Genomic DNA, 57,671 nt, shown 5'->3' on the forward strand with positions numbered 1-57,671 from the left:
CGTCACTTGTCACGGGTCACTTGCCACGCGTCACCCGTCACCTGTCACGGGTTACTTATCAACCGCAGTCATCAGCGATTCGACGCCGCGATTTGCGAGGTCGTCGGCGTGCTCGTTGCCTTCATCGCCGGCGTGGCCTTCCACCCAAATCCATTCGATGTCATGTCTGCCGGCCAGTTCGTCCAACTGCTTCCACAGGTCTTCGTTTTTTACGGGCTTTTTATCCGCGGTGCGCCAGCCGCGTTTTTTCCAGTCGTGTATCCACTCGCTGATACCTTGCTGCACATAACGGGAGTCGGTATGCAATTTCACTTTGCAGCGGCGTTTGAGCGCGGACAAGGCCTTGATTACCGCAGTCAATTCCATGCGGTTATTGGTGGTCAGCTTTTCGCCGCCGAAAAGCTCGCACGTGCTGCCGGAATACCTGAGGAGAGCGCCCCAGCCGCCGACGCCAGGATTTCCTTTGCATGCGCCGTCGGTGTAGATTTCGACCATTTTGCTCAATTCAGCTAAATGGGTGCGGCCGGCGCGTCTTTAAATGAAATACCTTCGCCTTGGATTCGCGGCGCACCGGCGCCAGGCTCTTTTTCGGCTTCAGCGCTTCATTCCAGTTTGGCTTAATGAGGCGCAATCCCTGCACGCGTTTTACCGCTTGCACGAAATACACGCCCCCCGAAATCGCCCACCAGCGGTCGCCTGCCGCTTCCACAAAGCGGAAACGCCGCAGCCATTTTTCCTGCTTGAACGGCGGCACATAACAGGCGAGTCGGCCGGCAGTCATTTCGAAGCCCAGCAGCGCAAGCCAGTCCTTGATCCGAGGCAGCGCGATGAAACGTCCGCGCCACGGGTATTCGCCGTTTTTACGCCGCAGTATGCGCAACATTCCCCAAAGGCTGCGTGGATTGAAGCCGCAAATAATCAGCTGGCCTTCAGGCATCAGCACGCGTTCCGCTTCACGCAATATCTGGTGCGGGTTTTCGTTGAATTCGAGCACGTGCGGCAGCAGCAGCAAATCGATGCTGTTGGTTGCAAATGGCAAGCAAGGAAAATTCGCTCTCACTTTGACCGAGCCTTCGCGGTCTGCGACGAAGCGCAGCGGAATGCGGCTCAGGCGCAGGAAATCATAAGGTCTCAGCCCCAACTGCACCGCGTTGAAGCCGAATACATCAGCCACGGCCGCATCGAAAAACGACTGCTCCTGCTGCAGCAAATATTGGCCAAGCGGCGTCTCAAACCAATCATCCAGGCTCTGCGTTGACTTTTGCATTCTTTAACCCTAATGATATGTAATGAACAACGTGACTGTGGTCCCGATTCCCGCCTTCAAGGATAATTATATATGGCTGATGCGCAACCAGCGCGTCGCCGCGGTAGTCGATCCCGGGGACGCATCACCGGTGCTAGCCTACCTCAGGCGCGAAAAACTGGAGCTCGCGGCCATCCTCAACACGCATCACCACGCCGACCATGTCGGCGGCAACGCCGGCCTGCTCGCTGAATTTCGCGTCCCCGTTTACGGCCCGCGCAATGAATCGATTCCCGAAGTCACGAATCGGCTGGGGGAAGGCGATCGCGCAACTCTGCCTTCGCTAGGACTGGAATTTAAGGTGCTGGATATCCCAGGCCACACCGCAGGCCATATTGCGTATTATGGCGCAAACCTGTTGTTTTGTGGCGACACGCTGTTTGCATGCGGATGCGGAAAATTATTCGAGGGAACCGCGCAGCAAATGTATGCGTCTCTGCAAAAGCTTGCGAGTCTGCCGGACGCAACGCTGGTGTACTGCGGGCACGAATATACGCTCGCCAACATTGCATTTGCAAAAGCCGCAGAACCGCAGAACACGATTTTAGAAAAGCTTGAAACCAAGGTGCGGGAGTTGCGGGATTTGAACATGCCCACCCTGCCGTCGGATATTGGACTGGAAAAGGCAACCAATCCCTTTTTGCGCTGCAACAATCCCGGGATCGCGCGTAATGCAAGCCGGGCTGCGGGTAAAAAACTGACCGATCCGGTGTCGGTATTCGCTGCAATCCGCGAATGGAAGAATAATTTTACTATTTGATAAATTTGAGGTTGACGCGCCTTGCGACCCTTGGTTACCATCGTACCGTTTGATTTTAACCTTGGGTATTCATGCCTTGTAAATCGGCATTTTTCGTTGCGGCGGCGCTTTTTTTGCTTCACACCGTAGCCTGGGGTGAAGCAAATTTGGCATTTATAAGCGGCACCGCCAGCCCACAAGCTACCACCACCCGCACGAGTCCTCTCCCAAAAGATATCCAGCAAGCGCAACCGAGTGCAGCGGCGCCCGATGCGTCACGCGTCACAGTATCCGCCGTGCCGGAACCCGTTCCGGCGGACGCCGGTGCGACGCTTAGCCCGCAGCCTGTAAGGTCACAGACCAAAGCGGCCAGTATGCCGGAACCTGCACCATCCGATACTGCTACGACCTCTGCGCCACAGGGCGCGCCGACCTCGCCGGAGCCCATTTCTTCAGACCAAGGTACGGCGCCTGCGCCGGTTCCGCCTGCGGCCGACGCCCACACGACGGCCCCGGCGGATCCCGGTTCATCACAAACTGAGTCACCCAGTGCGGCGAATTCCGAACAGTCGGATAGCGACGGGGACGCCGCACAACAAGCGGACGCATCGGATAGCGACCTCTGGGATCGCATTCGCAGCGGTTTCGGCTTGCCGGATTCGGACAGTCCATTGGTTGCCAGGCATGAGAACTGGTACCGGCGGCACCCGGATTATACGGAACGCATGATGGACCGCAGCAAGCTCTACCTCTACTACATCGTCGAACAAGTGCAAAAACGCGGTATGCCCACGGAGATCGCACTGCTGCCAATGATAGAAAGCGCATACGTACCCACAGCCGTTTCACGGAGAAAAGCGTCCGGGATCTGGCAATTCATTCCCGGCACGGGAAAAAAATACGGATTGGAGCAGGATTGGTGGTATGACGGCCGGCGCGATGTGATCGAAGCGACGCAGGCTGCACTGGATTATTTGCAGACCCTTTACAATGAGTTTGGAACCTGGGAATTGGCGCTCGCCGCATATAACTGCGGTGAGAAGAAAGTCGCCCGCCTGCTGGCATACAACAAGGCAAGAGGTCTGCCGCAGGATTATCAGAGCCTGAAGAAATTGCCGCGCGAAACGCGGAATTATATTCCCAAGCTCATCGCCATCAAAAACATCGTCAACGATCCAAAAGCCTTTGGGCTGAAGCTGGATGAAATCCCGAATGAGCCTTACTTCACAACCGTTTCCGCGCCTAGCCATATCGACGTGAAGGTCGCTGCGCGGCTGGCCGACATGCCGCTGGACGAATTTGTTTCGCTCAATCCGGCTCACATCCGGCCGGTAATAAGGGGCGATTCAGCAACGCTGCTGCTGCCAGTGGACAAAGCCGATACATTCAACGAGAACTTGGAAAATCGCGATAAACCGCTCACGTCATGGCAGATTTACCGCGCCGTTAGAGGCGAGTGGCTGTACAAAATCGCGCAGCGTTTCGGCATGACCCTGGAGCGTTTGAAAAAAGTCAACGGTATACTCCCACGCAGCAGGGTCACGTCTGCCGGCCAAATTCTGCTGGTCCCTGCCGACATCGAATTTTCGATGCGGTCTTCCCGCAAGTCCTTGGGCAGCCTGCACCCCCTTTACTGAATCGCCGCAAGCGCCTGCGTGTATAAAAAGCAGCGCGCGCAGTGCGTGTCGCTGAAACGGCTTTCTCCGGGGTAATTGACGCGACATTGAGGCATAACGTCGGGGCAGCGCGGATGGAAGTGGCAGCCGCTCGGCGGATTCAAGGGCGAGGGCAAATCTCCCTCGAGGTGGATGATTTCACGCCGGGTGGCGCGGTCGATCACCGGCACCGCCGACAACAATGCGCGCGTGTAGGGGTGGCGCGGATGGTTCAGTATCTCGTCTGTCTTTCCGGTTTCAACAATCCTTCCGAGATACATCACCGCCACTTCATGCGCGAGATATTCGACCACCGACATGTTGTGGGTAATGAACAGATAAGCCAGTCCGAATTTGTCCTGTAATTCTCTCAGCAGGTTTAAAATCTGCGCCTGAACTGAGACATCCAAGGCGCTGGTCGGCTCATCGCAAATGATAAGCTTCGGGTTCACCGCCAGCGCGCGCGCAATCGAAATACGCTGCCGCTGACCACCCGAAAATTCATGCGGGTAACGCTGCCCCATCTCCTTGGACAAACCGACCTGCTCAAGTAGCATGTCCACGCGCCGCGACCGCTCTTTCGCGCCGGTAGTCGTATCCAGTGCGGTCATGCCCTCCTCGATGATGTCGGAAACCCTCATCCGCGGATTCAGCGAGGAATACGGGTCCTGAAAAATAATCTGAAATTGCGCGCGCCTTGAGCGCAGTTCGCCACGCCCAAGGCGGGTAAGATCGACTCCGTTATAGCGCACACTTCCCGATGTTACCGGAACCAGCTGCAGGATGCCTTTGCCCACGGTGGTTTTGCCGCAGCCCGATTCTCCAACCAGCGCAAGCGTGCTGCCTGTTCTGATTTCCAGAGTGACCCCGTCAACCGCTTTCACGTAGCCGGCTGTGCGCTTGAACAATCCCTTGTGCACGGGAAAATGGACCCTGAGACCGGATACATTAAGCAAATCCGACGGTGCGCCAACGGGAGAAGGACGGGCGACCACGCGCTCCGGGGCTGTTACGCCCGCCGTCTGCTCCTTGCTGTCGCTGTACAGGTGGCAGCGAACAACGTGCCCAGCAGAGGCCACGCTCCAATCCGGATCGATTCTGCGGCATTTATCCCAGGCAAAATCGCAACGCTCGGCGAAGCGGCAACCGTGGAACTCCCGGTTGAGCTGCGGTACCGTGCCTTTGATAACCTCGAGCCTTCCCACGCGCTTGGCGGTATTGGGAAGCGATGCAAAAAGCTTGCGCGAATAGGGGTGCGCTGGATTGGCAAAAAATTCTTCTGCCTTCGCCGTCTCCACGATTTGGCCGGCATACATCACCGCGACCTTGTGCGCCACTTGCGAGACAACTCCCAAATCATGTGTGATCAGCAAAATCGCCATGCCCGTTCGCTTTTGCAAATCGCGTATCAGGTCCAGGACCTGCGCCTGGATGGTAACGTCAAGCGCAGTGGTCGGCTCGTCTGCAATCAACAGATGCGGTTCTCCCGCCAGGGCGATCGCGATCATCACGCGCTGCTTCATGCCGCCGGAGAGCTGGAACGGATATTCGCGGGCGCGCCGCGCCGCGTCCGGGATTCCCACCGCGTCAAGCAATTCCAGGATCCGCCTGTACGCTGCGGCGCCGCGCAGATCGGTGTGCCGGTACAGCACTTCGGCGATCTGCTCCCCCACCGTAAGTACCGGATTCAGGCTCAACGCCGGCTCCTGGAAAATCATTGCCATGCGCCCGCCGCGCACGGTGCGCATCGCGATTTCCGGGAGTGAAAGCAGATTCTGTCCGTCCAGGGCAACCTCGCCCGATACAATGCGCCCCCCATCCGGCAACAGCCGCATTATGGAGAGCGCAGTCATGGATTTGCCGCAGCCGGACTCGCCCAGAAGCGCATAGGTTTCACCGCGCTCAAGCGCCAAAGACAATCCATCCACTGCGCGCACCGGCGCGCCACCGATCTCCAGCCACGTCTCGAGGTTTGAAATTTTCAACAGCGGCTGCACGGTGGTCTCAGCCCTTAGGTAGGGGCGCGCTAACCGCGACTCGCACACGCGGGTCGAACGCATCGCGCACGGCATCCGCAAAGAGGTTGGCGGCGAGCACCAGCACGAACATGAAAAGGAACGCTGCAAACAGCGACCACCAGACTGGAGGTTCGCGCGCCATTTCCAGGCGGGCGCTATTAATCATGTTGCCAAAACTGATCATAGAGGGATCCACGCCGACACCCACATAGGTGAGTACCGCTTCAGCTAGCACCAGACCGCTGAAGCTCAACACCACGGTGATCAGCACAATGTGCATAACGTTAGGCAGAATGTGCCTCGCCATGATGCGCAGATGGGAGACCCCAAGGGCATGGGCCGCCTGGATGTATTCAAGCTCTCGCAATTTCAGAGTTTCGCCGCGCAACAGCCGGCACAGGCTGGTCCAGCTGGTGACCCCGAGGATGATGCACAGAAACAACAGGCGGACATCGGCGCGCTGGGTGATCGTAGGAAAAATCTGGGGGTGGGCATCCATGAATACCTGCATCATCAGCACTGCCGCAGCGATCAGCAATACATCGGGAATGGAACTCAATGTGGTGTAAAAGTACTGGATGCCGTCGTCCACCCAGCCTCGAAAATATCCGGCCATGATTCCCAAGACCAGGGCAAAAGGCAGCATCACCAAGGTGGTCAGCGTGCCGATTATCAATCCGGTGCGTATGCTCTTGAGCGCGAGATAAAGTACATCCTGGCCCACCTTGTCGGTGCCGAAGACGTGGTAGTGCGCGCTAAGAAACGCCACCGGAAATGCAAACAGCATGAGAAGGGCCAGCGTGATCAGAATCGATTTCCATGGAACTTCGGTTTCCCCACGCCACAAAGCTTTGGCGGTCTCGCGGAATTCGCGCTTTCTGCGCGCTGCCACCAGCCGTACCAAAGCGCCGGAGGCCGCGCTCCACACCAGCGCAGCAACAATCAACGAGTAAAACACGCGCCAGGTGATGTCTGCGGTGCGCTCGCTCGCGGGGTGACGCAAATTCGCCCCGCCATATCTGAGGCGCGGATACTCCCTAATTTCCCTGCCGTCGGGCAGCTGAACGGTTTCCTTGGAGAAAGAGTAAGCTGCTAACGGCGCAGAGTAGGTTTTTTCAACCCGTGTGCGCAGCCCATTTACGAGAATGTCGAAAACACTCAGTGCCTCCACTGAATAAAAGCGCTTTGCGTCGTTGCTTTCGATTGGCAGCCTGACGTGAATTGAATCAAGCAAGCCAACCGCTATATAGGCCGCAAGCACCGTAGCTGCAACCATCCCGCTCTTGCTCTGCGCGACCCGCCTCCAAGGCGCCGCGAGATGCGGCCTCCCGCGCACGTACCATACAAATAGCGCGATCAGCGTGAGCAGCAGGTAGATCAACGCATCGGTCCACAGAACAACAGGCATGAACGGCATTACGCGAGCCTAACCCGCGGATCGACCACGGTATATGAAATGTCGGTCAACATCAGCCCGACAATGTAGAGTACTGAGCCGATGAATACCATGGCGCGTACCACCGCGAAATCCTGCGAATTGATTGCGTCTATGGTGTAGCTGCCCAGTCCCGGAATGCCGAAAAACGACTCGGTGATCAAGCTTCCCAGAAACAACAGCGGAATGATTACCACGACGCCGGTCAGAATTGGAATCATGGCGTTCTTCAGCACATGCTTAAATAGCACCCGTATCTCCGACAGGCCTTTGGCACGCGCGGTGCGCACGTAATCCTTGTTGATCTCTTCCAGGAATATGGTTCGGTACCAGCGCGTGCCGCTGCCGATTCCGCTGATGACCCCGACCATTATCGGCAGTATCACGAACTTGGGCATCTCCCAGCCGAAAGCGAAACCCGAAATCGGAACCAGGTTCCAAAGTTTGCTTACTAGATATTGGCCGCCGATGATGTAAAACAATCCGGATATGGACATCATCGCCACGCATACCACCACGCCCCAGAAATCCAGGTACGTTGCGCGGAAGAACGCTATCAGCAGGGCAAAAGTAATGTTTGTCAAAAGCCCGACGATAAATACCGGCACGGCGATCGCAAGGCTGGGCCCCATACGGGTCCTGATTTCGTAGGCGATGTCGCGCCCGTCGTCCGACAGTCCGAAGTCGAAAGCGAACATCTTTACCGATTTCCCGAAGAAGATCGTGTCGGTAAACCTAGATATGCCTTGTGCGTTTGCGTTGTATAGCAGCGGCTTGTCGTAGCCGTGCTCGCGTTTCCAATTTGCGACCGCTTCGGGCGTGACGCGCTTGACGCCAAGCTGCATGCGCGCGATGTCGTCGGGCGTATTGACCACAAAAAAAAGCGCGAACGTAATAATATTGACGCCAATCAGAATCGGCACGGCGTAAGCGAGACGGCGAATTATGTAGGTAATCACTGCGTCAACCCTTCGACGGCCCCGGCAACGGGAGCGCCGCCATGCGCTCCTTGCGACGATAGCTGCGGACCGCTGGAATTGCGCTGACAACCAGCACTGCCACAATCAGCAACACCGGCCACAGCACCGGCTTGTTCCATTCCCTGCGCTCCTTGCTGCGCAAAGCGGGATTTATGCGCTCGTATTTGAGATTGTTGCGCGCCATCTGGTTCGGCTTCACATTCGAAATCCAGTCATGATACAAGCCGAAATCCTTCGGATAAAATCCCCACACCCAGGGCGCATCGTTGCGGACGATGCTTACCATTTTGTCGATGATGGCCTGGCGTTCCGGGCTGTCTTCCATGTTTTTCATGCGCTCAAATAATTCGTTATATTCCGGGTTGTCATAATTCGCAGCATTCTCGCCGTCGAACTTTACCTTGCCCTGCGCGCCGTTCAGCAAGAACAGAAAATTCTCCGGATCGGGATAATCCGCATTCCAGCCCCAGTTAAATATCTGTGCGTCGCCTTTACGAATTTTTTCCTGAAAGCGGTTGTAGTCGGTGGCGCGCACCACGAGTTGCAAATTGAGCTTGGCAAACTGCTTGCGCAGCCAGTCGAGACGCGCTTTGTCGTCAGGCCCGCGCGCGGTGACGTCAAAATTCAAGAGCAGCGGCGCGCCGGTTTTGGCATCCCTGCCGTCGGGATAGCCCGCTTCTGCCAGAAGCTCTCTGGCCGTTTCGATTGATTTGCGCTTTGCCTGACCATCCACCCAGTCGTACACCACGGGATTGATTCCCGCCTTTCCGCTTCTAAAACCCCAGATTCCCGGGGCAATCGGTCCCTGCGCGGGAATGCCGCGTCCGTTGGCGAAAATAGAAATGTATTCCTCATAATCTATTGCAATCGAAATTGCCTGCCTGAGTTTCCGCGCCCGCTCCGAATAACCGCCGACCACCGGATCGAGCATGTTAAAGCCCATGTAAATAATCGAAGTGGCGACCGATGTTTCAAGCCGGATTCCCCTCTTGCGCATGGCTTCGGTCACCACCGCCTCGCCCTGAGTGCCCACCTGCACGGCCTGGTCGAAGCTGTCGGAAGAAATCCCGGAAGCATCATAATAGCCCTGCAAAAACTTGTTCCAATAAGGAATGCTTTCTCTTTCGCGGCTGAATACCGCTTTGTCAATAAACGGCAGCGGCTTGCCGGCATCCTTAAGCAAGCCTGCCTTGGCGTCGCCGGGCGCGCCGCTGGACGGATAGTTCTCGGCATGGAAATTGGGATTGCGCTCCAGCACCATGCGGCTGTTGGGATTGTTTTCGGAAAGCATGTAAGGGCCCGTCCCCACCGGGTACCAGTCAAGTGTCAGGTTTTTCTCCGCCATTCCCGGTTGCCAATAAAACCGGTCCACCTCCACCGGTACCGGCGCGAAGAAAGGCATAGCCAGCCAATATGCGAACTGCGGATATTTCCCTTTAACCTTGACCGTGAACGTGTAACGGTCAACCGCCTCGACGCCCTCCAATGGATAGCGCGTCAAATCGAGCCATGAATCCTTGCCGTGTTTCGCAACCAGCTCCTGATCCGCCTGTTTCAGAGTAGCGGCGTATTGCTTGAGCCCGATAATGTATTCGCTCATCAGCCCGAAAATAGGCGAAGACAGCCGCGGGTGGGCAAGGCGCTTAATTTCGTATACGTAATCTTCAGCGGTCAGCTCGCGCGTGCCGCGCTGTTTGAAGTCGGACAGCGCGTAAATGTTTTTCAGTTCTTCGGGCTTGAGATTCTGATATAAAGATCTGCCGTCTTTGTCCTTGGCAAATGCCGGATGCGGCTGATAGAGAATTCCCGGCCTGATGCGGATTTGGTAAACGCTGTAGGCAATACGGTTCGGTTCGGCATCGTCCGGGAGCCTGCTTCCTGCCTTGTCGTAATACCGCACGGTCGGCATCTCCATCGCAGTCAGGGGAACCAGGGTATAAGGTCGCTTCAAATACTGGTATTGCAGCGGGGGCTCGTAGATCTGCGCGTTGAATACCGCTTCGTTTTCGCTGTACGACTGCACCGGGTCGAGGTGCTTGGGACGCTCCGTGAACGCCGAATACAAAATGTTCTTTCCTTGATCGGCAGCCGGATAGGGATCGTTCCACTCGGAGCTGCCGCATGCCGCGGCAAGCATCGGCAGCAACGCGCAAATGAAGCGACAGAACTGGAATTTCATCGGGTTCACAGTGTATAGCAAACAGCGCGCTAGCGTCATCTCCGCGCGCGAAATCCTGCCAATCGAAAAAGTTAAGTTATAATTCCACAGCGTCGGATGCATAGACAAGGATTTGCTATGGGAATTCTCGCCGGCAAACGCGTGCTGATTACCGGATTATTGAGCAACCGCTCTATCGCCTACGGCATCGCCGCCGCGATGCAGCGCGAGGGCGCTGAACTCGCCTTTACCTACCAGGGGGACCGGGTGCGGGATCGCGTCGAGGAACTGGCCCGTGAATTCGGCAGCGAGCTGGTATTCGCTTGCGATGTCAGCAGCGACGAGCAGATCGAACGCTTGTTCAGTGAACTCGGCAAATATTGGGACGGTCTTGACGGCATCGTTCATTCAATCGCGTTTGCACCGCGTGAAGCCCTATCGGGGGATTTTCTGGACGGGTTGAGCCGTGAGGCTTTCCGCACCGCGCACGACGTTAGCTCATACAGCTTCGCCGCCTTGGCCAAAGCCGGGTTGCCGCTGATGCAGGGACGAAAGGCCGCGCTGCTTACGCTGACCTATTTGGGCGCGGAGCGCACGGTGCCCAATTACAACGTGATGGGTCTTGCCAAGGCAAGCCTCGAAGCCAATGTACGGTATTTAGCGCAAAGCCTGGGGTCCAAAGGAATACGCGTAAACGCGATCTCCGCGGGGCCGATCAAAACGCTGGCGGCAGCCGGCATAAGCGGATTTGCAAGAATTCTCAGCTTTGTCGCGGAAAACGCGCCGCTTAAGCGCAATGTGACGATAGATGATGTGGGCAACGCCGCCGCTTTTTTGATGAGCGACCTGGCCAATGGCATAACCGGGGAGATCACTCACGTCGATGCCGGGTTCAATATCACGGTCGGTATCTCCGGAGTAACCTGATCACGCGCCCTTGCCCCGAACTTGGCGCTATTTCCTCTCCAATAGTTCGCGGTTGATCTTTACCTCGCCTTTTTGCCTGAGGCTGGCGATGTAAGCGCTAAATTCCGCCTGCGCAAGAAGCTGGCGCAGCTGTTCTGTTAATTGCGTGCGCTTCGCCTCATCAAACGTGTCGGGCTCCTGGACATGGCTTATCTTAAACAGCATAAAACCACCGTCCGCGTCTTCCACGCCTCCATAAGCAGGAAGTTTGCTCACATCGGTGCTGAACACCGCGCGTACTAAAGCCGGGTCCGCTCCTTCCGATGCGCTTTGACGGCTGACCAAGGTCGGAGCGCTCCAGGAAATTTTGACATCCTTGCCCTGCCGCAGCATTTCGATCTTCTCTTTTCCGTCCTTTGCGGCGAGGTCGGAGGCTTGCTGCAACAGCAGGATTTTATTGATTTGCGGTCTGGCCTCCTGAAGCGAATTAAGACTTGCGGCCTTGTGCTCAATCACATGCGCCGCTAGCAACGTGTTGGGCGCGACTTGGATGGCATCTGTGTTGCGGTTATTTTTGATTGCATCGTTCGAGAACAGCGCCTGCAGCACCTTTTCGTTGCCTAACAAACCGGCGTTCTTGCTGTCGCGAGCCAGCCATGGGCTTTGCTGGATAGTCAACTTGAAGGACTGGGCCGCCGGCTTCAGGCTATCCGACTGCTCGTAGACCATATTGCTGAAATTCTCGGCAAGTTCGTTGAATTTTTCGACCGCCTTCTGTTGTTTAAGCTCCTGCTCAATCTGACTTTTGGCGCTTTCAAATGGCGTCGGTTTGATGGCATTGAGTTTGATAATGTCGTAACCGAACTGGGTTTCGACCGGCCCGGCGATTTCACCGACTTGCATCTGGAAAACCGCCTCTTCGAAAGGCTTCACCATGGTGCCGCGCGAAATGAAGCCGAGCTCGCCACCTTTTTCTGCCGAACCGGGGTCCTGCGAATTCTTTTTCGCCAATTCCGCGAACTCCGACGGGTTTTTTACCACCTGCCGGTACAACTCGTCGGCCTTGGCTCTGGCCTGCGCTTTGGATTCGGGGTCGGCACTTGGCGGCACTGAAATCAGGATATGGCTTACGTCCCGTGTCTGAAACCGGGTGGGGTGATCGTCGTAGTATTTCCTGATTTCGTCTGGACTGAGCTTTATCTGTGAGGCGAGGCTATCGGCAGACAACACCAGATAATCGGCGCGCACTTGCTCGGGCGTTTCGAACTCGCTGTGATGCTCGTCATAGAATCGCTTGGCATCCTCGTCGCTGACCTTTGCCTTCAGCACAAATTGGTCGCTGGATATGGAATACTCGCTGACTTCGCGCTGTTGCTGGCTCAAGCGAATCAGTCTATCGGCGACCGATTTTGGAACGATTTCACTCTCAAAAGTGCTGCCCAGTTGTTCCAGCAGCATTTCCTGCCTGAGCTTATTTTCAAAGGTCACGGGAGTCATGCCTTTATCGCGCAACAGCGTTTCGTAAAGGGTCCTGGAAAATTTTCCGTTTTCCTGAAAAGCCGCATATCCTCTGATAACTTTTTGTAGTTCGGCGTCGCTCACGGTTAATCCCGCCTGCAACGCCTGCGTCACGAGCAGGTGTTGCTTGATCAGATTATCAACAACCGCCGTGCGCGTATCGGGGTCTTCCATCACTATCGGATTGAACTTTTCACCCATCTGGCGGCGTAGTGTGTCCTCCTCGTCGCGCATGGCTCGTATAAATTCCTGCTGGCTTATGCGGTAGCTGCCGACCTTGGCTACATAATCTCCGCCGCCAATGCTACTGAAATAGCGATCTACCCCAAACAGCGCAAACGGCAGAAAAACCAGCGCAAGAACAACTTGGGCGATTCTTTTATTGCGATAGATTAAATCAAACATAATACGTTAGGAACAAAAAAAGCGAACACGCGTTCGCCTGGGTAATCTCCAAATGTGGCGGAGTGGACGGGACTCGAACCCGCGACCCCCGGCGTGACAGGCCGGTATTCTAACCGACTGAACTACCACTCCGAATAAATCAAAATTCAGCTGGTGGGTGCTGAGAGGGTCGAACTCCCGACATTCGCCTTGTAAGGGCGACGCTCTACCACCTGAGCTAAGCACCCTGAACTCGGCCAAGGGCTCGCCTGAGCCAGAGCAAATTAATGGGGGCTGCGCTAAAGCATCGCCCCCGAAGCATTAGTTTAATGTATCTTTGAGCGCCTTACCAGCTCTGAATTTCGGGACTTTTGCGGCTTTGATTTTAATCGCGGCTCCGGTACGCGGGTTGCGGCCGTTGCGTGCGGCACGTTTTCCTACGTAAAAAGTGCCAAAGCCCGCCATAGTTACCATCCCTCCCTTTTTCAACGCTGTCGTGATCGCCCCAACCGCTCCATCCAAGGCGCGGCCCGCCGCGGCTTTGGAAATGTCTGCCGTCTTGGCGATATGATCAATAATTTCAGATTTGTTCACAGAAAAACCCCCTTTGGATGATTGCAGTAATTCGGTTGGCTCAATGCGGAACAACCTTGAAGTCACGCCGAAACGAAAACTTGCAGTATCGTTATAGCAAGCGCCAAAAGCCTGTGTCAAGCAATCGATGAAAAAAAATAGTGCCGGGTTGCGACGCGATCGAAACCGATACGCAAATGAAAATGTCTGACGCTAACTGGCGACAGAATCAAGGAACCTGTGATTAAGTTCTCCGCGGAGGGCGTTGCTGAGAAAGTACAAATGGATGCAAGGCGCGAAGAGGGTCGCACCGCGGCTGTGACCTGTTAACCAACGCCCGTTTGCGGGAGCAGCCGCATAAGCTCCCAGAAGCTTCTTAATGTTTGATCAACGCGGCGGGGGATTTATCTTCGACCACTGCAGGCAACGGGGCTCCGACGTCTTCCTTTTCAGGCGGCGCCGTCGGAACGCGTTCAAGCGCCAGTTCCAACACCTGGTCAATCCATTTTACCGGATGAATATCCAGCCGATTCTTAATGTTGTCCGGGATTTCCGCAAGGTCCTTGGTATTCTCTTCCGGAATCAGGACAGTTTTTATGCCGCCGCGGTGTGCAGCCAGCAGCTTTTCTTTCAGGCCGCCGATGGTCAGCACTTCTCCCCGAAGCGTGATTTCACCAGTCATTGCAACGTCAGCGCGCACCGGGATGCCGGTCAGCACCGAGATCAAGGCGGTGCAAATGCCGATCCCGGCACTGGGTCCATCCTTGGGCGTCGCGCCCTCCGGTAGGTGGATGTGCACATCATTTTTCTGGTAAAAATCCTCGGGGATGCCGAGGGCTCGCGAGCGGCTGCGCACGACCGACAACGCCGCCTGAACCGATTCCTGCATGACTTCACCAAGTTTGCCGGTCGTTATAGTCTTCCCTTTTCCGGGAAGCACGACTGCTTCGATGGTAAGCAATTCCCCGCCAACTTCCGTCCAAGCAAGTCCGGTGACCTGGCCGACCTGGTTGTTTTTTTCGGCCATACCGTAGGTAAAGCGCCGCACCCCCAGAAACTTGTTGAGGTTACGCGACGTAACGGTTATGGTTCGGTCGCGCTTCTTGAGCACCATGGTTTTCACTGCTTTGCGGCAGATTTTGGAAATTTCCCGCTCTAGTCCGCGCACACCGGCTTCACGTGTGTAATAACGGGTGATGTCGCGCATTGCGCTTTCAGTGACATCAAGTTCGTCTTGCTTCAATCCGTGATTCTTCATCTGTTTGGGCAACAGGTAGCGCATCGCGATGTTGATCTTTTCGTCTTCTGTATAGCCGGAAAGCCTGATCACCTCCATGCGGTCCAACAGTGCCGGCGGGATATTCAGGGTGTTTGCCGTCGCAACAAACATTACATCGGAAAGGTCATATTCCACTTCGACGTAATGATCGGTGAACGTATGGTTCTGCTCGGGATCCAGCACCTCAAGCAGCGCCGAAGACGGATCGCCGCGGAAATCCATTCCCATTTTGTCTACCTCGTCGAGCAGGAACAACGGATTTCGCACGCCAATCTTGGTCATGTTTTGCAGTATTTTGCCGGGCATTGAGCCGATGTATGTCCGACGATGGCCGCGGATTTCAGCTTCGTCACGCACGCCCCCCAATGACATGCGCACGAACTTGCGGTTCGTTGCACGCGCAATGGATTGGCCGAGCGAAGTCTTGCCAACTCCCGGCGCGCCCACCAAGCACAGGATCGGCGCTTTCAATTTATCCACGCGCTGCTGTACTGCCAAATACTCGACGATGCGCTCTTTGACCTTCTCCAGCCCGTAGTGGTCTTTTTCTAAAATCGCCTCCGCGGCCTTGAGGTCCTTGCTGATCTTGCTTTTCTTCTTCCACGGCAGAGACACCAGCGCCTCGATGTAGTTACGCACTACCGTAGCCTCCGCCGACATCGGCGACATGAGCTTCAGTTTCTTGAGCTCGGTTTCAGCCTTGCTGCGCGCTTCCTTAGGCATGTGCGCGGCCTTGATCTTCTTTTCCATTTCGTCAAGGTCGCCGCCTTCTTCGAGTTCTCCCAGCTCTTTCTGAATAGCTTTTACCTGCTCGTTCAGGTAGTACTCACGCTGGCTTTTTTCCATCTGGCGCTTGACGCGTCCACGGATGCGCTTTTCAACCTGCAAAATGTCGAGTTCGGTCTCGAGCAGGCCCAAGAGATGCTCGATGCGCTGCTTGACGTCAAACATCTCGAGCACTTCCTGTTTTTGCTCAAGCTTGAGCGGCAAGTGCGCGGCGATCGTGTCGGCAAGCCGTCCGGGTTCATCTATTCCGGCAAGCGAAGTCAGGATCTCCGGCGGAATTTTTTTATTTAATTTGACGTACTGATCGAATTGACTCAGGGTGGCACGCCGCAACGCTTCAACTTCGTGGCTTTCCACTTGATCCTGGGGTACCGGCTCGGTTTGCACCATGTAATGCGTTTTGGCGTCGACGATTTGATTGATGTTGCAGCGCTGACTCCCTTCCACCAGTACTTTGACGGTTCCATCCGGCAATTTGAGCATTTGCAGGATGTTCGCCACGGTGCCTACGCCGTACAAATCTTCCGGAGACGGATCGTCCTTGGCAGCGGATTTTTGCGCCACCAGCAATATGTTTTTGCCCGATTCCATTGCGATTTCCAAAGCTTTTATGGATTTGGGGCGACCTACGAAAAGGGGAATCACCATGTGCGGAAATACCACTACATCGCGCAGCGGCAATAGCGCCAGCAATTGTTCGGCAACCGGATTTTGTTGATTCATGTCGTTTCACCCAAAAAATGACAGCAAATCAAATATGAGGGCAACTCGCGGGAAATCAAGAATCGCAAAAGTTGTTGCGAAGCCATCCGGGTCGCGGCGTCAGGGCAGATCACGCCGAACCGGCGACCTTAGATTGGTCTGAATAAATAAGCAACGGCTTTGCATCGCCTTGGATCACGCCTTCATCGATTACTACTTTTACCACGTTCTCCATCGAAGGCAGATCGAACATGGTATCGAGCAAAATCAGCTCTAGAATAGAACGCAAGCCGCGGGCTCCGGTCTTGCGGGCCAGTGCTTTCTTGGCAATTGCCTTCAGCGCCTGATCGCGCACTTCCAATTCGACCGCTTCCATACCGAACATTTTTTGGTACTGCTTGAGCAACGCGTTCTTGGGCTCGGTGAGAATCTGAATCAGCGCCGATTCGTCAAGTTCCTCGAGGGTCGCAACCACAGGCAGCCGCCCTACAAATTCAGGTATCAGCCCGTATTTAATAAGGTCTTCCGGCTCCACATCCCGCAATACTTCGCCAATGTCCTTGCGGTTGTCCTTGCTTTTCACATCCGCGCCAAAGCCGATGCCGCCCTTCTGCGAACGGTTGCGAATCACCTTATCCAACCCGTCGAATGCCCCGCCGCAAATGAACAAGATATTCGTGGTGTCCACCTGGACAAATTCCTGGTTGGGATGCTTGCGGCCCCCCTGCGGCGGCACTGATGCGATGGTGCCTTCGATGAGTTTCAGCAGCGCCTGCTGCACGCCTTCACCGGAAACATCCCGGGTAATCGACGGATTGTCGGACTTGCGGGAGATCTTGTCGATCTCGTCTATATAAACGATGCCGCGCTGGGCTTTTTCAACTTCGTAGTCGCATTTTTGCAACAACTTCTGAATGATATTTTCAACGTCCTCCCCGACGTAGCCGGCCTCGGTAAGCGTCGTCGCGTCCGCCATCACAAATGGCACGTTGAGGAGCCGCGCCAGCGTTTGCGCAAGCAGTGTCTTGCCAGACCCCGTCGGGCCAATCAGCAGGATATTGCTCTTCGCGAGTTCAATATCATCGTTCCGGGTCAGGCTCTTCAGGCGCTTGTAGTGGTTGTATACGGCTACCGAAAGTATTTTCTTTGCCTGCTCCTGACCAATCACGTACTGATCAAGAATCTTGCGGATTTCACGCGGCACCGGCAAATCCGATTTGCCGGGTTTGCCGCCGCTTTCGCCATGCGTTTCTTCGCGGATAATATCATTGCAAAGTTCGATGCACTCATCGCAAATGAATACTGACGGCCCTGCAATCAGCTTGCGCACCTCGTGCTGGCTTTTGCCGCAGAAGGAGCAATAAAGCAGCTTTTCGCCGCCGATTTTATCCGACATGACTGGTCTCCCCGTGGGTCCCCAAGTCTAGGACATCAGGTTACGTTCTCGGTTCTACTCACCAGAACCCGGTCCGCGATTCCATACCTCACCGCTTCGTCGCCGCTCAGGAACGTATCGCGGTCGGTATCCTTCTCGATGGTCTTGATGCTCTGTCCCGTATGCTTGGCCATGATCTCGTTCAGGCGCTGGCGCAGATAAAGGATTTCCTTGGCGTGGATTTCCACGTCCGAGGCCTGTCCTTGAAACCCACCCATGGGCTGGTGAATCAGGACCCGCGAGTTGGGCAGGCAAAAACGTTTGCCTTTTGCGCCGGCCGCCAGCAAAAGCGCACCCATGCTCGCCGCTTGGCCGATGCAAAGAGTACTGACATCCGGTTTGATAAATTGCATGGTATCGTAAATCGCCAGTCCGGCCGACACAGACCCGCCAGGCGAATTGATATAAAAATAAACCTCCTTGTCCGGATTTTCGGATTCAAGAAACAGGAGTTGTGCCACGATCAGATTGGCAGTGATCTCATCCACCGGTCCAACCAGGAATACCACGCGCTCCCGTAGTAAGCGCGAATAGATATCGTAAGCGCGTTCACCGCGCCCGCTTTGTTCAATCACCATTGGAACCAGGCCCAACCCGCGCGGTTCCCGATCTCGGTTCTGCGTCATTTAAGCGTTACCCATCAGTTCATCAAAGTCCATCGGCTTGTCTTCCACTTTTGCCTGTTTCAGTACCCATTCGACTACATTATCCTCGAGAATCATCGCTTCGATTCCGCTTAAGCGTTCAGGCGACGAATAATACCACTTCACAACCTGCTCCGGGTGTTCGTAGCTTTGCGCGTACTCGTCAACGACGGTGCGCAACTGTTCCGGTTTGGGTCGAAGATCGTGAATTTTGACAATCTCGGCAATAATCAGACCGAGCCTTACCCGGCGTTTGGCCCGTTCCAGGAACACATCGCGCGGCGCCGGCAATTCCTTGCTCTTTATGCCCCGTGCTTCGAGGTCGCTGCGCGTGCCTTCCATCAGCCGGTCGGTTTCCGCATCCACCAGGGATTGAGGAAGATCCACCTGCGTGGCATTAAGCAGCGCCTGCATCGCCTGATCCTTGATCCCGGCTTGCACGCGGTTCTTTAGTTCTCGCAACAGACTGCTCTTGATCTCGCGTTTCAGTTTCTCCATGTCGCCGTCATGAACGCCGAAGTTGCTGGCAAACTCGGCATCGATTTCGGGCACCTTGGGTTCCGCCACGCGTCTCAGCGTGACATCGAAAGAGGCCATTTTTCCTGCCAATTCCTTGCCATGATAATCCTCCGGGAAGGTTAATTCAAATGTCCGGGACTCATTTGCACGCATGCCGGCAATTTGTTTTTCGAACCCCGGAAGCATACGCCCTTCGCCCAACACGAAAGGCAAATCTTTGCCTTGGCCGCCGACGAATTCCTGTCCAGCTATAGTTCCGTGGAAATCAAGCGTAACCTGATCGCGCTCCTTGGCTTCGCGTTCCACGACGTGGTAAGAAGTGCGCTGCTTGCGCAGGAGTTCCAGGGTTTTCGCCACCTGCTCGTCTCCTACCTGCACCACCGGCCGCACGATTTTCACTCCGCTAACATTGCCAAGTTTCACTTCCGGATAAATCTCAAAAGTCGCGGCACATTCGAATTGTTGACTTCCAGCCTGCTGCGGCTCGGCTTCAAACCTAGGCCGCCCCGCAACTTTTAATTTTTGCTCGCGCACCGTGTCGCTGAATCGTTTTTGCAAAGCATCTCCCAGCACTTCCTGACGCACCTGCGCTTCGTAATGCTGGGCAATGACCTTGAGTGGCACTTTGCCAGGACGGAAGCCGTGCATCTTCGCGGTGCGAGCCAGACGCTTCAATCTACTTTCCACTTCACCGTCAATTTGATCCAGCGGCAACGCCATTTTGATGCGCCTTTGCAACGGGCCCAAGGTTTCTAGGTTTGACTGCATTTCATTTCCTCAAAAGTACCGCACACTCGATTAGGCTGCCGCAAGCCGAACTGGTGCGAAAGGAGGGACTCGAACCCACAAGCCTTGCGGCGCTGGAACCTAAATCCAGTGCGTCTACCAATTCCGCCACTTTCGCAATGCGGTCAGTTTATTATATAAGGGCTCGAAATTCCATCATTGACTTTAACTATGTCGTATAAGATGCTGATATATCAGGTCCACAATTAACCGTTCTTCTTGTGATGCGTTTCGATTTGCAAGCACGCCAATGTCGCCTCAAGAGTATTGCCGAAACCGGGCAGCGCCAAGCGGATCCAGTTTTTATTACAGCGTTCTATTCTTGCCCGCGGAAAGTCGCCTTGCGCTTACTTGCCTTTTTGCTTTTTACCGCGAAATAAAAGAAAGCGCGGAAGAATGCTCCGATCCCGCGCTGGGGCAAATCAAGCTCAACTGGTGGCGGCAGGAAATCGCGAATGCATTTAGCGGTCATCCTCAGCACCCGGTAACCCATGCGCTGCTGCCAGCCACTACTCGCTTCGGCTTGTCGCATGACCTTCTGCTGCAGCTGATCGACGGCGTGGAAAGCAGTGTATTTAAAAACCGGCACGCCGATTTCCAATCGCTGCAGGATTATTGCGCCCGCACCAGCGGTCTGGCGGAACAGCTTGCGGCGCGCATTCTCGGATTAAACGATCCCGACTCCCTGCAACATGCGCAAGAGCTGGGAGTTGCCTTTGGCCTTACCCACGTCATTTTGAATCTGCGCCGCGATGCAAAGCGTAATCGCATCCTGCTGCCTCAGGACGAGCTTGCGCGCCTGGGCGTGAGGGAGGCGGATGTTCTCAACTTGCGCGAAACCGAAAACTTGAAAAAGTTGATCGAATTTGCTATTCACAAAGCAGAAAATTGTTATAATCGGGCAACTTCCGGATTTTCTGTAGCTGAACGAAAGGCACAGCGAGCGAGGACGGCACTGGCGGCAATCTATCTCAGTCAGCTGCGGGAAATCAGGGAAGATGGGTGTGGAATCTTGCGGCGGCGAGTTGAACTGACTCCCGTTCGCAAACTGTTTTTGGCATGGACAACTTGGGTAGGAGGTTAGCAAAGATTGCAGGGTTTTTCGGCTGACAGCCTTTATTATGTAAGGAGAGGGGGCGAAGAAAAATGACCAGCATGATCGTCAGCACGTTAAGCGGACTCCATATCATCGGAGACCTCTACCAATGCGACCCGACTCATCTTTCCGAGTCAAATGAGCTTAGAAAACGTTGTATACAGCTGTGTGCGGACGCCGGTCTTACCGTGCTCGGAGATTTTTTCTATCAGTTTGAAGATGCCGGCGTCACCGGCACGGTGGTCCTCGCCGAGTCTCATATCGCCATACACACCTGGCCTGAAACCTGTACAGTGGCTCTCGACGTTTTTGTCTGCAACCACAGCCGAGACAACAGCGATAAGGCCGAGAGGTTGTTCAAAGCCGCGCTTGCGTTTCTGCAACCCAAGAAGGTCTTGCGTAAAGCTGTAGTACGGGGGCGCTATGGACGACAAACTGCTCACCGAGTGGCTTAACGCAAACTGCGGCTATTTTTTCCGCGCAGGCGACAGACTCGAAGAATTCAATACGCCGTACCAACACCTCGAGGTTTACGAGACACCGCATTTCGGGCGTTTATTCCGCCTGGACGGCAGTTTCATGACCTCAGAAAAAGAAGAATATTTCTACCACGAGAACATGGTACATCCTGCCGCCATCGCACATCCTGAGCCGAAACGAGTTCTGGTTATCGGTGGCGGCGACGGCGGTTCGAGCGAAGAGCTGCTCAAGCACCCCAGCATTGAAAGCGTCACGTTGGTTGAGCTCGATGCGACGGTAGTGGACATCGCTAAACGATACTTCGGCGAAGTCCACAAAAAGGTTTTCGACAACCCACGCCTCAAGCTTATGATCGCCGACGGTTATGCCTTTATCCGTGACACCTCGGAGCGCTTCGATTTGATCGTTCTGGATCTGCCCGACCCGATTGGGCCTGCTACTGAGCTTTATACAGAGGAGTTTTTTCGGCATTGCCATCGGGTGCTAAAGTCCGGCGGGGCGCTTACCCTGCATATCGGCTCGCCCATATACCGCCCCGAACGGGTGCGCGAGCATGCAAAAAGACTCGCCGCCGTTTTCAAGATCGTGCGCCCCTACCTCGTCTACATTCCGCTTTACGGCTCGTTGTGGGGTCTGGCGTGCGCCTCGGATTCGCTCGATCCGCTTGCTTTTGACCGCGCGCAAGTCGAGCGCACGCTCAAGGATCGCGGCATCGCCGATCTACGATATTACAATGGCGATACCCACCGCGCAGTTTTCGCGCTGCCGAATTTCATGCGTCAGATTTTAAGCTGAACGCATTCGTCGAAGTTCCTGTTTAGGCCGAAATGGAAATGGCCATCCGAAGCTGCCAGCCCAATACCACGTCCCGGTTCCCGCAGGATTTCTTTATTGCGCGACTGAACCCACGAAATCGCGCCCGCGCCGCGATGATCGTTCTTGCACGAGCGCGAACAACATGACATGCTGACGCGTAAACACGCCACGATGGAGGAATTATGAGAACGAGTTTTTTTCTTTTAAGTCTGATCGCCGGAATGCTTACCCTGTCCGCGCCTGCGGCCGCACTCACGTTGCTTACCGAGGAAAACCCGCCGCTCAATTACACCGAAAATAATAAAGTCGCCGGCATGGCAACCGATGTCGTCAGGGAAATGAGCCGGCGCGCGAATGTGCCCATCCAAATTGAAGTCATGGTTTGGGGCGATGCTTACAAGCGGGCTCAAGTCGACAAAGATACCTGCCTCTACTCGACGGCGCGACTCGCCAACCGCGAACGGATATTTAAATGGGTGGGCCCAATCGCAGTCAACAAATGGGGCTTATTCGCCAAGAGTGGTTTTTCACAACCGATTAATACGCTCGCCGATGTCAGGCCTTTTCGCATTGGTGGAGTAACGCGTGATGCCAAGACCGAGTATCTGAAGCAACACGGCATTACCAACATTTTTGAAGTGGATGACGACAAACTGAATCCACCAAAGCTCACCTTAAACCGCAGGGAACCGGGCCGCATTGACTTGTGGATTACCAGCGTAGCACGCGCCAAGCAAGTCGCGGCACAGGCTGGGGCGCCGGATGTCAACCTCGTTTTCGTCGTGCGCGAAGTGGATTCCTATCTCGCTTGCAACCCGCGGACTTCGGGAGCGACCTTGAAAGCACTGTCGGCGGCGCTTGACGGAATCAAGAAGGACGGAACTTTCAGGAAAATATTAGACCGCTACGAAAGCAGGTAACCGGACCTGTCTCAACGTCAAGCCGTGACGACCGTTTATTAAAAGTGAAGCTGCTTGCGCAGCTTGTCAGGCAGCGGAATGGATTTCCCCAGCTCGTGGTCTATCCAGACCGCTGTGACTTCGCCTTCGGCGAATTTGACCTCGGGGTGATCCTCCAGGTAAATTTCGTGATAAATGGGAAAACTGCTGCGCCCCGGCTCGCCACCATAGACGCTCACTTCCACCGTCGCGGGGTAAACGATGGCTTTGATGAAGGTGCAGCTTGCAGAAACGATCACCGGTCCCTTTCGTGTTCCGCCGACCCGCACCTTAAGCGACTCCAACCATGATACGCGCGCCTGCTCCATGTATCGAAAATACATCGCGTTGTTTACATGTCCCACGGCGTCCATGTCACCCCAGCGCACTTTGATCTTCTCAATCCACATCAATTTTCCAGGCTGTGTCATGCGCAGTCCTTACGCGCAATAAAAATTATCGGCAGGTTAATGCCTGTCAGGCGCGGATTGCGCCGGACCCACCGCGAAACGGCCGCGTTCGGAGCAGTACAGCCGATCACGTAAACCGGTAAAAACAAGTATTAAAGCGCCTGAAATACAGCGGCGGCCCCCATGCCGGTGCCAACGCACATGGTCACCATACCGTATTTTTTACCGTGGCGGCGCAGGCCGTGCACCAGGGTTGCAGTGCGTATGGCTCCGGTCGCACCCAAGGGGTGACCCAGAGCGATCGCCCCGCCTAGCGGATTTACTTTATTCCGGTCCAATCCCAGGTCCTGAATCACCGCCAGGCTTTGCGCGGCAAAGGCCTCATTGAGTTCAATCCAGTCGAGGTCATTCTGGTTGACACCAGTCTGATGCAGCACCCTGGGTATCGCCTCTTTGGGTCCAATGCCCATAATTTCCGGCCGCACGCCAACCACCGCATATCCGACGAAGCGGGCCAACGGTTTCAGATTTAACCGCTGCAGCGCGCTTGAGCTCATCAATACCACAGCGCCGGCGCCGTCAGACATCTGCGAGCTGTTGCCTGCGGTCACCGAACCGTTGACAGCAAATGCGGGCTTGAGTTTGCCCAAGGCATCTAATGTAGTGTCTCGACGCGGCCCTTCGTCAATTGCAAGTTGTTTCACCTTTTGCACCACTTCCCGGTTTACCAGATCCGGTATAGTCTCTGTCACCGCATAAGGCGTTATTTCCTGCTTGAACTCGTCTGTGTCGATTGCCTTTACCGCACGTTGATGGCTCTCCAGTGCAAATTCATCCTGTTTTTCCCGGCGCACTTTCCACTGACTCGCCACCTTTTCCGCGGTAATACCCATGCCATAGGCAATGCCTATATTTTCATCACTGAATATTGCAGGATTGATGGATATTTTATTGCCGCCCATGGGAATCATGCTCATGCTTTCGGTTCCAGCGCCGATCATGACCTCAGCCTCGCCCAGTCTTATGCGGTCTGCGGCGAGCGCTACCGCCTGCAAGCCCGAGGAACAGAATCGGTTGACGGTCATGCCGGGCACCCGCTTGGGCAGCCCGGCGAGCAGCAGACCGATGCGCGCCACGTTCATTCCCTGCTCAGCCTCAGGCATGGCGCACCCGACGATTACATCGTCAATAGTATTGGGGTCGAGCCCCGGGCATTGTGAGAGCGCGCTTCCCAGGACATGCGCCAGCATGTCGTCGGGCCGCACGTTCCGGAACATGCCTGACGGCGCTTTGCCGACAGGCGTGCGCGTTGCCGCTACGATGTAGGCATCCTGAACCTGTTTAACCACGGTACTCCTCCAAAAGTATTGCGGAGCCGGTCTGTTGCTTGTCGCTCAAAAACTCGTAGTACCATCTCGTGTACTATTTCGTTTTATCGCTCCTTGCGTCGCGTATGCCGGCTTCCTCGTGTCGTTTTGCATCAGCCTGTGAGAGCTTCTTAATTGCGTAAGGGTTTGCCGGTCTTCAGCGTGTACTCTATGCGCGCCTGCGTTTTTTCAGTCGCCAAGAGCTCGATGAACGCTTCCCTCTCCAAATCCAGATACCACTGTTCGTCCACCAGGCTGCCGGCTTCCACGTCGCCGCCGCAAAGCACGTGCGCGATTTTCGATCCTATAAAATAGTCATGTTCGGAAATGAATCCGCCTTCGAGCATATTGGTCATTGCCATTTTAAAAGTGGCGACGGCGCTTCGGCCGGCGGCTGGAACGGTCACCCCTTTGAGCGGCGGCCGGTAACCCGCCTCCGCCAGCGCGCGCACTTCAGCCTTTGCCACGTACAGGAGTTCGAACCGATTCATGACCACCTTGTCGCAACTGCGGAGATAGCCGATTTCCTTTGCGTGGTCGGCACTCTTGCTTACCTGCGCTCTGGCAACCGCTTCAAAATACCGTTGCAGGAAAGGAAAGGCGTTGCCGCCTTTGGCGTCCAAAACCGCCCTGAATGCGAGTTCCTTGCACCCGCCTCCGCCGGGCAGCAATCCCACGCCCGCCTCCACCAGCCCGATATAACTTTCAAGCGCCGCTGCCACACGGTCGCAGTGCATGGCGAACTCGCAACCTCCGCCCAGCGCCATTCCGTCCACTGCGGCCACCGTGGGAATGGCCGAGTATTTCAGCGCCTGAGTCGTTTCTTGGAATCGCGCAATCATGGCTTCGACTTTACCCAGTTTATCCGCCATTAGCGCGTCGGCCATATGTAACTTGTGTGCGGCTTTCAAAACCAGCGACGATGCTGCGCTGGCATATTTTTTGACCATGACGCCCAATTCCGAGGTTTTCTCTCCAGTGCTTTGGTCGCGCATTTTGGTCAAATTTGCACCCAACGAAAACGGTGCTTCGGTTTGCCAAATAACCAGTCCTTGGTTGTTGCGCTCGCCTTCTTCGATTGCCCGCAGCACGCCCTCCAACACCTCGCCATCGATGGTGTGCATCTTGCTCTTAAAGCTGACGATGGCAATGTCATCGCCGGTGTGCCACATGCGCACTGCGTCGGTTTCAAAAATGGTTGTGCCGTATGTCCGCTCTTCGCCGAGCAGCGAATCCGGAAACAGTTGCCGACGGTAAACCGCGAGCGTCGAGCGGGGCCGAAAGGTACTCTGCGCCGGTGAATAGGAACCTTCCGGCCGGTGTACGCCGGTGGGCCCGATTTCCCGCACCCATTCAGGCAAGGCTACCGTGGCCAGGGTTTTGCCCGCGGCAATATTCTCATTAATGCGGCCCGCGATCCGGCTCCAGCCCGCCGCTTGCCAGGTCTCAAAAGGCCCGCGCTGCCAACCAAAACCCCAGCGCATGGCGAGATCCACATCGCGCGCATTATCCGCAATATCCTCAAGCTGCACTGCGCAGTATTGAAATAATTCGCGGAAAATCGCCCAAAGGAACTGCGCGTGCGGATGCGGGTTCGCGAAGAGCTGCGCGAATTTTTCTTCAATGTTTTTGTTTTTCAGGATTTGCCGGATTTCCTCGTCCACGACTCGGCCGGCCGGATGATAGTCACCTTTGGCCGGATCCAGCACATGAATCTCCTTGCCCACTTTGCGGTACACGCCCACCCGCGTCTTCTGCCCGAGCGCTCCGCTGTCAACCAGCGCCTTGAGCCACGGCGGAACATCATAGTACTTGTGCCACGGATCGTCGGGCAGCGCATCCCGCAACGTGTTCACTACGTGCACAAGGGTATCCAACCCGACCAGATCTGCAGTGCGGAAGGTGGCGCTCTTCGGACGCCCGATGAGCGGGCCGGTCAGCGCATCCACCACATCAAATCCGAGCCCGAACTTCTGGGCATAGTGCATCGTCGCGAGCATTCCGAAAACACCTATGCGGTTGGCAATGAAATTGGGCGTGTCTTTTGCATGGATCACGCCTTTCCCGAGAGTCGTCACCAGAAATTTTTCCAAGCGGTCGAGCAAGCTCGGATTCGTCGTTTCGCAGCGAATGACCTCGACCAGATGCATATAACGCGGCGGGTTGAAAAAATGCACTCCGCAAAAGCGTTGACGGACATTTTCCGGCAATGTCTGAGCCAGCCGGTTTATGGAAAGTCCGGAGGTGTTGCTGGCAAAAATCGTGTTCGGGCCCAGATGCGGCACGACTTTCCCGTATAGGTCCATTTTCCAGTCCATGCGCTCCGAAATCGCTTCTACCACGATATCGCACTCACGGAGCAGGTCGAGGTTCTGATCGTAATTGGCCTGACGAATATAGGAAGCACGGGATGTCACGGACATCGGACTGGGTTCAAGCCTTTTCAGATTATCCAGCGCTTTCTGCACGTTGGCATTCGGGTTGCCTTCTTTGGCGGACAGTTCGAATAATATGACCTCGACATTCGCGTTTGCCAAATGCGCGGCAATCTGCGCGCCCATCACGCCTGCACCCAACACCGCCGCTTTGCGCACGATATACGGCAAGTCCAGTGAAATATGTTGCTCTCGCATCGCGGCACAAGTCCTAAAATTCGTGGTTGTACTGCAGGCTTAGAATATTCGCGTCGGCACTAAATGTGCCGACAAGGAATCCACCGCCCGACGCCAGCTGGTTATTGGCGATACCGCCATTGTTAAAGAATAAGTGCTGGTAGGCGAGATCCACCGAGTCTGCTTTGGAATACTTGTAATTGAGTCCCGCCGCAAGCAGTTTGCGGTGGCTGTCGGGTATGGCTGCCGTGCGGAAGCCATCCCGCACCGGACTTTGGTCAAAGCCGATGCCGCCGCGCAGCTTCAGGCGATCCGTATAGCGGTAAGTCGCGCCGAGCGAGCCACGAAATGTATTGCGCCAATTTTCAGGCGTAACGCTGGTCTGCCCGTTCGCGAATACCAGCGCGATCTGGTTGAAATAGCTCCAGCGGGTGAATGTCAGATCGCTGAGCAACTCCCATCTTTCACCGATCGCCTGAACCGCGCTCAGAGAAATGGTGTCGGGCAGCGTGATCGCCGCTGTCATTTTGCTGTTGGCAAAGCGCGGGTCGCCCACTAAAGCAGCCGGCACGTTGCTAAACGACGCGCTCCCAACCAAGGTTTGGTGGACCGGCGAACGATAAGCGACGCCCACCCTCGTGGCGGTGGAAAACTGAAACAGCGCGCCGAGGTTGTAGCCATAGGCCCAGCTATTCCCAGCCGCTTCGACCGCGCCGTCCGCCGATTGCGGCACACCGCCGGAAATCAAACCAAAATCGATGGCCCTGCTGAGGCTGGCGTTAATGTACTGGGCGTTGAATCCTCCACCAAACGATACGTGATCGCTCAGTTTAAACGCCAGGCTGGGATTGAGATCGAACGTCTGGAGTTGGCTCTTCAGCGCTTGGTAGCGTCCCACCCAGGTTCCGTTATATTCGGTAAGCAAGCCGAACGGCGTGCTAACGCCAAAACCGTATTTAATGTCAGGAGAAATATCGGTCACCAAGTAGAAATTGGGAACCACAAACCCTTTGGCCGCCCCGCTGCCGTCATTTCCAGTCAACGGGCCGCCGGCGGTAAACGAACCCGCGTTATTGAATGTCAGCGAAGGAATGACGCCGTGGGCTCCCAACGACAACTGAGTGCCGGAAATCAGCACCATAGCCGCAGGATTATAAAAAACCGTACTTGCGTCTTCGCCGCTCGCCGCGCTTCCGGCAAATGCCACGCCCATTCCACTCCCGCTTTGCTCGTTCAAGGCAAAACCTGCCGCGAGCGCGCCGCCTGTTAATCCCCAGAATAATGCGCCCAATCCCGCGAGTGTTGTTGATGTGTATAAGAACCCTGTTTTCTTCATATTTGATTCCTTATGCAAGGACCTCGCCAAACCGCCACCGAATCCAACGGATATCCGACAAAATATGCTGCGCAATGAACGAAAAAACTGCACATTATTCCGGCGGAACGACACGCGGCTTCCTGTTTTCATCTACCGCCACATATGTCAGCGTCGCCTCAGTCACCTTTACACATTCCACGTCCAGTGGACCGCGCTGCGCATACACTTCAACGTCAACCGTGATCGAGGTGCGTCCGACGCGCACGATGTCGGCGTATAGGGTTACCAAATCGCCCACAAACACCGGCTGCTTGAACAAAAACGAGTTCACGGCTACCGTGGCCACTCGGCCGCGCGCGCGGCGTATGGCCGGTATGCTTCCCGCGATATCCACTTGCGACATAATCCAGCCCCCAAAGATATCGCCGACGAAATTCGCATCGCAAGGCATCGACACAACCCGCAGCGCGGGTTGCTTGTCATGCGGCAGCGTAGCTTTTTCTATGTCAGCCATGTTCGGTGCCCTTCATAAAGCTTGGCGAGCTGCTTTTTGTAACGCTCCATCAATTGTAGCCGACGCATTTTAAGAGTTGGCGTGAGCAGGCCATTCTCAACGCTCCACGGCTCCAGCAAAAGCGCTGCCCGCCGCACCTGCGCATGGCCCGGGAAATCCTGCAATTGCACCGAAATCCGCTTGAGCGCCAGCTGTTCAGCAAGCTCGCTTTGCAAGGCATCGGGCGCCAGAGGATCGAGTCCCAACTCCGCTGCAAGCTTTTTCCACTGCCCTTCATTCACCACCGCAAGCGCCGAAAGATAAGGGCGCGCCTCGCCGATTACCATGATCTGCTCGAACAGGGGATCGCGCGCTATCGCCGCTTCCATGTCGAATGGCGGGACTTTTTCTCCGTTCGACATGACAATGATTTCTTTTAGGCGGCCGGTGATGTAGAACTTGCCGGCAGCATCCATGCGCGCGGTATCTCCCGAATTAAGCCACCCATCGGAGCTAATTATCTCCCGGGTGGCTTCAGGATTGTTCCAGTAACCGAGCATGACGTTGCACCCTTTCACCAGCAATGCATCGTTTTCACCGATGCGCAGTTCTACATTGGGTATGGGCGGCCCGATACTCGCCGGAACATTATCATGTAAGCGGTTTACGCACACCACCGGGCTGGCCTCGGTCAAACCATAGCCCTGTATTAGCGGCAGGCCCAAGGCGATGAAGACCCTGGAAATCTCGGGCGCCAGCGCGGCGCCGCCGGTTATCGCGGTTTGCAGCCTCCCTCCAAATTTCGCCATTACTTTCGTTGCTACCAGTTTATTCAACAAAGGCCAAAGCAGATGCCCAACCCGCCATGGGCCGCGTTTCTGCTTGTGTTCAAAGCGGCTCCAGCCGATCGCAACAGTCAAATAAAAAAGCCGTCGCTTAAACGCAGGCCCGGCGTGAAGATGGGATCTGATTGCCGCATAAACCCGCTCGAATATTCGCGGCACCGAAACCAGAACTGTGGGACGGATTATCTGCAGGTCTTCCGCCAATAGCGGTATGGAACGCGCGTAAGCGATTGTCGCGCCGGCCATGACCGGCAGGTAATAGCCAACGGTGCGCTCGAAAGAATGCGAAAGCGGCAGGAACGACAAAAACAGCGAGCCGGGCCGCACCTGCAGGGTTTCCAGTGAATTGTACACGTTGGACAAGATATTGTGATGGCTCAGCATCACCCCCTTGGGCCGCCCGGTGGTGCCTGAAGTGTAGATGATGGTGGCAAGCTCCTCCGGTTTTCGCGCAGTCTCCATTTCCGGCGTGCCTTCCTCAGGTAACCAGTCTTCCACTGCCGCGACGTGTGCATCAATTCTGTCAGCCAGGTCGATTCCGTTCAACACTAGAATTCGGTGCAGGCCGCACCCTTCCCACTCATCTTTCACCGCTTCAAGCTGCTTCCATTGCTCCAGATTTTCTAAAAGCAGAACTTTGACCCCGGCATCCTTCAAGATATAAGCTACATTGCTTGGGCGATCCTCGAAATAAAGCGGCACCACCACCAGTCCCAATCCCATGGCCGCCTGATCCAGAATGACCCATACCGTACCATTGCGAAGCATCACGGCCACTTTGTCGCCCGGCGCAAGCTCCTCACGCTTCAACGCCGTTTGCCAACGCATTACCTGGCGCTGCATCTGCTCCCAGGTGTAATCGCGCCAATTTCCGTGTTGCTGATTGAACTCGCGGCAGGCAACGCCATCGGGCGTGCGCCTTACCCGCTCGCGGAACAGCCCGCTTAAGGTGCCTGCGGTTGCAACTGCAATCGCGTCCGTCTCCGGCAAATTCTGATTCAAACTCTGTGCATTCACAAAATATTTCCGCACCATATTTTAGTCGAGAAACAAATCAGTCGCGAGCGTGGCGCCCGGCATTACCGCATATGCCGAAAAATCCGTCATGCCGGCGGAACGCAAGACATCCTCATCAATAAAATAATTGCCGGTCGTCTCACGACTGTCTTTATTGAAAATAACATAGGCTGCATCGGCCACGATTTGCGGTTTCCGGCTCCTCTTGAAAACATCGACGGGGAAATGCACTTCGACTGCGGCGGTGGCAATGGCAGTGCGCGGCCACAGTGAATTTACCGCAATTCCGTAGCCCGCAAGTTCCGCTGACATACCCAGGGTGCAAAGGCTCATGCCGTATTTGGAGATGGTGTAAGCGAGGTGGTCCTTGAACCATTTGGACTGCAAGTTGAGCGGCGGCGCTATATTCAGGATATGTGCATTCGTCGCGCGCTTAAGATAGGGGATGCATGCCTGCGAGCTAAAAAAGGCGCCGCGTACATTGATTGAAAACATGAGATCGAAGCGCTTTGCCGGCGTGTTGGGCGTATCGGCAAGACTGATGGCGCCGGCATTGTTCACCAGAATATCAATTCCCCCAAAATGTTCCGCGGCGGTGGCGGCCGCCGCAGCAATTGCTGACTCATCACGCACATCGAGCTGTATCGGCAATGCATGACCGCCGGCTTCTTCTATTTCCTCCGCCACGCTGTAGATCGTACCCAATAGCTTGAGATGGGGTGTAACCGTCTTGCCGGATACTACGATTTTTGCGCCGTCGCGCGCACAGCGCAGCGCAATTGCGCGCCCGATGCCACGCGAGGCACCGGTGATGAATATTGTCTTTCCCTCAAGCGGCATGGCTGATTGGCGCGCTTTTCAGACAATGCCACGGAGTTTCCGGGGAAACTATCCGTATCAAGCCGTCTTCCTGCCAGCCGGTACCACGTTGCTTTCCGCCGCCCCGTTCGGGACGCGCATTCCGGCACCGAAATCGGATGGAAAATCGTCCACCATGATGACTTCGCGGCGCAGCGCCTGCGCTTTCGCCAATATCTGCATTTCGGCCGCGCTGATGATTCCTTCCCGCACGGCCTGGGCCGTGGTTTCCTCGGTTGTTTTGCCCTCGATGCGCTCGGCTTTCACTGCGTCGCGGATTTTAGCTTCAATTGCTTCGGCTGCAATTACGCTCTGTAGCGCGAGATCGAGGCACCCTACCGAATCGGCCTCGTTGGCTGGAACATAGATTCCCGCGGTAAGTCTGTCGCGAGTGGCAGAAGGTTCAAGAAGTAGACTCGCGACTTGCCAGCCCAACTTATCGCTCGGCGGGCAGAAGGTTTTGCCCAGAGGGAACACCATGCGCCGCAGCAGCCACGCCCAGCCTTTGACGGGAAAGTTATCGAGTACACCACCGATGGCCTCCTGCATGCGCCACAACGATTCCTGCAAAGACCAATGTACCAAAGGCAAATCGGGGCGCTGCCTGCCCTCATCTTCGTAGCGCTTCAATACTGCGGAACAGAGGTAAAGCAGGCTCAACACGTCACCAATCCGAGCCGAAATTTTTTCCTTGCGTTTCAGTCTTCCCCCGAGTACCAACAATGCCACATCCGCCACCAGCGCAAACCCGCTGCTCATGCGTGTCAGTTGCCGGAAATAGCTTGCAGTATCCGACGCGTTGGGAACGCGCGCGAACCGCGCACCGGTTAATCCCAGGAACAGCGAATGTGCAGCATTGCTTAAAGTAAAGCGCATATGTCCGAACAATGCGCAGTCGAAATCACGCAATGCTTTTTCCTCATCGCGATTGCTTGCGGCGTCAATTTCCTGCAGCAGATAGGGGTGGCAGCGGATCGCGCCCTGCCCGAAGATTATCATGCTGCGCGTCAGGATATTCGCCCCCTCGACGGTGATGCCGACCGGAATTTGCTGGTAGGCGCGTGCCAGATAATTGCTGGGGCCCATGCAAATCCCCTTGCCGCCGTGCACGTCCATCGCGTCGTTAATCACCAGGCGCGCGCGCTCGGTGAGGTGGTATTTGACAATGGCTGAAATCACTGCAGGTTTTTCGCCGAGATCCAGTGCCCCCGCGGTCATGACGCGCGCCGCATCCATCATATAGGTGTTACCGCCGATGCGTGCCAGCGCTTCCTCCACGCCTTCGAATTTGCCGATCGGGGTCTTAAACTGAACCCTTACACGGGCATAAGCGCCGGTCACGCGCGTCGCAAGCTTCGCCATGCCGGTACAGCTGCCCGGCAGAGAAATGGAGCGTCCCGCCGCCAGGCAATTCATCAGCATGCGCCAGCCGTGGCCGGCACGCTCCGCTCCTCCGATCACCCAATCCATGGGGATGAACACGTCCTTTCCGGAGTTCGGTCCATTCTGGAAAACTGCATTGAGAGGAAAATGGCGGCGCCCGATGTTCACACCCGGCGTATCGGTCGGTATCAGCGCCAGGGTGATGCCGACCTCTTCATTTGCGCCGAGCAAACGATCGGGATCATAAAGCTTGAACGCCAGGCCAAGCAGGGTTGCCACCGGGCCCAGCGTAATGTAGCGTTTTTCCCAAGTGACACGGATTCCCAAAATATCCTGCTGGCCCTCGAACTCGCTGCGGCATACAATGCCGTAATCCGGAATTGAACCTGCGTCCGAACCGGCTTCGGGTCCGGTCAATGCAAAGCATGGAAGTTCCTGTCCGCGCGCGAGGCGCGGCAGATAATGATTTTTCTGCGCCTCGGTACCGTAGTGCAAAAGCAGCTCCGCCGGGCCCAGGGAATTGGGAACCATCACTGAAACCGCCGCCGTGCCGCTGCGGGATGCAAGCTTGGTTATCACCGCCGAATGCGCCAGCGCGGAAAAACCCTTACCCCCGTATTGCTTGGGAATGATCATTCCGAAGAATCCCTGATCTTTAATGTACTGCCAAACTTCCGGGGGCAGATCGTAAAGCTCGTGCGTGATGCGCCATTCATCCAGCATCGAACACAGCTGCTCCACCGGCCCGTCCAGGAACGCCTGCTCTTCGGTGCTGAGCTGCGGCTTGGGCAGTGCAAGGAGCTTTCCCCAGTTGGGGCGGCCGCCGAACAATTCGCCTTCCCACCACACAGTGCCTGCGTCCAAAGCGTCCCGTTCGGTTTGCGAAACCTGCGGCAGATTATTTTTGAACCAATGTAGGAGCGGCTCGCTGATCAGTCGCGAGCGCACTGAAGGAAGATTAAGAGTGAGGGAAATCGCAAAAATGATCCACAACAGTACGCTCAACACCGGAACTGAATGGATGGTTACCACGGCAAGCGCGAGGACAACAGCGCTCCATATCCAGCCGCGGGCGCGATGGTAGGCCAGCGCCCACGCCAGCGCCAGAGCAACGGGTATCCAGAACCATATCGTCATGAAGGTGATACCTCTTTCCAGCGCCGGACGATGACTTCCATATGGGTCGCGTCTACCAACCCAGAAATAAGTTCTACATTAGGCAGGGTGCTATTTCCACCGCGATCTTCGTTCGAATTCCTCAACGTTTCGACGTTGGAGGTACTCATACCGGAGCTACCGCGGAATAAGCGTACGTTGGCATTGTAGTCCAGCGCCTGACCGCCGTAACGTGGATATTCACGGTTTCGATTTCTCTGTTTTGTTGAAATAGGCGGCCAATTCACCGATTACCCCGCGGCGGAATACCAGCACGCAGATGACAAAGATGGCTCCGGTAATCACCGTTACCCACTCTCCTAATTGCGTCGCATAGTTTTCCAGACCCACTACAATCGCCGCGCCTGCAATCGGCCCGAACACGGTGCCCATGCCGCCTAGCAGTGTCATCAGAACGACTTCACCCGACATATGCCAGTGTACATCGGTAAGTGAAGCCAGTTGAAACACCAGCGTTTTGGTTGCGCCGGCCAGACCCGAAAGTGCCGCTGAAAGCACAAAGGCGAGCAACTTGTATTTGTCCACGTCATAGCCCAGGGAAATCGCGCGCGGCTCGTTTTCGCGTATGGCTTTCAATACCTGGCCAAACGGCGAATGAATTGTACGGTAAATAATCAAGAACCCCGCAACGAAAACGGCAAGCACGAAGTAATACATGATGAAGGGCTGTTGCAGATCCAATACTCCGAACAGATGGCCGCGGGGCACACCCTGCAGCCCGTCCTCACCCCCGGTGAATTTGAATTGCAGGCAAAGAAAATAAATCATCTGGGCCAGGGCGAGCGTAATCATCGCAAAATAGATGCCCGCGCGTCGAATCGCCAGGCTACCGAAGACGAATCCCAAAAGGGCTGCTGTCGCAGTACCGGCGAGTATGCCTAATTCAGGCGGAAAGCCCATTGCTTTAATGGTAATCCCTGCAATATAACCGGCGGTGCCAAGAAACGCCGCGTGCCCGAACGAGAGCAAACCGGTATAGCCGAGCAGCAAATTGAATGCGCAGGCAAAGAGCGCGAAACACAGCAGCTTCATCAGGAATACCGGGTAGACGACCCATGGTGCTGCCAACGCTACCGCCAGCAGTACCAGCATGATTTTGCCGTCCCGGCTCATTATCGTTCCCTTCCAAACAATCCCGCAGGACGCAAGAGAAGCACGATGGCCATGATGACAAAAATCACCACTGCCGAGGCTTCCGGGTAGAACACTTTGGTCAATCCTTCAATCAACCCCAGACCGATGCCGGTCACTATCGCGCCCACGATTGAACCCATGCCGCCAATCACCACCACCGCAAACACTACGATGATCAGGTTGGAGCCCATCACCGGATTGACCGAAAATATAGGAGCGGCCAACACTCCGGCAAACGCCGCGAGCGCAACGCCATAACCGTAGGTAAGCGTAATCAAAAGCGGCACGTTGACGCCAAACGCCTGCAGCAGATTCGGGTTCTCCGTTCCGGCACGCAAATAGGAACCGAGCTTAGTGCGCTCGATGAAGAACCAGGTGGCGAAACACACACTCAGCGAAGCGATAACCACCCACGCCCGGTACTTGGGCAGGAACATGAACCCCAGATTGAACACGCCGCTTAGAGATTCGGGAATATCGTAGGTCTGGCCGGAAATTCCATAGAAATAGCGGAACACGCCTTCTATGATCAAAGCAAGGCCGAAGGTGAGCAGCAAGCTGTAAAGATGATCCAGCCGGTATAGACGCCGCAACATAGTGCGCTCGATTAAAATCCCGAACGCGCCGACGACAAGGGGGGCAACAATCAATGCCTGCCAGTAACTGACCGCGAAATCCGGATGACCGATCCATCCACCGACTTGCGTTAAAGCGATCCATGCGATGAATGCGCCCATCATGTATTGCGCGCCATGACTGAAATTGATGATATTTAGCAGGCCGAAAATGATAGCCAGCCCCAGGCTCAGCACGGCATAGAACGACCCGTTCACCAGGCCGACCACGAGTTGGCCCATCAAGCCCTGGACGGATACGCCAAAGACTTCAGTCATGACAATAAAGAATCTATCTTGGGGAAGCGAAGAATCTGCTGCTTAGATCGCGCCAGATCCCGATTTGCCGCGCTCCTCAGGTTGATCTGCAGACAGGCTCCGGGTCACTTTTTCACCAGCGGGCATCGGCTTTCGGAAAGCGGCTGGTAAGCCTGGTCGCCCGGGATGACCTGCCTCACATTGTAGTAATCCCACGGTTTCGTGGATTCCGCCGGGGTTTTCACCTGCACCAGGTACATGTCGTGCACCATGCGGCCGTCTTCGCGAATCCTTCCGTTGTGAGCAAAGAAATCGTTGACCGGCGTTTCCTTCATTTTCTTCATTACCGTGGAGGTATCGTCGGTGCCCGCGGCCTTGACAGCGTTTAGGTAATGCATGACCGAGGAATAAACTCCCGCGTGCACCATAGTCGGCATACTTCCGTGTTTCTCGAAGAACCTCTTCGACCAGGCTCGCGTCTCGTCGTTGTAGTTCCAATAGAACCCTGTGGTGAGATACATGTTCTGCGCGGTCTTCAGGCCCAAGCTGTGAATATCGGTAATAAAGAGCAGCAAGCCCGCCAGCGTCTGCTTCGGCGTGATGCCGAATTCCACCGCCTGCTTGATCGAGTTGGTGGTGTCGGTTCCGGCATTGGCGAGCCCGATTACCTTGGCGCCGGAAGCCTGTGCTTTGAGCAGGAAGGAGGAAAAATCGGTTCCGGGAAAAGGATGGCGCACCGAGCCCAGCACCTTGCCGCCACTGGCAATTACGACTTTCGCAGTATCCGCTTCCAGCGATTGGCCAAATGCATAATCCGCGGTTATGAAGAACCAAGTATTCCCGCCCTGCTTCACCACGGCCCGCCCCGTGCCGGTCGCCAGCGCATACGTGTCATACGCCCAGTGCACATTGGTGTCGGTACAATCTTCATTGGTGATGCGGGTCGATGCAGCCCCGGAAACCAAGGTAATTTTGTTTTTTTCCTTTGCCACCTTCATTACGGCAAGCGCAGTGGAGGTCGTCACCAAATCGACAATTACGTCCACGTTCTTCGTGTCAAACCATTCCCGCGAGATGTTGGCGGCTATGTCGCCTTTGTTCTGGTGGTCCGCCGAAATCATCTCGATCTTGAAGTTGGGTTTGGCCTGCGCTTTAAAATCGTCGATTGCCATCTGCGCTGCCAGCACCGAGCCCGAGCCGGACAGATCGGAATAGAGTCCAGAAAGGTCGGTAAGCACGCCGATTTTCACCACGCCGTCAGAAATTTTGTCCACCGCCAAGGCCTGATTTACGCCCATCGAAAGCCAGGTGACACTTATCCATGCAAGCAATAATCCATGTTTCATGATTGATTCCCCCTTTAAACTAAGAATGATTAAACACCCAGATACTCATGCAGCGTCTGCATTTTTGATTCCATCTCCTGCTTATTAACCGTCATGACAATCTGTCCACGTTCCATGACGTAATGCCGGTCGGCAAGAGGCGCCGCAAACCGGAAATTCTGTTCCACCAAGATAATAGTGAAGCCTTTCTCTTTTAGAGTGCGAATAGCTTTGCCGATCGCCTGCACAATCACCGGCGCCAAGCCTTCCGTGATTTCATCGAGAAGCAGCAGCTTCGCGCCGGTGCGCAGGATTCGCGCCAGTGCCAGCATCTGTTGCTCGCCGCCGGAGAGCCGCATACCCGGACTGCTCCTGCGCTCAGCAAGGTTGGGAAACATCTGGTAAATTTCTGAAACCGACATTCCACCCTGTCCAACCCGGGGAGGCAATAACAAGTTTTCCTCGCAGGAAAGGCTGGCAAAAATCCCGCGCTCCTCCGGACAATAACCCATGCCCAAATGCGCAATCTGGTGTGTGAGCAAGTGTATCGATTCCGCGCCGCTTACTTTTATGGAGCCGGTACGTCTGCCCACCAGGCCGAGGATAGCTTTCAGCGTCGTGGTGCGCCCGGCACCGTTCCGTCCAAGCAGCGTAATTAGCTGGCCTCGATTCACCGAAAAATTAACACCGTGCAAGATGTGCGACTCGCCATAATAGGCGTGTAAGTCTTGGACCTGCAGCAATTCGCCGTTCGCCTGGGTTCTAACCATTAGTGCTCCCGACGTAGGCATCGAGCACCTGAGGATTTTTCGCGACTTCTTCGTAAGGCCCTTCAGCCAGCACTGAGCCGCGCTGCAGCACCGTGATGGTATCGGACAAATTTTCGACAACGCTCAAGTTGTGCTCCACCATCAGGATAGTGCGGTTCGCCGAAACTTTTTTTATAAGCTCGGTCACGCGGCCTACGTCTTCGTGACCCATGCCCTGAGTCGGCTCATCAAGCAGCATAATCTCGGGTTCCATCGCCATCGTGGTGGCAATTTCCAGCGCGCGCTTTCGGCCGTACGGCAGCTCCACGGTGACTGCGGAGGCAAAAGCGTAGAGGTCAACCGCTTCCAGCAGCGCCATTACTTCATCATTCAGCGCATTCAGCGTTCTAGCAGAGCGCCAAAAATGAAATGAAGTGCCGAGCTTGCGCTGTAACGCAATGCGCACATTTTCCAGAACAGTGAGATGCGGGAATACGGCAGAAATCTGGAATGAGCGAATGATGCCCCGTCGTGCAATCTGCGCCGGCTTTTCTCCGGTAATATCGGCACCGTTGAAAATTATGCGGCCGTTGGTGGGGGCTAAAAACCGCGTGAGCAAATTGAAGACTGTGGTTTTTCCCGCGCCGTTGGGTCCAATCAAGGCGTGAATGCTGCCGCGCCTGATTTTGAGTTCAATATCATTAACCGCAACGAACCCCTTGAATTCTTTGGTGAGATTGTGCGTTTCCAGTATGAAATCGCTGCTCATCGCCAATCCGTAGTTTTTTCGGGCGCTATGTTCCCGTGGATGACGTTTTTAGAAGACGGAAGAAGTACCTTTCAGTTGATTGAGAGTATAGAGAAGTACGCCTAAAGACGCCAGTAAAGGCGGACGTTACTTCAAATATGCGGTGGCTAATAATTATTCAATCGCTGAAGCGGACTTGGCGCGCTCGCGCAGCATGAACTTTTGTATTTTACCTGTAGACGTCTTGGGCAGCGCGCCGAATATCACTCTTTTCGGAACCTTGAAGTGCGCCATGTTACCGCGGCAGTGATCGATGATTTCTTTTTCTGTCACATTCGCGCCTTCCTTCAATTCCACAAAAGCGCACGGCATCTCGCCCCATTTGGAATCGGGTTGTGCCACTACCGCGGCGGCTAATACCGCGGGGTGGCGATAAAGCGTGTCCTCTACTTCCAGCGAGGAAATATTTTCACCGCCGGAAATAATAATGTCTTTCGAGCGATCCTTGATTTTTACGTAGCCGTCGGGCTGCATGACCGCAAGATCGCCGGAGTGGAACCAGCCTCCGCTAAACGCTTCCATGCTTGCCTTCGGGTTCTTGAGATAACCTTTCATAGTGATGTTGCCGCGGAACATGATTTCACCCATGGTCCGTCCATCCGCAGGTACCGGTTGCATGGTCTCCGGATCCATCACTGTCATCCCCTCCTGCAGGGTATAACGCACACCCTGCCTGCCGTTGCGTTCCGTGCGCGCAGAAATATCCAGCTGTCCCCATTCCGGATGCTTGGCACAGACCGATGCCGGTCCGTAGGTTTCGGTGAGCCCGTACACGTGCGTAAGGTTGAATCCCAAGCGCTCCATGCCCTCGATCATCGCGGCGGGCGGCGAAGCGGCAGCTACCAGCCCGCTGACCGGCTGGTCGATTCCGGCCTTCATTTCGGCAGGAGCATTAATCAGCATGTTGTGCACGATGGGCGCGCCGCAGTAATGCGTTGCCTTGTGCCGGCGGATCGCATCGAGTATCAGCTTGGCCTCCACCCGGCGCAAGCAAACATTTGTGCCTGCAATCGCCGCCATAGTCCATGGAAAACACCAGCCATTGCAGTGAAACATGGGCAGCGTCCAAAGATATATGGAATGGCGCGGCATGCCCCAATCTATGATGTTGCTTAGCGCGTTAAGGTATGCGCCGCGGTGATGGTACACGACCCCCTTGGGATTGCCGGTGGTGCCCGAAGTATAGTTAAGCGATATTGCGTTCCACTCGTCTTCCGGGAGCGACCAGGCGAAATCCGGATCGCCGGTTTTGAGAAAAGCTTCGTAGTCCATTTCACCCAACAGCGCGCCGCCTTTGAACTCCGGATCGTCGACATCGATCACCAGTAGTTTTTTATCCAGCATCGCGAGCGCCTTGGCGGCAGTCGCGGAAAACTCGCGGTCAGTTATTAATATCTTCGCCTCGCCGTGCTTGAGCATGAAGGCAATGGCTTCCGCATCCAGTCGCGTGTTCAGCGTGTTTAACACCGCACCGCTCATCGGCACGCCGAAATGGGCTTCGAACATCTGCGGAATGTTGGGCAGCATCACCGCTACCGTATCCCCCGCGCCAAGCCCGCGCTTCGCCAGAGCGCAGGCTAGCCGGCGGCAACGCGCGTAGGTTTCGCCCCAAGTAAACTTGCGGTCGCCATGGACAACGGCGGCGTGTTTGGGATAGACGTAAGCCGTGCGCTCCAGGAAACTCAGCGGCGAAAGGGGCGTGTAATTCGCGGGGTTTTTGTCCAAATCAGAGCTGTAATAGTTGATTCGAGCCATAGTGCCCTCGTTAATTTGAATAGGGACAATTGAGGTGTCACGCCGAGTAAAAGAACCTGAAATGAATTTACCCGCTTGTTCAGCGAATAGCAACGGTCGTTCCCGAAGCCCGGATTACCTTATCCTCGAAACCGCGTCGCCCACCCGTTCCACTGCGATGACCTCGATGCCGTCAATCGGCTGCTTGGGCTTGTTCGCCTTCGGAATCAGCGCCTGTTTGAAACCCAGTTTGGCGGCTTCCTTGAGACGCTCCTGTCCGCGCTGAACAGGCCTGATCTCCCCGGCCAGGCCCACTTCGCCAAACGCGACAAGCTTTTGCGCCAACGGCTTGTTCGTCAGCGATGAAACGATCGCAAGCAGTACCGCCAAATCCGCGGCGGGTTCGGCGATTTTGACGCCGCCCACGGCGTTGACGAAAACATCCTGGTCGAAACACGCGATGCCGGCGTGGCGGTGCAGCACCGCGAGCAACATCGCCAGACGATTTTGCTCGAGCCCGACCGTAAGGCGCCGCGGGTTCGGAGCGTGCGCGTCGTCCACCAGCGCCTGTACTTCGACTAACAAAGGCCGCGTGCCTTCCTGCGTCACCAGCACGCATGAACCCGCGACCTCTTGGCCGTGCTGCGAAAGAAACAGCGCCGATGGATTGTTAACTCCTCTCAACCCCTTGTCTGTCATGGCGAACACGCCAATCTCGTTGACCGCCCCGAAGCGGTTCTTCACCGCCCGGATCAAGCGGAAGCTGGAGTGAGTGTCGCCCTCGAAATAGAGCACGGTGTCCACAATGTGCTCCAGTACACGCGGGCCGGCCAAGGTCCCCTCCTTGGTTACATGCCCGATAAAAATAATAGCCGTGCCGCTTTGCTTGGCGAAGCGCGCAAGCTGCGCCGCGCATTCGCGCACCTGCGCCACCGATCCCGGCGCCGATTGCAGCGCGTCGGAATAAAGGGTCTGAATCGAATCCATGACCGCCACTTCCGGTTGGTGCGAACCCAAAGTGGCGAGAATTTTTTCCAGCTGGATTTCTGCCAGAAGCTGCAGCGGTTTGGCGTCAAGCGCAAGGCGCCGGGCGCGTAGCGCGATCTGGTGCGCAGATTCTTCCCCGCTCACGTACAGCACGTTGCGCTGCGCCCCCATTTGGCACAGCGCCTGCAGCAGAAGTGTGGATTTACCAATCCCCGGATCACCGCCCAGCAATACGACCGCACCTTGCACCAGCCCGCCGCCAAGCACGCGGTCAAACTCCGATATTCCGGTTGGCTGGCGCGGCAGCTCATGGGTTTGCACATCGCCCAATGATTGCAATTTGCCCGGCGCGGCCGAAGCGAAGCGGTTTTTGGAGCCAGAATCAACCACCGTTTCGACCAGGGTGTTCCATGCGGAGCAATGCGGGCACTGTCCTTGCCATTTCGGCGATTGCCCGCCGCACTCGGCGCACACGTAAATCGATTTTTGCTTAGCCATTGGATTCGATGACGGGTACGCGCGAATTCAATTTTGTAAATAATTCGTAGCTTACCGTGCCCGCCGCTTTCGCCACTTCTTCCACCGCCAATCCCTCCCCCCAAAGCACAACCGGCGTGCCGACACCGGCGTTTTGAATTCCGCTTAAATCCACACACAAAGTATCCATCGAAACTCGCCCCAAGGTGCGGGTGATTCTTCCATCGACGCAAACCGGTGTGCCTGTGCCTGCACGGCGCGGGTAGCCATCGGCATAACCGCAAGCAACGATGCCCGCACGCATCGCTCGTTCCGCGGTGTATAAGCTGTTATAGCCCACCTTATCGCCGGGTTTTAAATCCTGAATCGCAATGATCCGGCTCTCCAGGGTCATTACCGGTTGCAGGCCGAGCTGCTTTGCGCTCGTTTCCGCAACCGGCGACGAACCATAAAGCATGATGCCGGGACGTTCCCAATCGCTTCGCGTTTCAGGAAAGCGCAGCAGTGCCGCCGTATTTGCAAGACTGCGCGGCAGTAATTCGCCGGCGGTAATTTTTTTGAATTCCGCTAATTGCCACGCAATACCCTGTTCATCATCTGCGCAGGCAAAGTGTGTCATCAAGGTAATCCCGGACACATGCCGGCTTTGTTTGAGCGCGTTCACCGCAGCGCTAAACATTTGCGGCTTGAATCCCAAACGGTTCATGCCGGTATTGAGCTTGAGAAACACCTCGAGCTTGAACGGCGCCTCGGCAGCGCGCAGCCAATCCAGCTGCTCCTGTTGGTGTATCACCGGCGTGAGAAGGTGCTGCGCGAACACCGGTAATTCCTCCGGGCCGTAGAACCCGTTCAGCAACAGAATGCTCTGCTTGAAGCCCGAACTACGCAAATCGACCGCATCATGCAGATCGATCACCGCGAATCCATCAGCGCCGGAAAGGCCACGTGCGGCGCGCAACAGGCCATGGCCATAGCCGTTGGCCTTAATCACCGCCATGATGCGTGAATTGGGGGCGCGCCGCTTTGCCACGGCGAGATTGTTTTGCAGCGCTAAATGGTTGATGCGTGCGTGAAGCGGACGCGGCATATATAGATTCTTTTCTGAGGGCGCGGAGCGCAGCGTGCTATTTAATCATAATACGGCAACTTCGGATCAAGCCCAAAGTAAACAAATGGCGGTGCTCACAGTTTCGTGTTATAAAGCTGCGAAAATTAAACTTATCAACGTCTTTCAGTTCATGTAAAAATCAAATTCGAATAACCCATTCCAAAGCATGAAACCCGGCTTTTACATCATACTTGCCGCACAATTTTTTTCCGCTCTTGCCGACAATGCGCTGCTGTTTGCGGCAATCGCTCTGCTCATGCAAATGGACGCGCCGAACTGGCAACAGCCGGTATTGAATCAGTTCTTCGTATTTTCCTACATTGCCCTTGCCCCCTTTGTTGGACCGTTCGCCGACTCCCTGCCCAAAGGCATGGTGATGTTTATCAGCAATGCCGTTAAAGCGGTGGGCTGTTTGGCAATGCTGATCGGTATGCACCCTTTTTATGCGTACGGCATCGTCGGTGTCGGCGCCGCCATGTATTCTCCGGCAAAATACGGCATTCTCACGGAATACCTGCCGCCGCAAAAATTGGTACTTGCAAACGGCTGGATGGAGGGCCTGACCGTAGCCGCGATTATTTTGGGGGCTATATTGGGCAGCTTCCTGGTAAGCCCGAAAATCGCAAACCACTATTTGCAGTTGTTTGACATACCGGGCATTGAAACCGGAATTGACACGCCGCCCCAATTCGCCATTTCGGTCGTTCTCGGCCTGTATCTTGTGGCTGCGGCATTCAATCTCTACATTCCAAAAGTAGCCATTGACCACAAGCTGCCAAAAAAAAATCCGTTTTACATCCTGCAAGATTTCTGGAACTGCTTCAGGCTTTTGTGGCGTGATCCGCTCGGCCAAGTGTCGCTGGCGGTCACTACGCTGTTTTGGGGCGTGGGCGTCGCGCTGCGCCTCATCGTACTCGCCTGGGCGGCCGTAGCGCTGAACTTCGACCTGGAAAAAGCAACACGGCTTACCGCCGTGGTGGCGATCGGGATCGCCATCGGCGCGGTCGTAGCCGCGAAGTACGTCAGGCTTGAAAATTCGGTGCGCGTGCTGCCGGTTGGCATCGCGATGGGAATCGGCCTCATGGTCACGACATACACGACCAATCTGTATCTCATATTGGTGCTACTGCTCCTTATAGGAACAATGGCTGGGTTTTTCGTGGTGCCGATGAACGCGCTGCTGCAACACCGCGGGCACTTATTAATGGGCGCCGGGCACTCCATAGCGGTGCAGAACTTCAATGAAAACCTGAGCATCCTCGGCATGCTGGGCATTTACGCGGTGCTTGATAAATTGGGCTCCTCCATATTTACCGTGATGATCGTTTTCGGCTTGTTCAGCTCGGGGATAATGACCTATCTTTACCGCAGACACCGGCAGGACAGAGTTGAAACCTGATGTTTTCGCAACCGTACAACACGGTTCTAAAGTATCGCCGGTTTGTCAGGTAGCTCGTTGGGCTGTTTTGCAGGATAGTGCCGCTGCAGGTGACTGCCGACGTTTTTGATTCCGGCAATAATCCCGTTTTCAAAGCGTCCTTCCCGAAACGCCTGTTCCATGTCACGGCATATCGGTTCCCATCCCGCATTTCCGAGTCGCGCGTGAATTCCGCGATCGGCGACAATCTCCACGTCGCGGTCGGCAAGCAGCAGATAAATCAGCACGCCGTTGTTGTGTTCGGTGTCCCACACTTTTAGCCGCGAGAATATTTCAATGGAGCGCTCCCGCGCGCTCTGGCCGCGCAGCAAAGCTGCAATATCCAATGCCGGCTCGACCGCAAAGCGGATTTGCCCGCCGTGTGTGGCTTCGCTCTCGCGAACCGCATGCTCGATCGCACGCATGGCACGCGGCGGCAAAACGCGCGTCACAGCGAGGTGGCCGGTGACCAGATGTTTGAGCAAACGCTTTAGATTCAAGTCACCAGCTCCCTGAGGCGCCGCCGCCGCCAAAACCGCCCCCGCCTCCGCTAAAACCGCCCCCGCTAAAGCCTCCGCTTCCGAAGCCGCCGCTGCTGTATGCGCCGGGCCAGCCTCCGTACCAGCCGCGGCTGCCACCGAAAAGCGTAAACAAAAAACCAATTGCACCGATGACTAGCGCCATGGTCAAGGGGACGATGAACAGCCACGCGAGCAAACTTATAAGTCCTCCGACCAGGCTCGCCGCGGCAAAGCGGCCCAACAGGGCGCGCAATATTCCCCCAACGATCATTACCAGTATCAAACCGATAAACAGCGCCGGTCCCAAGTTTCTGGATTTAAACGAAGACGAAATGGAATGGCTGGGCGCAGGCAAAGGCTCGCCTTCTATCACCTTCATCATGCTCTGCAAGCCCGCCTCGATGCCGCCGTAAAAATCGCCTTTCCTGAAATACGGCGTAATGACATCGCTCACAATGCGCTTCGCAGTCGCGTCGTTAAGCGGGCCCTCCAAGCCATAACCTACCTCGATGCGCAACCTGCGGTCCCCCTTGGCAATCAACAGCAACGCCCCGTCATCAATCCCCTTGCGGCCGAGTTTCCAGGAATCGGCAACCCGGATGCCGTATTGCTCGATGGTTTCCGGTTGCGTCGTAGGCACGATGAGCACCGCGAGCTGGCTGCCTTTCCTCGCCTCGAAATTTTGCAATTCCTGTTCCAGGCGCGCCCGCTGGTCGCCGTTTAATGTATCCGTTAAATCGGTGACCCGCGCACTAAGTGGAGGGACCGCAACATCCGCCAGCGCACTGCCCAGTCCAAGCGCCAGCAGCAATAAGGCGTGCGCCGCAACCCTCATCATTTACTTGCCAAGGAACCCCTGATTAAGCCCCTCGCGCGACGCGTTGCGGAAAAGGAATGGCCCAATGCTAGTCGCGAAAGCGCAGCGCTACTGTGTAGTAACGCAAGCCCGAGCAACGCCGCAGATGGCTGTCCATTCGCCGCAACCCGAAGGGACGGGGCAATCCGGTCGCATGGCTTTGTCGTTCGTCGCTTGTTTGGCCTCCACCAAACGGCGCTCCTTACTCCTCGCCCTGCATCTGGATTGCTCTCCGTCGCGTACGTGATGGACATAATCAGGGGTTCCTGAAATCAACCTTGGGTGGCTTGGCGATTGCGCTTTCGTTTTCCACGGTGAAATTGGGCTTCAACTGAAAACCGAACAGTTTCGCCGTAAGGTTGCTGGGGAATGAACGCACCGTAACGTTGTAGTCCTGCACCGCCTTGATGTAACGGTTGCGCGCCACTGTGATGCGGTTTTCAGTACCCTCAAGCTGCGCCTGCAAATCGCGGAAATTGGCGTCGGATTTCAGCTGCGGATAATTTTCTGCAACCACCAGAAGTCGCGACAACGCGGACGTCAGCTCGCCCTGCGCCTGCTGAAACTTTGCGAATGCTTGTGGATCGTTAAGCAATTCGGGCGTGGCCTGTATCGCCCCGACCCTGGAGCGGGCATTGGTTACGCCGAGCAGCACGTCTTTTTCCTGTTGTGCGTAGCCCTTTACCGTATTCACCAGGTTTGGCACCAAATCGGCGCGGCGCTGGTACTGGTTGAGTACTTCCGCCCAACTCGCTTTGACCTGTTCGTCGGTGGATTGCAAGGTGTTGTAACCGCACCCGGCTAAGCCAAGCGCGACCAACGACAGCATCAGGTACACAAGTGTTCTGCGCATGCAGTTCTCCTCTTCAGGAATGATCGATGTCTTCATGTGGGGGCGAAGCGGGCTGTTGCAACTCCCGCATGGTTTTCCGGGCGAGGCATAAATCCGCCCAGGCCTTGGCCTTGTCCGGGAGATTGCGCAGCAGATAAGCCGGATGGTAGGTCACGATCAGCGGAATTCCCCGGCACTCATGCAAGCGACCGCGCAGGCTGGAGATGGTGGTATCCGCTTTAAGCAGGCTCTGTGCCGCAACTTTGCCCAGAGCGACGATCAGCTTGGGTTGCAGCAACGCAATCTGCCGCTCCAGATACGGTTCGCATTGTTGCACTTCCTGCGGTTCGGGATTGCGGTTTCCGGGCGGACGGCATTTCACCACGTTTGCAATATATACGTTCGCGCCGCGTTTTAAACCGATCGATGCCAGCATGCTGTCCAGCAGTTTGCCCGCCTGTCCCACAAAAGGTTCTCCTTTCGCGTCTTCCTCCGCGCCCGGCCCTTCGCCGATGAACAGCCAGTCCCCATTTTCGTCGCCGACGCCCAAAACCGCCTGTGTGCGCTTTTCGTGCAATGGACAGGCCTTGCATCCGGCGACGCTGGTCTTGAGTTCCGGCCAGTTCATGCGCAGGATCCGATTGCGGCGGTCGTCGGCGGCCGCGGGCCGAGTGTCGACGCTTTGATGGCTGCTTTTGAGCCGCCATTGCGGCCACAGCCCCAGCTCCTTAAGGATTTCCTCGCGCCTTTCGCTCACAGCGATAGTTCCAATACTATCGCGTCCTCGCGCATCGGACCTGCAGGATAATAACCGCGGCGCAGCGCGATGCGCCTAAAACCGAAGGCTCTATACAGCGCAAGCGCCACCGCATTTGAAGGGCGCACTTCAAGAAGCAGCACCCGCGCGTGGTGCTGGCGGGCGAGTTCCAGCATAAGCTGCAGCAGTTTTCTGCCCCACCCCTGGCGCTGCCACTCCGCGGCAATGCTGAGATTAAGCAAATGTGCCTCATCGCCCGCAATCATCATGACCGCGTAGCCGACGATGCTCTGCGCATATCGGAAGATCCAGCAGCTGTAGCCGGCATTCAACGAATCCCGGAAATTGCCGCGCGTCCAGGGGTGCGCATAAATGCCGCGCTCGATGCGCATCACTGCATCAATATCGGTCGCCTGCATCGGCCGCAATAGCGGCGCCTGTTCCAGTTGCGCGCTCATCGTTCGAATGTTTTCAACGCCACTTTGTCACGCAGATAAAGCGGGGCTGCCGCCTCGGCCGCGCATCCTTCGCCCCTTTGCAGCACCCCGACCGCAAGCCGCGCCATTTCCCTGGCGCGGGGAACGGCATCCGCAATCACCGCGCTCAGCTGACCCTGATAGCGTAGTTCCAATTGTTCCGCATACACCGCGAAACCGCTACCGCAGCCAATCCAGCCGCTTCCCGCGACCGAAGGGGCGTGCAGCGGAGCCCACAAGGCGGGCGGGCTTACTTCCTGCCAGCGGTCGTCGTGTTTTTTATATGCGGCATGATAAATCTCGCCCATGCGCGCGTCCAGGGAGGCAATCACCTGCCTGCCCGGCATGGCTTCCGCCAGTGCCTCCAGAGTGCAGATGCCCGCCACCGGCAAATCCATGGCAAATGCCAGTCCCTGCGCTACTCCGCACGCGATGCGCAGCCCGGTGAACGATCCAGGCCCCGCGCCGAAAGCAATCCCGTCCAGCCTTTTGAGCGACATGCCGCTTTCAGCTAAGAGATCGTTGAGCAGCGGCAGCAACACCTGGGAATGATTTTGCCCGGCATGCTTCTCGCGCGACAGCACTTCGCCATCTATCCACAGGGCGAGGGTGCAGTATTCGCCGGAGGTATCTATCGCGAGAATATTCATTGTGCACCGTCACACAATCTAATAAATATACAAGTAAGGGTACTGGACGCACGGCGCGCGCCAACGCTAACGCCAATTCGCCATATCATGTTAGTTGAAGCCGAATTTGCGTGTATACCAAACTTTGACATACTGGGTGAGTACTGTGTAACCAAAAAGTACTCCCAGGAGCCAAACAAAATAAAGGACGGGCAACGGCCTTAAGCCCACAGCATGTGCAATGGGATAAAACGGCATCGAGATCCCGATCGCCATTACGCTTATAGTCGTGATCAAAAGCGGCAGCGCCGCCCGGCTTTGTATAAATGGAATTTTGCTGGTGCGAATAACATGCACGATCAGCGTCTGCGATATCAGTCCTTCGACGAACCAGCCGGACTGAAAAAGGGACTGGGTAGCCACCGTATTCGCAGAAAACACAAACCACAACAGTGCAAAAGTCAAATAGTCAAAAATCGAGCTAATCGGGCCGATGCAAACCATAAACCGCCCGAGGGCGCCGATTTCCCATTTGCGCGGCCGTTCCGAATATTCCTTGTCCACGCCGTCAAAAGGTATAGCGGTTTGTGATATGTCATACAGCAGATTCTGTATCAACAATTGTATCGGCTGCATGGGTAGAAACGGCAAGAGCATGCTCGCTCCCAGCACACTGAACATATTTCCGAAATTTGAGCTGGCCGCCATTCTGATGTACTTCACAATATTACCGAAAGTCCGGCGCCCCTCCAGCACACCCTCCTCAAGCACCATCAGGTTCTTTTCGAGCAAAATGATGTCGGCGGATTCCTTCGCGATATCCACTGCGGTATCGACCGAAATGCCGATATCCGCAGTTCGGAGAGACGGCGAATCATTAAAACCATCTCCGAGGAAACCGACCACGTGGCCTTCCAGCTGCAGTACCCTGACAATTCTCTCCTTTTGAGCAGGCGACAACTTGGCAAATACCGCCACGTCCTCGGCCAACCCCGCAAGGTCTCCGTCGTTGCAGGCGTCGATCTCGCTTCCAAGCACGACGCGGCTGGCGTCGATACCAACATCGCGGCATATTTTGCGTGTTACGACGTCATTGTCTCCGGTTAGAATTTTGACCTGGACCCCATTCTGGTTCAGCGCGGTAATCGCCGGCCCTGCAGTTTCCTTGGGAGGGTCGAGAAAGGCGATAAAGCCAAGGAGGGTCAGATCCGATTCGTCTTTGACGCCGTAGCTCTTTTGATCAGGCGACGTTTCTCTATAGGCAACTGCGATCACCCGCAAACCATCTTCGTGAAACTCCCTGACCAGGTTCATGACGCTTGAAATTAAATCATCGTTCAGTGCAACCGCGTGTCCGTCGACCTTGGCTTGACTGCTTGCTTTCACAATCTCCTCGACCGCGCCTTTGCAGATCAGCTCGTTGTGGTCGTCGCGCTCATTGACCACCACCGACATGCGTCGACGAACGAAATCGAACGGGACCTCATCAACCAGGCGGTAATTGCTGGCAACTTTCAGCACGTCAGCAATTTCGGCATGCCTGAGGACCGCTTTATCCAACAGGTTTTTGAGCCCGGTTTGATAGTAACTATTCAGGAAGGCGTGCCGCAGCACTTCGTCGCTTTCAGCCCCAGTTACGTCTACGTACTTCTCCAGAATGATCCGGTCCTGCGTTAGCGTTCCCGTTTTGTCGGCACACAGGATGTCCATCGCACCAAAGTTTTGGATCGAATTGAGGCGCTTGACGATTACTTTCTGGCGAGACATCATGACTGCGCCTTTGGCAAGTGTGGCGGTGACAATCATCGGCAGCATTTCCGGCGTGAGTCCGACCGCGATTGCGATGGCAAAAAGCGATGCCTCCGTCCAGTTTCCCTTGGTGACGCCGTTGATCACAAATACAAATGCCGCCATCACCAGCATGAAGCGAATCAGCAACCAGCTTACCCGGTGTATACCCTTGTCAAACGCGGTTGGCTCTCGATGACCGACGATCCGCTGTGACAGGCCGCCAAAATACGTCCGGCTGCCGGTGGTGACGACAGCGCCAATCGCCGCGCCGCTCACCACGTTAGAACCCATGAAGCAGATATTGGGCAACTCCAGCGGGTTTCCTGTTTCGCCTAAAACGGTATCGGCATTCTTTTCGACCGCGAACGATTCGCCGGTGAGCGCCGCCTGGCTGATAAACAAATCCTTCGCCGACAGCAGTCGAAGGTCCGCCGGTATCATGTCACCCGCGGATAGCTGTACCACGTCTCCGGGTACCAGAAATTTGAGCGATATTTCCTGCGTTTCGAAACTGCGCGAATAGGCGGAGACGTGCGCCGCTTCGACTGGGGCATTGGCGTTCATCCCCACTGCATAAGCGCGTCGCACCGTGGCCGTCGTGCTTACCATGGCCTTTAGCTTCTCAGCTGCCTTGTTTGAGCGGAATTCCTGTACAAAACGAAGCAGAGAGCTCAGTATCACCATTACCGAGAGAATGGTGGTTGCTTTCATGTCTTCCGTTACAAAAGAAATCACGGCAAGACCGGTAAGCAACAAATTGAACGGATTGTTGTACGCATGCCAGAGCTGCCGATACCAAGTAACCGGCCGTTCATGCACCACTTCATTTAAGCCATGCTCCTTGAGCCGCGCTTGCGCTTCATCCTCATTGAGGCCGTTGAGCGATGAATTCAAACGGGTCAGGATTGCTACGATGTCGCCGCGCGCGGCTTCGATTAGCGGGCTTCTTTCGGCAACTGTGGCAGTTGCTCCGGGCAAGCCGTTTTTGTTTTCAAATGGTCTGGAGATCGCTACACGCGCCTCCTCCAGGTATGCAAGAAACAATCGCCTGAGCCAGTTAACTTTTGTTAGTTCGGATCTCATCGTGATTCCTTTCCGCGATTGTAATTACACCATTTTTCAGAGACTCACGGAGATTTAATATTCGAGATGCAGGCGAACTCCCACCACCGTGGCTGGCCCACGATCGCGGTTGTAGCCGGGATTCTCGGTATATTGGACATCAGGACTCAACTGTGCATACTTCCCCAGTTGGACGCGGTAATAGGTCTCGATAATTTTCTCGTAACCGTAGTTGAGCGCGCCATCACCAAGATCAAAGCCGCTGCCCCCGGCGGCAAGGTAGTTCCGATGTTCGGGGGACAACCCGTTTACCACAAACCCGATACCGAATCGATCATCATTACGCCACCAGTGATTGCCTGCCACCTGCGCCCCAAATGTCACGGTGCGATCCACCTCGGTGAAGGCAAACGTTTCAGTCGCCCCGTCGTTCCAACCCAATCGGGCGAATAGTCCCGTTTCCCCACCGTCGGCAAGCGGCTGTTCCACGTTAAGACCGAATCCATATTTTTTTCGACGGGGCTGGTCGTTCGCGGAAACGTTGGGGACGGTGTCCCGCGCAAGGCCAATCGCAATCGCGTCGTTGTATATCCCCATGTTGGCAATGTTGCGGTAGGCAAGGATTCGCACTATGGTTGCGTACTGATTGGGTTGCAGAGTAAGTTCCAGATTTTCGCTACGAGACTGGGTTAACGGAAAGGCCAGGTCCGGACCGTTTGCGACTGTAGGCATCTGGAAAATGCCGAACCTGAGTGCCCATAGCGGTGAGATGTAGCCCAGCATGACGCCGTTGGTGTAGCCGCGTGTATCCGCCGGGTAGTCCCAGGCTGTGTTGTTCCACAGACTATAGTCCTCAAATTGAGTGCGGAATGAATTGGCGTAGCGATTGCGGTCGAAGTCATCATTGGCCGCAAACCTGCCAAGTTTAATCTCAATCCTTTCCACCGGTTCCTTGCCTGGCAACTGGTCTATAGCGCGGGGGATTTCAATCATTTCCTCCCCCATAGGCCAGAAGTAGCGCAAAAAAGCCCTGGCGATGTAAGGCCCGTTGCCCAGATTAGATGATCCTTGTCGAATGGCGTCACCATTAGTCAGTCCCCCGAGACCGGTGTCATTACTAATCGCAGCACCTCTAAAGACCTCAACATCAAGATAGGCTTGCAAATGATTCCAGACCTTCATGCCGGAATATATACCGAAAGTCTGTGTCTTTTGCGTGTCACTGTCAGTGACCAAACTCTTGGGTCCGGAATAAGCAGCATGAAACGGAAAAAGATGCTGCGCGATAAGTGTATATTGCGCTCCAAGAAGCTGCGGCAACTCCGGGCCTTCCGCGTGCGCATTGGTGATTACAACCAAGATGAGGATGATTATTGCGAGAAGCGCGGTGTAAAGGTATTGCTCTGTGATTTTTCTCATTTTTTGTCCTTTCCACGGTCGTATGCGGGCAAACGCGACAGAAGTATCGTTCAGCGTCGGCCCTGTGGTCGCCAATCAGGCAACTACAAGTTCGATTAAAAGCGCGCTTAATTTAAATGCCGTGCGCAACACGGCATGAACTTCACTAGAAGCGCACTGCCTCGTCAAGTGGGCGAGACAGTGGCAGGGAAAATGGAGCTGATTAGTTCCTGCGGGTCAGCCGCGCCGACTCTTCTCGGTTGAACTTGGGCGACTGCCCATGAATTAATCTCCATGCAATCAGATGCCGCTGATTATTTTCGGATTCGTTTCGGATGTCAATCCTTTTTCTAAGAATATTACGATTTTTTTTGCTGCCCATTCGACGCAGACTAAACATTGCGCTACTGCTACAGCGCCGCTCGCGCTGCGCGAACGTCACGCGCGCAGCACATCCAGACGGGCAAACTTTCCGCCCAGGATGGTTCGCGATTCCAGGCCCCACCAGTTCTCAACCGCGGTGGCATAGAGACTGCGGAAATCCACCCCAAACGCAGGATTGCCGTTGCCATCAAGTTGTTTGAGCTGCGGCGCAGGTCCAAATAGTCCGCCCCTGACTTTTCCCCCGATCATGAAATGCACGTTTGCGGTGCCGTGGTCGGTGCCATGGCTCAGGTTTTCCTGTGGGCGGCGCCCGAATTCGGCGTAGGTTATGATCAATGTCGAATTCCAGTGGTTAATCTCAATAAGCGCCGACTTAAAAGCAACAAGCCCTTCGGCCAGCTCGCCCAGCAAGCGCTGCTGCGTGCCGGGCTGATTGCTATGAGTGTCAAAGCCGTTGAGCGAAACCTTGATTGCCGCCACGCCGCCGCCTTCTGCTATTACCTGCGAAGCATTCTTTAGACTGTTGCCGAACTGCGTCGTCGGAAATTCGGTCTTGAATTGGTAATTGCCTTTTAGATGGCTTGCAGCTTGCTGGATGTCATTTTCCACCTTGAGAATGTGCGCGAGCGCGGGATTGGTCACATTCAACTCGGCATCGCCCGCCAGCCGCGCCTCGCGCCGGAACTGTTCGGTATTGACTAAAGTAATGGCGCGCGTTCCGCCGCCAGACAACGGTCCGAGGTCCTGGCTTCCCACCACCAGACCATCGGCGGCAAACTGTTTGGGCACTGGGTCACTGGCAAATACCCGCGAAAGCCAGCCTTGTGACAGGTACTCCCCGCTGCTGGAAGCCGTATCCCAGATTTCAATAGAGCGAAAATGTGAAAGATTCGGCTGCGGATAACCCACGCCTTGGACTATTGCAAGCTCCCGCGCTTGCCACAAAGGCATCAGCGGTTTTAGCGAAAAGTGCAAACCGGTGCGTTCATCGAGTTGCAGCACCTGATCGCGGGGAATAGCGATTTGAGGACGTAGACGGTAATACTCTGTGTCGGCATACGGGATCACGGTGTTGTAGCCGTCATTTCCACCTTTGAGCTCAATCAGCACCAGCAGATTGCGATAATCGCCTGTGCGAGACGCGGCATAAAGTACTCTCGGGGCAAACAGGGCGTACCCACTCAATCCCACGGTTTTCAGAAAAATCCGCCGGTGCATTTTGACCTCCATCATTCAAGCTGATATACAGGGTCGCGCGTGATCTCGCGGATGAGTTCAAGTCCATGCGCGTTTTCCTCAATCCGGTCCACTGGCGCGGAGGCCAGTGCCAGCCGAACCGCTTGTGTGCGCGGATCGATATTAAACTGTGACAGCCATCTATTCGCGTCGAACTGGATTCCCTCCATCGCCCGCACAAACCGCTCGCGGCCTTCCGTGCCCAGTATTCCCCCCGCTTTCGGCTTTCCCATCCCCTTCATTCCGGTGCGCACGCCGCGCGGCATTTCCTGCGCGCGAAAAAGTCGGCCCAGGAACTGTTTGCGGGCAAGCAAGGTCGCACTCGTGATCCAAGCTTCGCCTCCGGGCCAGCCTTTCACGTTGGGCGGCGAAAACAAGTTTTGCCCGAGCTGAGCCACCGTAAAAGCAAATGGCAGAGCGTCTGGCACGCTAAAATCGAATTGCCGCAATGTGCCGACCACCAACTCAACCGGAGATTTGGTCAGTGCTGCCCGGTTATTCTGCGAATAAAAAGCCTCGGAAAGCAGCATCCCGCGGAGCGCCACCTTGATTTCATAGCCGCTGCCGCGGAATTGATTTGCAATGCGAGCGACTTCCTTTGGGTCCGGCGCGGGTGAAACAAACTCGCGCCACATCTTGGCCACGACGAACTCAGCGGTTTCGGGCCGTTCCAGCAGAATATTCAGCACGTCATCGCCATCATAATCGCCGGTTTTGCCCAAAACGGTTTTGTCGCCATCATCGTGGAAGAAGGGCCGCCAGCGAAAATCGCCGGTCTCGGGGTCGATGCTCCAGCCGGTAAATGCCCGCGCCGCTTCCTTGACGTCGCGCTCGGTGTAATGCCCTTCGCCCAGAGTGAAAAGTTCCATAACCTCGCGCGCAAAATTCTCATTTGGGTGGCCTCTGCGGTTGGTGGCGGAATCCAGATAAATAATCATCGCAGGATCCCTGGACACCGCGTGCAGCAATGTGCCGAAATTGCCCAACGCATATTTTCTCAAAAGCACGTTCTGGCGGTACATGAGCTTGCTGTATTTCACCTTCTGCTGGCTGGAGACGAAATGGTTATGCCAGAACAGCGTCATCTTTTCGGTGAGCGGCGAAGGTGTGACGATCATTTCCTGCAGCCACCATGCGCGCAGCTCAATGCCCTTCCTGATTTCGTCCTGCCGCCACGCCTTGCGCTGCTCCTGACTTAGGTTGCGCAGAACTCTGGGCGGGGTAATCGGATCGTTTACCCACGCCGGTGGCGCTGTCACTGTCGTATTTCGGATGCCGCTCAGAATGCGTTCCACACCTTGTTCGCGACTAAGTCCGGCAAATTCATTGACCTCGCTTTGGCTCGCAGCAAAACCAGTCCGGTTGAGAAGCAAACGCGCATCGTCAAACCCCATCCCGGCGGCATTAACGCCCGGAGCCAGCAGAAAAAGCGCGGAAAGAAGAAAATGGCGCATCGACTTTTTCGCTCACTCTATTGGGTAATTAACGAGGTTGCGGTTCCTGCGTTGACGCTGGCTCCAAAAAAAGCGGCCAGCGTCCGATGATTTCATAGTGCGATCCGCTCGCCATTCGATTGGAACGAACCAGAGTAAATTCGCTTATTTTCCAGTTAACGCTTTTAAGAGCGCATTGCGGCGGGTCCCAGCGGGCTTTTCTCAATAAGGTGAGATGCGGCGCGTAAGGGCGCTCGTCAAATTTGAATCCGGCGGCACGCAACGAACTCTCGATGTTTTGGACAAGATCGCTTAACACCGGCGGAGTCTGATCGGGCGCTGCCCAGGCGATGCGGTTATGTCGCCAGTAACCCGGCGCCGAGAACTCAAGGCTGAACGCGCTGCCCCCGATCCTGGAGGCAAGCAATTTTAATTCATCAAGGCGGGAAACTTCGACGTTTCCGAGAAATGCCAGCGTGATATGCAGATTGCCAGGTTTGCTGATGTTGCCGTCACATGTCTCGTGCAGCAGTTTCGCCCACTGCATGAATTGCGCGCGCACTGCTTGTTCCGGCCATAACGCGAAAAAGACCCTGGCGGTTTCCGCCGCCAGGGCTTCGGGCCTCTGGTTTCCGATTTGAGGCATAAGGCCTCTAACACGGTAGATCAAACCGCGCGACTTTGTTAGAAGCTCTCAATGCAGGCTACCGCCTCGACCATGATGCCGTCGCCGTGCCCGATATGGCCCAGGCCCTCGCTGGTTTTGGCTTTAATATTGACGTCGTTGACGTCGACGGAAAGATCCTGCGAGATATTTTTCACCATTGCCGGTATGTGCGGCGCCATCTTCGGCGCGTCGGCGATGATAGTGGCGTCTATATTAATTATCCGCCAGCCGCTCTCGGTTAAGAGCTTACCCACCTCGCGCAGAAGCTTACGGCTGTCTATGCCTTTATACCGCGGGTCGGTATCGGGGAAGTGTGAGCCGATATCGCCCAAGGCCGCGGCGCCGATCAATGCATCGCAAACCGCGTGCAACAGCACATCGGCGTC

47 protein-coding genes, 3 tRNA genes and 1 pseudogene (1 of these 51 running past the window's edge) are annotated in these 57,671 nt (G+C 55.5%); 8 read left to right on the top strand and 43 right to left on the bottom strand.

All coding sequences use genetic code 11. The annotated features are described in order from the left end of the window. Positions 1 to 51 precede the first annotated feature (51 nt). Positions 52 to 495: a ribonuclease HI gene (gene rnhA, locus VLV32_02980; protein HUL40860.1), complete on the bottom strand. Its 444-nt coding sequence runs from the start codon at positions 493 to 495 to the stop codon at positions 52 to 54. Between the two features lie 10 nt (positions 496 to 505). Then, entirely contained in the window at positions 506 to 1,267 is a 762-nt protein-coding gene (locus tag VLV32_02985) for a methyltransferase domain-containing protein (protein ID HUL40861.1), read from the bottom strand. A gap of 22 nt (positions 1,268 to 1,289) precedes the next feature. Here VLV32_02985 and gloB point away from each other — a divergent pair, with 22 nt between their 5' ends. Then, a complete protein-coding gene (gene gloB, locus VLV32_02990; GenBank protein ID HUL40862.1) occupies positions 1,290 to 2,066 on the top strand; it encodes a hydroxyacylglutathione hydrolase in 777 nt (258 codons plus the stop codon). Between the two features lie 71 nt (positions 2,067 to 2,137). Continuing rightward, positions 2,138 to 3,682: a transglycosylase SLT domain-containing protein gene (locus VLV32_02995; protein ID HUL40863.1), complete on the top strand. Its 1,545-nt coding sequence runs from the start codon at positions 2,138 to 2,140 to the stop codon at positions 3,680 to 3,682. Here the strand turns inward: VLV32_02995 and VLV32_03000 are convergent. The 4 genes from VLV32_03000 to VLV32_03015 are packed head-to-tail and all read right to left on the bottom strand — an operon-like array spanning position 3,676 to position 10,312. Continuing rightward, a complete protein-coding gene (locus VLV32_03000) occupies positions 3,676 to 5,697 on the bottom strand; it encodes an ABC transporter ATP-binding protein (protein ID HUL40864.1) in 2,022 nt (673 codons plus the stop codon). The two genes, VLV32_02995 and VLV32_03000, sit on opposite strands and share 7 nt — an antisense overlap. Positions 5,698 to 5,704: 7 nt before the next feature. Then, on the bottom strand, positions 5,705 to 7,135 hold the full coding sequence (locus tag VLV32_03005; GenBank protein ID HUL40865.1) for an ABC transporter permease: 1,431 nt from the start codon (positions 7,133 to 7,135) through the stop codon (positions 5,705 to 5,707). Continuing rightward, positions 7,135 to 8,112 (bottom strand): ABC transporter permease, encoded by a 978-nt coding sequence (locus VLV32_03010; protein ID HUL40866.1) that lies wholly within the window; start codon positions 8,110 to 8,112, stop codon positions 7,135 to 7,137. The genes VLV32_03005 and VLV32_03010 overlap by 1 nt, the downstream gene beginning before the upstream one ends. Before the next feature lie 4 nt (positions 8,113 to 8,116). Continuing rightward, positions 8,117 to 10,312, bottom strand: coding sequence for an ABC transporter substrate-binding protein (locus VLV32_03015; protein ID HUL40867.1), 2,196 nt, complete (start codon positions 10,310 to 10,312; stop codon positions 8,117 to 8,119). 117 nt (positions 10,313 to 10,429) lie between these two features. On the opposite strand from VLV32_03015, the gene fabI reads away from it, so the two are divergent. Then, a complete protein-coding gene (fabI, locus tag VLV32_03020) occupies positions 10,430 to 11,218 on the top strand; it encodes an enoyl-ACP reductase FabI (GenBank protein HUL40868.1) in 789 nt (262 codons plus the stop codon). Between the two features lie 27 nt (positions 11,219 to 11,245). On the opposite strand, the gene VLV32_03025 is transcribed toward fabI, so the two are convergent. The 9 genes from VLV32_03025 to VLV32_03065 all read right to left on the bottom strand — a co-directional run bounded on the left by VLV32_03025 (position 11,246) and on the right by VLV32_03065 (position 19,941). Continuing rightward, positions 11,246 to 13,120, bottom strand: a complete 1,875-nt coding sequence (locus tag VLV32_03025; GenBank protein HUL40869.1) for a SurA N-terminal domain-containing protein — start codon at positions 13,118 to 13,120, stop codon at positions 11,246 to 11,248. 55 nt (positions 13,121 to 13,175) lie between these two features. Beyond that, positions 13,176 to 13,252 (bottom strand) — tRNA-Asp (locus VLV32_03030). A gap of 19 nt (positions 13,253 to 13,271) precedes the next feature. Further along, a tRNA-Val gene (locus VLV32_03035) sits at positions 13,272 to 13,347 on the bottom strand. Positions 13,348 to 13,420: 73 nt separating this feature from the next. Then, complete coding sequence (locus VLV32_03040) at positions 13,421 to 13,693, bottom strand: HU family DNA-binding protein (protein HUL40870.1); 273 nt, start codon at positions 13,691 to 13,693, stop codon at positions 13,421 to 13,423. A 355-nt stretch (positions 13,694 to 14,048) separates the two neighbouring features. Continuing rightward, complete coding sequence (gene lon, locus VLV32_03045; protein HUL40871.1) at positions 14,049 to 16,460, bottom strand: endopeptidase La; 2,412 nt, start codon at positions 16,458 to 16,460, stop codon at positions 14,049 to 14,051. Positions 16,461 to 16,569: 109 nt separating this feature from the next. Then, on the bottom strand, positions 16,570 to 17,835 hold the full coding sequence (clpX, locus tag VLV32_03050) for an ATP-dependent Clp protease ATP-binding subunit ClpX (protein ID HUL40872.1): 1,266 nt from the start codon (positions 17,833 to 17,835) through the stop codon (positions 16,570 to 16,572). A 35-nt stretch (positions 17,836 to 17,870) separates the two neighbouring features. Beyond that, entirely contained in the window at positions 17,871 to 18,500 is a 630-nt protein-coding gene (gene clpP, locus VLV32_03055) for an ATP-dependent Clp endopeptidase proteolytic subunit ClpP (protein HUL40873.1), read from the bottom strand. Continuing rightward, positions 18,501 to 19,805, bottom strand: coding sequence for a trigger factor (tig, locus tag VLV32_03060; protein HUL40874.1), 1,305 nt, complete (start codon positions 19,803 to 19,805; stop codon positions 18,501 to 18,503). Positions 19,806 to 19,856: 51 nt separating this feature from the next. Further along, positions 19,857 to 19,941, bottom strand: a tRNA-Leu gene (locus VLV32_03065). A gap of 132 nt (positions 19,942 to 20,073) precedes the next feature. Here VLV32_03065 and VLV32_03070 point away from each other — a divergent pair. The 4 genes from VLV32_03070 to VLV32_03085 all read left to right on the top strand — a co-directional run bounded on the left by VLV32_03070 (position 20,074) and on the right by VLV32_03085 (position 23,135). Then, on the top strand, positions 20,074 to 20,907 hold the full coding sequence (locus tag VLV32_03070; GenBank protein ID HUL40875.1) for a squalene/phytoene synthase family protein: 834 nt from the start codon (positions 20,074 to 20,076) through the stop codon (positions 20,905 to 20,907). A gap of 62 nt (positions 20,908 to 20,969) precedes the next feature. Further along, positions 20,970 to 21,374 (top strand): adenosylmethionine decarboxylase, encoded by a 405-nt coding sequence (gene speD, locus VLV32_03075; protein HUL40876.1) that lies wholly within the window; start codon positions 20,970 to 20,972, stop codon positions 21,372 to 21,374. Continuing rightward, positions 21,343 to 22,194, top strand: a complete 852-nt coding sequence (gene speE / locus VLV32_03080) for a polyamine aminopropyltransferase (protein HUL40877.1) — start codon at positions 21,343 to 21,345, stop codon at positions 22,192 to 22,194. The genes speD and speE overlap by 32 nt, the downstream gene beginning before the upstream one ends. Before the next feature lie 203 nt (positions 22,195 to 22,397). Further along, positions 22,398 to 23,135, top strand: a complete 738-nt coding sequence (locus VLV32_03085; GenBank protein ID HUL40878.1) for a transporter substrate-binding domain-containing protein — start codon at positions 22,398 to 22,400, stop codon at positions 23,133 to 23,135. 38 nt (positions 23,136 to 23,173) lie between these two features. On the opposite strand, the gene VLV32_03090 is transcribed toward VLV32_03085, so the two are convergent. The 16 genes from VLV32_03090 to alr all read right to left on the bottom strand — a co-directional run bounded on the left by VLV32_03090 (position 23,174) and on the right by alr (position 43,805). Next, complete coding sequence (locus VLV32_03090) at positions 23,174 to 23,563, bottom strand: thioesterase family protein (GenBank protein HUL40879.1); 390 nt, start codon at positions 23,561 to 23,563, stop codon at positions 23,174 to 23,176. 152 nt (positions 23,564 to 23,715) lie between these two features. Further along, a complete protein-coding gene (locus VLV32_03095) occupies positions 23,716 to 24,912 on the bottom strand; it encodes an acetyl-CoA C-acyltransferase (protein HUL40880.1) in 1,197 nt (398 codons plus the stop codon). Between the two features lie 149 nt (positions 24,913 to 25,061). After that, the gene (locus tag VLV32_03100) at positions 25,062 to 27,563 is read right to left on the bottom strand and encodes a 3-hydroxyacyl-CoA dehydrogenase/enoyl-CoA hydratase family protein (protein HUL40881.1); all 2,502 of its coding nucleotides are present in this window, start codon (positions 27,561 to 27,563) and stop codon (positions 25,062 to 25,064) included. Positions 27,564 to 27,576: 13 nt separating this feature from the next. Next, positions 27,577 to 28,878: an outer membrane protein transport protein gene (locus VLV32_03105; protein ID HUL40882.1), complete on the bottom strand. Its 1,302-nt coding sequence runs from the start codon at positions 28,876 to 28,878 to the stop codon at positions 27,577 to 27,579. A gap of 94 nt (positions 28,879 to 28,972) precedes the next feature. Then, entirely contained in the window at positions 28,973 to 29,374 is a 402-nt protein-coding gene (locus tag VLV32_03110) for an acyl-CoA thioesterase (GenBank protein HUL40883.1), read from the bottom strand. Further along, entirely contained in the window at positions 29,362 to 31,215 is a 1,854-nt protein-coding gene (locus VLV32_03115; GenBank protein ID HUL40884.1) for a long-chain fatty acid--CoA ligase, read from the bottom strand. Before VLV32_03115 ends, VLV32_03110 begins: the two co-directional genes overlap by 13 nt. Positions 31,216 to 31,236: 21 nt before the next feature. Further along, positions 31,237 to 32,055: an NAD(P)-dependent oxidoreductase gene (locus tag VLV32_03120; protein ID HUL40885.1), complete on the bottom strand. Its 819-nt coding sequence runs from the start codon at positions 32,053 to 32,055 to the stop codon at positions 31,237 to 31,239. Between the two features lie 57 nt (positions 32,056 to 32,112). Next, positions 32,113 to 34,593, bottom strand: a complete 2,481-nt coding sequence (locus tag VLV32_03125) for an acyl-CoA dehydrogenase (protein HUL40886.1) — start codon at positions 34,591 to 34,593, stop codon at positions 32,113 to 32,115. Positions 34,594 to 34,812: 219 nt separating this feature from the next. After that, the gene (locus VLV32_03130) at positions 34,813 to 35,745 is read right to left on the bottom strand and encodes a branched-chain amino acid ABC transporter permease (GenBank protein ID HUL40887.1); all 933 of its coding nucleotides are present in this window, start codon (positions 35,743 to 35,745) and stop codon (positions 34,813 to 34,815) included. Continuing rightward, positions 35,745 to 36,659 (bottom strand): branched-chain amino acid ABC transporter permease, encoded by a 915-nt coding sequence (locus tag VLV32_03135; protein HUL40888.1) that lies wholly within the window; start codon positions 36,657 to 36,659, stop codon positions 35,745 to 35,747. The genes VLV32_03130 and VLV32_03135 overlap by 1 nt, the downstream gene beginning before the upstream one ends. A 104-nt stretch (positions 36,660 to 36,763) precedes the next feature. Beyond that, the gene (locus VLV32_03140; protein ID HUL40889.1) at positions 36,764 to 37,936 is read right to left on the bottom strand and encodes an ABC transporter substrate-binding protein; all 1,173 of its coding nucleotides are present in this window, start codon (positions 37,934 to 37,936) and stop codon (positions 36,764 to 36,766) included. A 77-nt stretch (positions 37,937 to 38,013) separates the two neighbouring features. Further along, complete coding sequence (locus VLV32_03145) at positions 38,014 to 38,733, bottom strand: ABC transporter ATP-binding protein (protein HUL40890.1); 720 nt, start codon at positions 38,731 to 38,733, stop codon at positions 38,014 to 38,016. Next, positions 38,726 to 39,481 (bottom strand): ABC transporter ATP-binding protein, encoded by a 756-nt coding sequence (locus VLV32_03150; GenBank protein ID HUL40891.1) that lies wholly within the window; start codon positions 39,479 to 39,481, stop codon positions 38,726 to 38,728. Before VLV32_03150 ends, VLV32_03145 begins: the two co-directional genes overlap by 8 nt. 153 nt (positions 39,482 to 39,634) lie before the next feature. Further along, positions 39,635 to 41,275, bottom strand: a complete 1,641-nt coding sequence (locus VLV32_03155; protein ID HUL40892.1) for an acyl-CoA synthetase — start codon at positions 41,273 to 41,275, stop codon at positions 39,635 to 39,637. A 114-nt stretch (positions 41,276 to 41,389) separates the two neighbouring features. After that, on the bottom strand, positions 41,390 to 42,739 hold the full coding sequence (radA, locus tag VLV32_03160; GenBank protein HUL40893.1) for a DNA repair protein RadA: 1,350 nt from the start codon (positions 42,737 to 42,739) through the stop codon (positions 41,390 to 41,392). After that, positions 42,732 to 43,805: an alanine racemase gene (gene alr / locus VLV32_03165; protein HUL40894.1), complete on the bottom strand. Its 1,074-nt coding sequence runs from the start codon at positions 43,803 to 43,805 to the stop codon at positions 42,732 to 42,734. Before alr ends, radA begins: the two co-directional genes overlap by 8 nt. 187 nt (positions 43,806 to 43,992) lie before the next feature. On the opposite strand from alr, the gene lplT reads away from it, so the two are divergent. Further along, positions 43,993 to 45,225, top strand: coding sequence for a lysophospholipid transporter LplT (gene lplT / locus VLV32_03170; GenBank protein ID HUL40895.1), 1,233 nt, complete (start codon positions 43,993 to 43,995; stop codon positions 45,223 to 45,225). A gap of 26 nt (positions 45,226 to 45,251) precedes the next feature. Here the strand turns inward: lplT and VLV32_03175 are convergent, their stop codons facing one another. The 12 genes and pseudogenes from VLV32_03175 to ispF form a co-directional block, all read right to left on the bottom strand. Then, a complete protein-coding gene (locus VLV32_03175; protein ID HUL40896.1) occupies positions 45,252 to 45,743 on the bottom strand; it encodes a TPM domain-containing protein in 492 nt (163 codons plus the stop codon). Between the two features lies 1 nt (position 45,744). Continuing rightward, complete coding sequence (locus tag VLV32_03180; protein HUL40897.1) at positions 45,745 to 46,602, bottom strand: YgcG family protein; 858 nt, start codon at positions 46,600 to 46,602, stop codon at positions 45,745 to 45,747. A 274-nt stretch (positions 46,603 to 46,876) separates the two neighbouring features. Then, positions 46,877 to 47,473, bottom strand: coding sequence for a LemA family protein (locus tag VLV32_03185; GenBank protein ID HUL40898.1), 597 nt, complete (start codon positions 47,471 to 47,473; stop codon positions 46,877 to 46,879). A gap of 13 nt (positions 47,474 to 47,486) precedes the next feature. Then, positions 47,487 to 48,080, bottom strand: a pseudogene (locus tag VLV32_03190) (uracil-DNA glycosylase). A gap of 125 nt (positions 48,081 to 48,205) precedes the next feature. Next, positions 48,206 to 48,667 (bottom strand): ribosomal protein S18-alanine N-acetyltransferase, encoded by a 462-nt coding sequence (gene rimI / locus VLV32_03195; protein HUL40899.1) that lies wholly within the window; start codon positions 48,665 to 48,667, stop codon positions 48,206 to 48,208. After that, positions 48,664 to 49,335: a tRNA (adenosine(37)-N6)-threonylcarbamoyltransferase complex dimerization subunit type 1 TsaB gene (gene tsaB / locus VLV32_03200; protein HUL40900.1), complete on the bottom strand. Its 672-nt coding sequence runs from the start codon at positions 49,333 to 49,335 to the stop codon at positions 48,664 to 48,666. The genes rimI and tsaB overlap by 4 nt, the downstream gene beginning before the upstream one ends. A 90-nt stretch (positions 49,336 to 49,425) precedes the next feature. Beyond that, positions 49,426 to 52,188 carry a magnesium-translocating P-type ATPase gene (gene mgtA, locus VLV32_03205; GenBank protein HUL40901.1) on the bottom strand — a complete coding sequence of 921 codons (2,763 nt, stop codon included), beginning with the start codon at positions 52,186 to 52,188 and terminating at the stop codon, positions 49,426 to 49,428. A 54-nt stretch (positions 52,189 to 52,242) separates the two neighbouring features. Beyond that, positions 52,243 to 53,586 (bottom strand): carbohydrate porin, encoded by a 1,344-nt coding sequence (locus tag VLV32_03210; protein ID HUL40902.1) that lies wholly within the window; start codon positions 53,584 to 53,586, stop codon positions 52,243 to 52,245. 417 nt (positions 53,587 to 54,003) lie between these two features. Beyond that, on the bottom strand, positions 54,004 to 55,167 hold the full coding sequence (locus VLV32_03215) for a DUF1501 domain-containing protein (GenBank protein ID HUL40903.1): 1,164 nt from the start codon (positions 55,165 to 55,167) through the stop codon (positions 54,004 to 54,006). 11 nt (positions 55,168 to 55,178) lie between these two features. Further along, entirely contained in the window at positions 55,179 to 56,639 is a 1,461-nt protein-coding gene (locus VLV32_03220; protein ID HUL40904.1) for a DUF1800 domain-containing protein, read from the bottom strand. Positions 56,640 to 56,667: 28 nt separating this feature from the next. Continuing rightward, the gene (thpR, locus tag VLV32_03225) at positions 56,668 to 57,264 is read right to left on the bottom strand and encodes an RNA 2',3'-cyclic phosphodiesterase (protein HUL40905.1); all 597 of its coding nucleotides are present in this window, start codon (positions 57,262 to 57,264) and stop codon (positions 56,668 to 56,670) included. A 38-nt stretch (positions 57,265 to 57,302) separates the two neighbouring features. After that, on the bottom strand, positions 57,303 to 57,671 hold the 3' portion of the coding sequence (gene ispF, locus VLV32_03230) for a 2-C-methyl-D-erythritol 2,4-cyclodiphosphate synthase (GenBank protein HUL40906.1). Its footprint extends 105 nt past the window's final position; only the last 369 of its 474 coding nucleotides appear in the window; its start codon lies beyond the right edge, outside the window; the stop codon is at positions 57,303 to 57,305.

The organism is Burkholderiales bacterium (assembly GCA_035518095.1).
Classification (GTDB): domain Bacteria; phylum Pseudomonadota; class Gammaproteobacteria; order Burkholderiales; family JAHFRG01; genus JAHFRG01.

Excerpts from the sequence above, each read along its gene's own strand:
- clpP (HUL40873.1), bottom strand. The coding sequence starts at position 18,500 with ATGACGCAGAACCGAGATCGGGAACCGCGCGGGTTGGGCCTGGTTCCA.
- thpR (HUL40905.1), bottom strand. The coding sequence starts at position 57,264 with ATGCCTCAAATCGGAAACCAGAGGCCCGAAGCCCTGGCGGCGGAAACC.
- VLV32_03120 (HUL40885.1), bottom strand. The coding sequence starts at position 32,055 with ATGCCGCTTGAGGGAAAGACAATATTCATCACCGGTGCCTCGCGTGGC.
- lon (HUL40871.1), bottom strand. The coding sequence starts at position 16,460 with ATGAATCAACAAAATCCGGTTGCCGAACAATTGCTGGCGCTATTGCCG.
- speD (HUL40876.1), top strand. The coding sequence starts at position 20,970 with ATGACCAGCATGATCGTCAGCACGTTAAGCGGACTCCATATCATCGGA.
- fabI (HUL40868.1), top strand. The coding sequence starts at position 10,430 with ATGGGAATTCTCGCCGGCAAACGCGTGCTGATTACCGGATTATTGAGC.
- VLV32_03025 (HUL40869.1), bottom strand. The coding sequence starts at position 13,120 with ATGTTTGATTTAATCTATCGCAATAAAAGAATCGCCCAAGTTGTTCTT.
- alr (HUL40894.1), bottom strand. The coding sequence starts at position 43,805 with ATGCCGCGTCCGCTTCACGCACGCATCAACCATTTAGCGCTGCAAAAC.
- speE (HUL40877.1), top strand. The coding sequence starts at position 21,343 with ATGGACGACAAACTGCTCACCGAGTGGCTTAACGCAAACTGCGGCTAT.
- lplT (HUL40895.1), top strand. The coding sequence starts at position 43,993 with ATGAAACCCGGCTTTTACATCATACTTGCCGCACAATTTTTTTCCGCT.
- VLV32_03210 (HUL40902.1), bottom strand. The coding sequence starts at position 53,586 with ATGAGAAAAATCACAGAGCAATACCTTTACACCGCGCTTCTCGCAATA.
- VLV32_03150 (HUL40891.1), bottom strand. The coding sequence starts at position 39,481 with ATGAGCAGCGATTTCATACTGGAAACGCACAATCTCACCAAAGAATTC.
- VLV32_03145 (HUL40890.1), bottom strand. The coding sequence starts at position 38,733 with ATGGTTAGAACCCAGGCGAACGGCGAATTGCTGCAGGTCCAAGACTTA.
- VLV32_03100 (HUL40881.1), bottom strand. The coding sequence starts at position 27,563 with ATGCGAGAGCAACATATTTCACTGGACTTGCCGTATATCGTGCGCAAA.
- radA (HUL40893.1), bottom strand. The coding sequence starts at position 42,739 with ATGGCTAAGCAAAAATCGATTTACGTGTGCGCCGAGTGCGGCGGGCAA.
- VLV32_02985 (HUL40861.1), bottom strand. The coding sequence starts at position 1,267 with ATGCAAAAGTCAACGCAGAGCCTGGATGATTGGTTTGAGACGCCGCTT.
- VLV32_03125 (HUL40886.1), bottom strand. The coding sequence starts at position 34,593 with ATGACGATATGGTTCTGGATACCCGTTGCTCTGGCGCTGGCGTGGGCG.
- VLV32_03005 (HUL40865.1), bottom strand. The coding sequence starts at position 7,135 with ATGCCGTTCATGCCTGTTGTTCTGTGGACCGATGCGTTGATCTACCTG.
- clpX (HUL40872.1), bottom strand. The coding sequence starts at position 17,835 with ATGTCGGATAAAATCGGCGGCGAAAAGCTGCTTTATTGCTCCTTCTGC.
- VLV32_03105 (HUL40882.1), bottom strand. The coding sequence starts at position 28,878 with ATGAAGAAAACAGGGTTCTTATACACATCAACAACACTCGCGGGATTG.
- VLV32_03220 (HUL40904.1), bottom strand. The coding sequence starts at position 56,639 with ATGCGCCATTTTCTTCTTTCCGCGCTTTTTCTGCTGGCTCCGGGCGTT.
- VLV32_03130 (HUL40887.1), bottom strand. The coding sequence starts at position 35,745 with ATGAGCCGGGACGGCAAAATCATGCTGGTACTGCTGGCGGTAGCGTTG.
- mgtA (HUL40901.1), bottom strand. The coding sequence starts at position 52,188 with ATGAGATCCGAACTAACAAAAGTTAACTGGCTCAGGCGATTGTTTCTT.
- VLV32_03140 (HUL40889.1), bottom strand. The coding sequence starts at position 37,936 with ATGGGCGTAAATCAGGCCTTGGCGGTGGACAAAATTTCTGACGGCGTG.
- tsaB (HUL40900.1), bottom strand. The coding sequence starts at position 49,335 with ATGAATATTCTCGCGATAGATACCTCCGGCGAATACTGCACCCTCGCC.
- VLV32_03135 (HUL40888.1), bottom strand. The coding sequence starts at position 36,659 with ATGACTGAAGTCTTTGGCGTATCCGTCCAGGGCTTGATGGGCCAACTC.
- VLV32_03155 (HUL40892.1), bottom strand. The coding sequence starts at position 41,275 with ATGGCTCGAATCAACTATTACAGCTCTGATTTGGACAAAAACCCCGCG.
- VLV32_03110 (HUL40883.1), bottom strand. The coding sequence starts at position 29,374 with ATGGCTGACATAGAAAAAGCTACGCTGCCGCATGACAAGCAACCCGCG.
- VLV32_03180 (HUL40897.1), bottom strand. The coding sequence starts at position 46,602 with ATGATGAGGGTTGCGGCGCACGCCTTATTGCTGCTGGCGCTTGGACTG.
- VLV32_03085 (HUL40878.1), top strand. The coding sequence starts at position 22,398 with ATGAGAACGAGTTTTTTTCTTTTAAGTCTGATCGCCGGAATGCTTACC.
- VLV32_03015 (HUL40867.1), bottom strand. The coding sequence starts at position 10,312 with ATGAAATTCCAGTTCTGTCGCTTCATTTGCGCGTTGCTGCCGATGCTT.
- VLV32_03185 (HUL40898.1), bottom strand. The coding sequence starts at position 47,473 with ATGCGCAGAACACTTGTGTACCTGATGCTGTCGTTGGTCGCGCTTGGC.
- VLV32_03215 (HUL40903.1), bottom strand. The coding sequence starts at position 55,167 with ATGCACCGGCGGATTTTTCTGAAAACCGTGGGATTGAGTGGGTACGCC.
- tig (HUL40874.1), bottom strand. The coding sequence starts at position 19,805 with ATGCAGTCAAACCTAGAAACCTTGGGCCCGTTGCAAAGGCGCATCAAA.
- rnhA (HUL40860.1), bottom strand. The coding sequence starts at position 495 with ATGGTCGAAATCTACACCGACGGCGCATGCAAAGGAAATCCTGGCGTC.
- gloB (HUL40862.1), top strand. The coding sequence starts at position 1,290 with ATGAACAACGTGACTGTGGTCCCGATTCCCGCCTTCAAGGATAATTAT.
- VLV32_03070 (HUL40875.1), top strand. The coding sequence starts at position 20,074 with ATGTCGCCTCAAGAGTATTGCCGAAACCGGGCAGCGCCAAGCGGATCC.
- VLV32_02995 (HUL40863.1), top strand. The coding sequence starts at position 2,138 with ATGCCTTGTAAATCGGCATTTTTCGTTGCGGCGGCGCTTTTTTTGCTT.
- VLV32_03090 (HUL40879.1), bottom strand. The coding sequence starts at position 23,563 with ATGTGGATTGAGAAGATCAAAGTGCGCTGGGGTGACATGGACGCCGTG.
- rimI (HUL40899.1), bottom strand. The coding sequence starts at position 48,667 with ATGAGCGCGCAACTGGAACAGGCGCCGCTATTGCGGCCGATGCAGGCG.